This is a genomic window from Pseudomonas sp. BF-R-01 (assembly GCF_019946615.1).
In the GTDB taxonomy this organism is placed as follows: Bacteria; Pseudomonadota; Gammaproteobacteria; order Pseudomonadales; family Pseudomonadaceae; genus Aquipseudomonas; species Aquipseudomonas migulae.
The window spans coordinates 1-56737 of sequence record NZ_JAGYFX010000013.1; the positions used below are offsets into that span (position 1 = coordinate 1).

The 56737-nt window shown below is 60.9% G+C and carries 50 protein-coding genes and 2 pseudogenes (1 of these 52 cut by a window edge); 32 read left to right on the forward strand and 20 right to left on the reverse strand.

Translation table 11 applies throughout. The features are described from left to right. Window positions 1-100 precede the first annotated feature (100 nt). The 3 genes from KGB27_RS07700 to KGB27_RS07710 all read right to left on the reverse strand — a co-directional run bounded on the left by KGB27_RS07700 (window position 101) and on the right by KGB27_RS07710 (window position 3314). Window positions 101-1309 (reverse strand): CaiB/BaiF CoA transferase family protein, encoded by a 1209-nt coding sequence (locus KGB27_RS07700; RefSeq protein ID WP_008033811.1) that lies wholly within the window; start codon window positions 1307-1309, stop codon window positions 101-103. Window position 1310: 1 nt separating this feature from the next. Next, window positions 1311-2090: an enoyl-CoA hydratase-related protein gene (locus KGB27_RS07705; RefSeq protein ID WP_223553786.1), complete on the reverse strand. Its 780-nt coding sequence runs from the start codon at window positions 2088-2090 to the stop codon at window positions 1311-1313. Between the two features lie 84 nt (window positions 2091-2174). Continuing rightward, window positions 2175-3314: an iron-containing alcohol dehydrogenase gene (locus KGB27_RS07710; protein WP_008043085.1), complete on the reverse strand. Its 1140-nt coding sequence runs from the start codon at window positions 3312-3314 to the stop codon at window positions 2175-2177. Window positions 3315-3489: 175 nt separating this feature from the next. On the opposite strand from KGB27_RS07710, the gene KGB27_RS07715 reads away from it, so the two are divergent. Together KGB27_RS07715 and KGB27_RS07720 are read left to right on the forward strand one after the other, a co-directional pair. After that, window positions 3490-4413: a LysR family transcriptional regulator gene (locus KGB27_RS07715; protein WP_008033815.1), complete on the forward strand. Its 924-nt coding sequence runs from the start codon at window positions 3490-3492 to the stop codon at window positions 4411-4413. 503 nt (window positions 4414-4916) lie between these two features. Continuing rightward, window positions 4917-6263, forward strand: a complete 1347-nt coding sequence (locus tag KGB27_RS07720) for a PQQ-dependent sugar dehydrogenase (RefSeq protein WP_223553789.1) — start codon at window positions 4917-4919, stop codon at window positions 6261-6263. Window positions 6264-6313: 50 nt separating this feature from the next. Here the strand turns inward: KGB27_RS07720 and KGB27_RS07725 are convergent, their stop codons facing one another. Further along, on the reverse strand, window positions 6314-6823 hold the full coding sequence (locus KGB27_RS07725) for an Lrp/AsnC family transcriptional regulator (protein WP_223435162.1): 510 nt from the start codon (window positions 6821-6823) through the stop codon (window positions 6314-6316). A gap of 200 nt (window positions 6824-7023) precedes the next feature. Here KGB27_RS07725 and KGB27_RS07730 point away from each other — a divergent pair, with 200 nt between their 5' ends. The 6 genes from KGB27_RS07730 to KGB27_RS07755 all read left to right on the forward strand — a co-directional run bounded on the left by KGB27_RS07730 (window position 7024) and on the right by KGB27_RS07755 (window position 13526). Beyond that, on the forward strand, window positions 7024-8040 hold the full coding sequence (locus tag KGB27_RS07730; RefSeq protein ID WP_008045265.1) for a 1-aminocyclopropane-1-carboxylate deaminase: 1017 nt from the start codon (window positions 7024-7026) through the stop codon (window positions 8038-8040). A 257-nt stretch (window positions 8041-8297) separates the two neighbouring features. Next, a complete protein-coding gene (locus KGB27_RS07735) occupies window positions 8298-8747 on the forward strand; it encodes a hypothetical protein (protein WP_008036370.1) in 450 nt (149 codons plus the stop codon). Window positions 8748-8799: 52 nt separating this feature from the next. Then, a complete protein-coding gene (locus tag KGB27_RS07740; protein ID WP_223553791.1) occupies window positions 8800-9219 on the forward strand; it encodes a hypothetical protein in 420 nt (139 codons plus the stop codon). Next, window positions 9216-11915, forward strand: a complete 2700-nt coding sequence (mdeB, locus tag KGB27_RS07745) for an alpha-ketoglutarate dehydrogenase (RefSeq protein ID WP_223553793.1) — start codon at window positions 9216-9218, stop codon at window positions 11913-11915. Before KGB27_RS07740 ends, mdeB begins: the two co-directional genes overlap by 4 nt. A gap of 40 nt (window positions 11916-11955) precedes the next feature. Continuing rightward, complete coding sequence (locus tag KGB27_RS07750; RefSeq protein WP_223553795.1) at window positions 11956-13200, forward strand: dihydrolipoyllysine-residue acetyltransferase; 1245 nt, start codon at window positions 11956-11958, stop codon at window positions 13198-13200. Between the two features lie 125 nt (window positions 13201-13325). After that, window positions 13326-13526, forward strand: coding sequence for a YbdD/YjiX family protein (locus KGB27_RS07755; RefSeq protein ID WP_008033844.1), 201 nt, complete (start codon window positions 13326-13328; stop codon window positions 13524-13526). A 100-nt stretch (window positions 13527-13626) separates the two neighbouring features. Here KGB27_RS07755 and KGB27_RS07760 read toward each other — a convergent pair whose 3' ends face one another. Then, complete coding sequence (locus tag KGB27_RS07760) at window positions 13627-13905, reverse strand: Rho-binding antiterminator (protein ID WP_223553797.1); 279 nt, start codon at window positions 13903-13905, stop codon at window positions 13627-13629. 226 nt (window positions 13906-14131) lie between these two features. Here KGB27_RS07760 and KGB27_RS07765 point away from each other — a divergent pair, with 226 nt between their 5' ends. Then, window positions 14132-15352 (forward strand): helix-turn-helix domain-containing protein, encoded by a 1221-nt coding sequence (locus KGB27_RS07765; RefSeq protein ID WP_223553800.1) that lies wholly within the window; start codon window positions 14132-14134, stop codon window positions 15350-15352. 35 nt (window positions 15353-15387) lie between these two features. Then, window positions 15388-16020, forward strand: a complete 633-nt coding sequence (locus KGB27_RS07770) for a glutaminyl-peptide cyclotransferase (RefSeq protein ID WP_223553802.1) — start codon at window positions 15388-15390, stop codon at window positions 16018-16020. Between the two features lie 30 nt (window positions 16021-16050). Here the strand turns inward: KGB27_RS07770 and KGB27_RS07775 are convergent, their stop codons facing one another. Then, window positions 16051-16911 carry a CAP domain-containing protein gene (locus KGB27_RS07775; RefSeq protein ID WP_008036363.1) on the reverse strand — a complete coding sequence of 287 codons (861 nt, stop codon included), beginning with the start codon at window positions 16909-16911 and terminating at the stop codon, window positions 16051-16053. A 333-nt stretch (window positions 16912-17244) separates the two neighbouring features. After that, entirely contained in the window at window positions 17245-18147 is a 903-nt protein-coding gene (locus KGB27_RS07780) for a LysR substrate-binding domain-containing protein (RefSeq protein ID WP_008033861.1), read from the reverse strand. Between the two features lie 107 nt (window positions 18148-18254). Between KGB27_RS07780 and KGB27_RS07785 the strand changes: the two genes are divergently transcribed. Both KGB27_RS07785 and KGB27_RS07790 read left to right on the forward strand, forming a co-directional pair. Beyond that, the gene (locus tag KGB27_RS07785; protein ID WP_223553805.1) at window positions 18255-19652 is read left to right on the forward strand and encodes an MFS transporter; all 1398 of its coding nucleotides are present in this window, start codon (window positions 18255-18257) and stop codon (window positions 19650-19652) included. After that, on the forward strand, window positions 19649-20923 hold the full coding sequence (locus KGB27_RS07790; protein WP_008033863.1) for a glucarate dehydratase family protein: 1275 nt from the start codon (window positions 19649-19651) through the stop codon (window positions 20921-20923). The genes KGB27_RS07785 and KGB27_RS07790 overlap by 4 nt, the downstream gene beginning before the upstream one ends. On the opposite strand, the gene KGB27_RS07795 is transcribed toward KGB27_RS07790, so the two are convergent. The 3 genes from KGB27_RS07795 to KGB27_RS07805 all read right to left on the reverse strand — a co-directional run bounded on the left by KGB27_RS07795 (window position 20907) and on the right by KGB27_RS07805 (window position 23368). Next, window positions 20907-21215, reverse strand: a complete 309-nt coding sequence (locus tag KGB27_RS07795; RefSeq protein WP_223553808.1) for a hypothetical protein — start codon at window positions 21213-21215, stop codon at window positions 20907-20909. The two genes, KGB27_RS07790 and KGB27_RS07795, sit on opposite strands and share 17 nt — an antisense overlap. A gap of 132 nt (window positions 21216-21347) precedes the next feature. Further along, window positions 21348-21980: a response regulator gene (locus tag KGB27_RS07800; protein ID WP_017339266.1), complete on the reverse strand. Its 633-nt coding sequence runs from the start codon at window positions 21978-21980 to the stop codon at window positions 21348-21350. Between the two features lie 26 nt (window positions 21981-22006). Beyond that, the gene (locus tag KGB27_RS07805; protein WP_008036355.1) at window positions 22007-23368 is read right to left on the reverse strand and encodes a cache domain-containing protein; all 1362 of its coding nucleotides are present in this window, start codon (window positions 23366-23368) and stop codon (window positions 22007-22009) included. 351 nt (window positions 23369-23719) lie between these two features. On the opposite strand from KGB27_RS07805, the gene KGB27_RS07810 reads away from it, so the two are divergent. Together KGB27_RS07810 and KGB27_RS07815 are read left to right on the forward strand one after the other, a co-directional pair. Beyond that, the gene (locus KGB27_RS07810) at window positions 23720-25777 is read left to right on the forward strand and encodes a carbon starvation CstA family protein (protein ID WP_008024713.1); all 2058 of its coding nucleotides are present in this window, start codon (window positions 23720-23722) and stop codon (window positions 25775-25777) included. Window positions 25778-25791: 14 nt separating this feature from the next. Beyond that, complete coding sequence (locus KGB27_RS07815; protein ID WP_007900300.1) at window positions 25792-25989, forward strand: YbdD/YjiX family protein; 198 nt, start codon at window positions 25792-25794, stop codon at window positions 25987-25989. A 115-nt stretch (window positions 25990-26104) separates the two neighbouring features. Here the strand turns inward: KGB27_RS07815 and KGB27_RS07820 are convergent, their stop codons facing one another. The 5 genes from KGB27_RS07820 to KGB27_RS07840 all read right to left on the reverse strand — a co-directional run bounded on the left by KGB27_RS07820 (window position 26105) and on the right by KGB27_RS07840 (window position 30942). After that, entirely contained in the window at window positions 26105-27301 is a 1197-nt protein-coding gene (locus tag KGB27_RS07820; protein ID WP_223553810.1) for an MFS transporter, read from the reverse strand. Beyond that, window positions 27298-27690 carry a GlcG/HbpS family heme-binding protein gene (locus KGB27_RS07825; protein WP_008039127.1) on the reverse strand — a complete coding sequence of 131 codons (393 nt, stop codon included), beginning with the start codon at window positions 27688-27690 and terminating at the stop codon, window positions 27298-27300. The genes KGB27_RS07820 and KGB27_RS07825 overlap by 4 nt, the downstream gene beginning before the upstream one ends. 84 nt (window positions 27691-27774) lie before the next feature. After that, on the reverse strand, window positions 27775-28494 hold the full coding sequence (locus KGB27_RS07830) for an IclR family transcriptional regulator (protein ID WP_207284603.1): 720 nt from the start codon (window positions 28492-28494) through the stop codon (window positions 27775-27777). 276 nt (window positions 28495-28770) lie between these two features. Then, the gene (locus tag KGB27_RS07835; protein WP_207284602.1) at window positions 28771-29886 is read right to left on the reverse strand and encodes a Gfo/Idh/MocA family protein; all 1116 of its coding nucleotides are present in this window, start codon (window positions 29884-29886) and stop codon (window positions 28771-28773) included. A gap of 135 nt (window positions 29887-30021) precedes the next feature. Then, window positions 30022-30942 (reverse strand): MurR/RpiR family transcriptional regulator, encoded by a 921-nt coding sequence (locus KGB27_RS07840; RefSeq protein WP_223553812.1) that lies wholly within the window; start codon window positions 30940-30942, stop codon window positions 30022-30024. Window positions 30943-31263: 321 nt separating this feature from the next. Between KGB27_RS07840 and KGB27_RS07845 the strand changes: the two genes are divergently transcribed. From KGB27_RS07845 to KGB27_RS31535, 13 genes and pseudogenes are all read left to right on the forward strand, one after another. Then, the gene (locus KGB27_RS07845; RefSeq protein WP_223553815.1) at window positions 31264-33201 is read left to right on the forward strand and encodes a bifunctional 5-dehydro-2-deoxygluconokinase/5-dehydro-2-deoxyphosphogluconate aldolase; all 1938 of its coding nucleotides are present in this window, start codon (window positions 31264-31266) and stop codon (window positions 33199-33201) included. A gap of 136 nt (window positions 33202-33337) precedes the next feature. Further along, window positions 33338-34231, forward strand: coding sequence for a myo-inosose-2 dehydratase (iolE, locus tag KGB27_RS07850; protein ID WP_223435177.1), 894 nt, complete (start codon window positions 33338-33340; stop codon window positions 34229-34231). Beyond that, the gene (iolB, locus tag KGB27_RS07855) at window positions 34228-35037 is read left to right on the forward strand and encodes a 5-deoxy-glucuronate isomerase (protein ID WP_223553817.1); all 810 of its coding nucleotides are present in this window, start codon (window positions 34228-34230) and stop codon (window positions 35035-35037) included. Before iolE ends, iolB begins: the two co-directional genes overlap by 4 nt. A 30-nt stretch (window positions 35038-35067) precedes the next feature. Then, window positions 35068-36570, forward strand: a complete 1503-nt coding sequence (locus KGB27_RS07860; RefSeq protein WP_223553819.1) for a CoA-acylating methylmalonate-semialdehyde dehydrogenase — start codon at window positions 35068-35070, stop codon at window positions 36568-36570. Window positions 36571-36595: 25 nt separating this feature from the next. Continuing rightward, window positions 36596-37417 carry a TIM barrel protein gene (locus tag KGB27_RS07865; RefSeq protein ID WP_223553822.1) on the forward strand — a complete coding sequence of 274 codons (822 nt, stop codon included), beginning with the start codon at window positions 36596-36598 and terminating at the stop codon, window positions 37415-37417. 136 nt (window positions 37418-37553) lie between these two features. Then, window positions 37554-39485 (forward strand): 3D-(3,5/4)-trihydroxycyclohexane-1,2-dione acylhydrolase (decyclizing), encoded by a 1932-nt coding sequence (iolD, locus tag KGB27_RS07870; protein WP_223553823.1) that lies wholly within the window; start codon window positions 37554-37556, stop codon window positions 39483-39485. 32 nt (window positions 39486-39517) lie between these two features. Then, window positions 39518-40528 (forward strand): Gfo/Idh/MocA family protein, encoded by a 1011-nt coding sequence (locus KGB27_RS07875; protein WP_008039111.1) that lies wholly within the window; start codon window positions 39518-39520, stop codon window positions 40526-40528. A gap of 132 nt (window positions 40529-40660) precedes the next feature. Beyond that, window positions 40661-41713, forward strand: coding sequence for a Gfo/Idh/MocA family protein (locus tag KGB27_RS07880; RefSeq protein WP_223553825.1), 1053 nt, complete (start codon window positions 40661-40663; stop codon window positions 41711-41713). A gap of 156 nt (window positions 41714-41869) precedes the next feature. Then, on the forward strand, window positions 41870-42796 hold the full coding sequence (locus KGB27_RS07885) for a sugar ABC transporter substrate-binding protein (protein ID WP_223553828.1): 927 nt from the start codon (window positions 41870-41872) through the stop codon (window positions 42794-42796). A gap of 70 nt (window positions 42797-42866) precedes the next feature. Then, window positions 42867-44432 carry a sugar ABC transporter ATP-binding protein gene (locus tag KGB27_RS07890; protein WP_008039108.1) on the forward strand — a complete coding sequence of 522 codons (1566 nt, stop codon included), beginning with the start codon at window positions 42867-42869 and terminating at the stop codon, window positions 44430-44432. 56 nt (window positions 44433-44488) lie between these two features. Beyond that, window positions 44489-45511 carry an ABC transporter permease gene (locus KGB27_RS07895; protein WP_008039101.1) on the forward strand — a complete coding sequence of 341 codons (1023 nt, stop codon included), beginning with the start codon at window positions 44489-44491 and terminating at the stop codon, window positions 45509-45511. A gap of 611 nt (window positions 45512-46122) precedes the next feature. Then, a pseudogene (locus KGB27_RS31530) lies at window positions 46123-47145 on the forward strand (HAMP domain-containing protein); the annotation flags it as partial. A 102-nt stretch (window positions 47146-47247) separates the two neighbouring features. Continuing rightward, complete coding sequence (locus KGB27_RS31535; protein ID WP_411736698.1) at window positions 47248-48003, forward strand: methyl-accepting chemotaxis protein; 756 nt, start codon at window positions 47248-47250, stop codon at window positions 48001-48003. A gap of 61 nt (window positions 48004-48064) precedes the next feature. Here KGB27_RS31535 and chrA read toward each other — a convergent pair whose 3' ends face one another. From chrA to KGB27_RS07915, 3 genes and pseudogenes are all read right to left on the reverse strand, one after another. Beyond that, entirely contained in the window at window positions 48065-49423 is a 1359-nt protein-coding gene (chrA, locus tag KGB27_RS07905) for a chromate efflux transporter (RefSeq protein ID WP_008039094.1), read from the reverse strand. Continuing rightward, window positions 49416-49550, reverse strand: a pseudogene (locus KGB27_RS07910) (chromate resistance protein); the annotation flags it as partial. The gene chrA and the pseudogene KGB27_RS07910, both read right to left, overlap by 8 nt. 19 nt (window positions 49551-49569) lie before the next feature. Next, window positions 49570-50487, reverse strand: coding sequence for a LysR family transcriptional regulator (locus KGB27_RS07915; RefSeq protein ID WP_008024727.1), 918 nt, complete (start codon window positions 50485-50487; stop codon window positions 49570-49572). 278 nt (window positions 50488-50765) lie between these two features. Here KGB27_RS07915 and KGB27_RS07920 point away from each other — a divergent pair, with 278 nt between their 5' ends. Then, entirely contained in the window at window positions 50766-51530 is a 765-nt protein-coding gene (locus tag KGB27_RS07920) for an SDR family NAD(P)-dependent oxidoreductase (RefSeq protein WP_223553832.1), read from the forward strand. Window positions 51531-51575: 45 nt separating this feature from the next. Here the strand turns inward: KGB27_RS07920 and KGB27_RS07925 are convergent, their stop codons facing one another. Beyond that, window positions 51576-52478, reverse strand: coding sequence for a helix-turn-helix domain-containing protein (locus KGB27_RS07925; protein ID WP_223553835.1), 903 nt, complete (start codon window positions 52476-52478; stop codon window positions 51576-51578). A gap of 154 nt (window positions 52479-52632) precedes the next feature. On the opposite strand from KGB27_RS07925, the gene KGB27_RS07930 reads away from it, so the two are divergent. The 3 genes from KGB27_RS07930 (at window position 52633) to KGB27_RS07940 (ending at window position 54233) form a co-directional block, all read left to right on the forward strand. Further along, window positions 52633-53073: a DoxX family protein gene (locus tag KGB27_RS07930; RefSeq protein ID WP_008024732.1), complete on the forward strand. Its 441-nt coding sequence runs from the start codon at window positions 52633-52635 to the stop codon at window positions 53071-53073. Between the two features lie 149 nt (window positions 53074-53222). Continuing rightward, window positions 53223-53960 carry an SDR family oxidoreductase gene (locus KGB27_RS07935; RefSeq protein ID WP_223553838.1) on the forward strand — a complete coding sequence of 246 codons (738 nt, stop codon included), beginning with the start codon at window positions 53223-53225 and terminating at the stop codon, window positions 53958-53960. 15 nt (window positions 53961-53975) lie between these two features. Then, the gene (locus tag KGB27_RS07940) at window positions 53976-54233 is read left to right on the forward strand and encodes an Atu4866 domain-containing protein (RefSeq protein WP_223553840.1); all 258 of its coding nucleotides are present in this window, start codon (window positions 53976-53978) and stop codon (window positions 54231-54233) included. Between the two features lie 186 nt (window positions 54234-54419). On the opposite strand, the gene KGB27_RS07945 is transcribed toward KGB27_RS07940, so the two are convergent. Then, entirely contained in the window at window positions 54420-55811 is a 1392-nt protein-coding gene (locus tag KGB27_RS07945) for an aldehyde dehydrogenase family protein (protein ID WP_223435203.1), read from the reverse strand. Window positions 55812-55911: 100 nt separating this feature from the next. Between KGB27_RS07945 and ptrR the strand changes: the two genes are divergently transcribed. Next, on the forward strand, window positions 55912-56737 hold the 5' portion of the coding sequence (gene ptrR, locus KGB27_RS07950; RefSeq protein ID WP_192415615.1) for a putrescine utilization regulator PtrR. The gene runs 56 nt beyond the window's last position; the window shows 826 of its 882 coding nt (coding positions 1-826); it begins with the start codon at window positions 55912-55914; its stop codon lies beyond the right edge, outside the window.

Consider the following 56737-nt stretch of genomic DNA (forward strand, 5'->3'; position numbering starts at 1 on the left):
AGCCTGCTCGCGATGGACCTGAGGGCGCCGCGTTTATCCAGCCAAAAACGCGTTTTCGTTAACGTCCATCGCGAGCAGGCTCGCTCCCACACAGTTCGGTTCAGGAAGCGAGTGCGACCACCGCCTGGGTGCGAATCAACTCGTCGATTTCGTTTTCCGCATACCCGCTTTCCTTCAGCACTTCGCGGGTGTGCTCGCCGAGCAGCGGTGCAGGGCGGCTGGTCGGTGGCGCGGCGTTGTCCATGTCGGAGAAGTGAATCGGCAAGCCCATGCCGCGCACCCGGCCTTCGGTCGGGTGTTCGGTCTCGACGACCATGCCGCGTGCCTTGGTTTGCGGGTGGGCCAACGCGGCGGCGATGTCGAGGACCGGCCCGGCAGGCAGGCCGAGGCTGTCGAACAACACCATCCATTCATCCGTGGTGCGTGCGACCAGCACTTCGTTGAGGATTTCCACCAGCGCCAGGCGATGCTCCATGCGCAAGGCGTTGCTGGCGAAGCGTGGGTCGGCTTTCAATTGCGGAACGGCCAGCGCCTCGACCAGTCGTTCGTAGTTGGCCTGGTTGGCGGCGCCGATGTTGATCCAGCCGTCCGCCGTGCGGAACACCTGATACGGCGCGCTGGTGGAGTTCGCCGAACCCATTTTTGGCAGGATGGTGCCGTCGGCGAAATACGCCGCTGCTGGCCAGTACATTTGTTGCAGGCCGGCTTCGAACAGCGAGGTGTCAACCATCTGCCCAAGGCCGGTTTTCTGTTTCGCGGCATACGCGGCGCAGATGCCGAGGGCGGCGAGGATGCCGGAGTTGATGTCGGCCACCGGCGAACCGGCCTTGACCGGCTCACGCCCGGCTTCGCCGGTCATGCTCATCATGCCGCTCATGCCTTGGGCGATCAGGTCGAAACCGCCTTTCTCGCCGAACGGCCCGCTGCGGCCGTAACCGGAAATCGCGCAGTAGATCAGCCCGGGGTTGAGGGTTTTCAGGGTTTCGTAACCGAGGCCGAATTTTTCCATGGTGCCGGCGCGGTAGTTTTCCGTGACCACGTCGGCGTCCATCAGCAGGCGGCGCAGAACGTCGCGGCCGCCCTCGGTTTTAAGGTTCAGGCCGATCCCGCGCTTGTTGCGGTTGACCACCATGAACGAAGCGGATTCACCGCTGGCCATGATCGGCGAGAAGCGGCGCGAATCATCACCGTCCGGGACTTTCTCGACCTTCACCACGTCAGCGCCCATGTCGGCCAGCATCATGCCGCACACCGGGCCGGACATGATGTGAGCCAGTTCTACCACGCGCATTCCTGTCAGCGGTCCCATGTTATTTGCCCTCGAATTGTGGTTTGGCTTTGGCGATGAACGCGTTCAGGCCGATCTGAAAATCGTCGGTTTCGTAGCAGGAGTAACTGCTGTCGATCTGCTCGACGGTGGGGGCGATGCCCGCTTCCAGTTGTCGTGCCGCCTGGCGATGCCAGCGGGCGACGAGCGGGGCGCCGTTGATGATGCGTTTGGCGGTGGCGAGGGTTTCGGATTCGACTTCGGCATCCGGTACGACGCGGGTCACGAGGTTTTTCACGTAGGCGTCGTTGGCGTCGAGAATGCGGCCTTCAAGGAGAATCTCCAGGGTCGTCGAGCGTCCCGCCAGCGCCACCAGCCCGGCCATTTCGTCATAGGACATGACCAGCCCGAGCTTGCCGACCGGCGCGCCGAAGCGGCTGGACGTGCCACAGATGCGCAGGTCGCAGAGTGCAGCGATTTCCAGACCGCCGCCGACGCACACGCCGTGGATCATCGCGATCACCGGGTGCGGGCAGTCGACAACCGCGCGCATCGCCGCTGAAGTGACTTCGGCATAGTGTCGGGCTTGCGCCTGGTTGGCGCGCACGCTCGGAAACTCGCCGACATCGGCGCCGGCGGCAAAGGCCTGTTCGCCCGCACCGCGCAACACCACGCAACGCACGCTGAGGTCGGCGGACAGTTCGGTCATGACGTCACCCAGGTCTTGCCACATGGACAGGGTCAGGGCGTTCATCTTTCCCGGATGACTGAGGGTGACGATGGCAATGGCGTCTTGCCGTTCGATAAGGACGGTGGGCTTCATGATTGTTCCGCTGTCGTCGATGCTCGGGGGGTGAGATCGACGGCGCGGTTGCCTCCTGATTTATTGTTGTTGGGCAGCGGCTGCTTACAGCGATTGTTCGAGCATCGACAGGTAGTCCGCCGAGGATGCTTCGCGCGGATTGGTCTTGTGGCTGTGATCGTGCAACGCGCCCTCGACGATGCCGGCGAACAGGCTTTCATCGACGCCGATCTGGCTCAGGCGGGTCGGCAGGCCCAGGCGTTTGGTCATGTCTTCGATGGCTGCGCCGATGTTCGCGTCGGCCTCAAGGCCCATGGCATGGCGCAGTCGTTCCAGTTTGCGCTCGTCGCGGACGGTCGGGGCGTTGGCGTTGAAGTGCACGACCGCCGGTAGAAAAATCGCGTTCAAAGTGCCGTGGTGCAGTTTCGGATTGATGCCGCCCAAGGCGTGGGAAAGGCTGTGCACGCAGCCCAGTCCTTTCTGGAAGGCCAGCGCGCCTTGCATGGACGCGCTCATCATGTTCATCCGCGCTTCGCGATCACCGGGCTCGGCGGTCGCGCGTTCGATGTGTTCCCAGGCACGCCACAGGCCGTCGAGGGCGATGCCGTCTGCGGCAGGGTTGAAGGCCGGGGCCATGAACGTTTCGATGCAATGCGCGATAGCGTCCATGCCGGTGGCGGCGGTGAGCATGGGCGGCAGACCGAGGGTCAACTCCGGATCGCAGATGGCCACGCGCGGCACGACATAGGGGGAGATAACGCCGACCTTGCGACCATCGTCGAGGATCAGGATGGCGCCGCGACCCACCTCGCTACCGGTGCCCGCCGTGGTCGGAACTGCAATCAGCGGCGCGGTGGCCGAGGTGATGCGATCCAGTCCGCCTTCAATCACCGCGAAGCTTTGCAGAGGACCGTCGTGGGTGGCGCAGACCGCGACGCCCTTGGCCAGATCGATCGATGAACCGCCACCGACAGCGATGATGCCGTTGCACTCGCCGAGGTGGTATTGGGCCACGGCTTCACGCACGGCGTGTTCATTCGGATTGGGCGGGGTGGCGTCGAAAATTGTCGGTGCGCGGTCACTGCCGAGGGCGGCGATGACTTTGTCGACGATGCCGGCATTGCGCACGCCGACATCGGTGACGATCAGCGGCCGGGTGATGCCGGCGCGCTCGGCTTCGGCGGCCAGGTGCTGCAGGCTGTCGTAGCCGAACTGGATTTTGGTGACGTAATTGATGAGTGACATGATTCACCACAAGTTATACAGGATTGTTATTGTTGCAACCGGTCTGGGGCAGGAGGGCTTTCGCGCTCTGGTCAAACCCATTGCATTGCCTGGCTGTGGGGTGGACTATAGGGCCGTCTTGGCCAGCCTCGATACTGACAACTTTCGATACCTCTATAACTTTTAGTTAACCCTGATGACGCCCTCACTGAACTCGATCATGTCCCGCCTGCACGTCAAGCAGCTCCGTTTGCTGATCGCCCTGGATGAGCACGGCTCGTTGCTGGGCGCGGCCAAACAGGTCGCGCTGACCCAGCCCGGCGCGAGCAAGGCGCTGCAAGAAATTGAAACCACTTTCGGCACTGCGCTGTTCACCCGCACTAACCGCGGGCTTGAGCCGAACGACGCCGGGCGTTCGGTCATCCGGTACGCGCGGTTGATCCAGACTGACCTTGCGCACCTGCGCGAAGAGATCATCGGCATCATGAGCGGCGAGGGCGGACGCGTGTCGGTCGGCACCATCATGGGCGCCGTGCCGCTGCTGACCACGGCGATCAGCCGGGTGATCGCCGACAACCCGAAGCTGTCCATCGAGATTGTCGAAGACACCAGCGCCGCGCTGCTCAGCCAGCTCGATGCCGGGCGCCTGGACCTGGCGATCTGCCGTACCACCATCAGCACCACCCCCTACTTGTATGAGAGCTCGACCTTCGTCGAGGAAACCCTGGCGGTGATCGCCAGCACCCAGCATCCGTTCGCCTATGCCCGCCAGTTGTCGTTGAAAGACCTGGTGGATTACCGCTGGGTCGTCTATCGCGCCAACATGCCGATGCGGCTGTTGCTGGAGCGCGAGTTTCATGAGGCCGACCTGCGTTTCCCGGTGCATTTGCTGGAAACCACCTCGGCCTTCGCCACTCTGTCGCTGCTCCAGGAAAACCCGACCCTCGTCGCACTGGTGTCGACCGACGTAGCGAAGTTCTGCTCCGGCTACGGCTTCACCACCACGCTGCCGCTGCCGATCACCTCACGCAGCGAACCCTATGAACTGGTGTCGCGCAAAGGCGTACCGGATTCGCCGGCGGCCAGGCTGCTGCGCGAGGCACTGCTGAATCCCGCCTGATTGCTGGCGATGACGGCCTTGGAGTCGATGTAAACCTTCCGGGCCCCATCGCCAGCAAGCCGGCTCCTACAGTGGATCGTGTTGTTCACCTTTCCCGTGCCCGCCACCAAACCCTTGTAGGAGCCGGCTTGCCGGCGATGACGGCCTTGAAATCGATGCAAACCTTACGGGCCTCATCGCCGGCAAGCCGGCTCCTACAGTGGATCGTGTTGTTCACCTTTTTCGTGCCCGCCACCAAACCCTTGTAGGAGCCGGCTTGCTGGCGATGGCGGTCTTGAAATCGATGCAAAACTCTCGGGCCCCATCGCCGGCAAGCCGGCTCCTACAGTGGGTTGCGTCTTTGTCAGGGATAGTGCCCGGCATTGGACGTTTGCATTCGTGCGATTCAGGCAAAATTGATTTGTGGCGCGCGCGGTGTTTGAAACGAATCGGCGCCGCGATACTCGACGGGATTTTGCCTATTCCTAAATTGGCCCACGGATGGCCATTGCGAGGTTCGAACCATGACTGTCTCCCGCCGACTGGCGCTCTTGATGACCGCTGCCGCGTTGCTCACCGCGTGTGGTGAATCTTCCAAACTGCCGCCGCAGGCCAGTGTCGGCCCGAGCCCGCAGTTGCCTGAGCCCACGACTACGCTGATCCCGACGTTGAAGGTGTCCAAGGCCATCGGCTGGGCCGGCAGCGACAAGCCGAAAGCGCCCGCCGGTTTCACGGTGACGGCCCTGGCCGAAAACCTCGACCACCCGCGCTGGATCTACAGATTGCCCAATGGCGATCTGTTGGTCGCCGAGAGCAATCACCCGCCGATGCCTGAAGGCGCCACTGACGGTGGCAGCGGTCCGCTGGCCTGGGCGCGGCGCACCGCGATGGGTTTTGTGATGGGCCGTGTCGGCGCCGATGCGCCCAGCGCCAATCGAATCACTTTGTTGCGCGATGCCGACGGTGACGGTCACGCAGAACTGCGCACGGTGTTCATGAGTGGACTGACGTCACCCTTCGGCATGGCGTTGGTGGGCAACGAGCTGTTCATCGCCAACGCCGACGCCCTGGTCAAGGTGCCTTACAGCGAGGGGCAAACCGAGATCACGGCGACGCCGGTGAAAGTCACCGATCTGCCTGCCGGTATCAATCACCACTGGACCAAGAACGTGCTCGCCAACCCTGAGGGCACCAAGCTTTACGTCACCGTGGGCTCCAACAGCAACGTTGGCGAAAACGGTCTGGAGGCCGAAGAAGGGCGGGCGGCCATCTGGGAAGTTGACGTTAAAAGCGCAGACAAGCGTCTGTTTGCCAGCGGTCTGCGCAACCCCAACGGCCTGGCCTGGAAACCCGGTTCGAACCAGTTGTGGACCGTGGTCAATGAGCGCGACGAAATCGGCAGCGACCTGGTGCCGGATTACCTGACGTCGGTAAAAGACGGCGCGTTTTACGGCTGGCCATGGAGTTACTACGGCAACCACGTCGACACCCGGGTTGAGCCGCCGCGCCCGGACAAGGTGGCCCAGGCCATCGCCCCGGATTACGCGTTGGGCACCCACGTCGCACCGCTGGGCCTGGCGTTCTCTGACTCGCGCGGCATGCCCAGCGCTTTCGCCAATGGCGTGTTCATCGGCGAACACGGCTCGTGGAACCGCAATCCGCAGGCCGGCTACAAGGTGGTGTTCATCCCGTTCAGCGACGGCAAGCCTTCAGGTTTACCGGTGGATTTCCTTACCGGTTTCCTCAATGGCGAAGGCGAGGCTCAAGGGCGTCCGGTGGGCGTAGCGCTTGATCAGAGCGGTGCGCTGCTGGTGGCGGACGATGTCGGTAACAAGGTGTGGCGCGTGGCGGTGGCCAAACCGGGTCAATAAAGCGGGATCGGGCCCGGTCACCGCGCAAGTTGCGCGGCTGACACGGGCCATCAAAGAGGTATCTGCGGCGTCGAGACCACCTGGCGCAACCCCATGAACGAACGAATCTGCCGCACACCGGGCAGGTACAACAATTGCTCCGCGTGCAGGCGGTTGAAACTGTTGCTGTCCTTGGTTCGTATCAACATGAAGTAGTCGAATTCCCCCGTCACCACATGGCATTCCATGCAGCCGGAAACCTTTTGCGCCGCAGCCTCGAAGGCAGCGAAGGATTCCGGCGTCGAGCGGTCCAGCACCACGCCGATCAACACCACCATGCCCGCATCCAGCGCGTCATTGTCCAGCAACGCGACGATGCCCTTGATCAAACCCGCCTGCTTGAGGCGTTCAACGCGGCGCAAACACGCCGGCGCACTCAGTTTGACCTTCTCGGCAAGCGCCACATTGGAGATGGAAGCGTCGCGTTGCAGCGCCTTGAGAATGGCGCGGTCGGTGCGGTCCAGCGGGTGTGGCTCCGGGCTGGATGTGCCGGTTTTCTTGTGAGTATTTGTTGCGTTCATATGGATTTCTACGCAATAAAAAGTTGTTTGAAGTGATAGGCGGCGATTTATGTTTCTTTAATGTATTGAAACTTGCAACACATATTTTTGGCTTTGTTCTTAATATTGAACTCATCGAAGCCCCTCTGAAAGAACCTGGAATGCAGCCTGTTTGCCTTTCGGTCTGGCGCTTGGATATCCAATAATCAAGGAGCAGAGTCATGAACCTGAATCGTTTCAAACGCTATCCGTTGACCTTCGGTCCTTCGCCCATCACCCCCTTGAAACGCCTCAGCGAACACCTGGGCGGCAAGGTCGAGCTGTATGCCAAACGTGAAGACTGCAACAGTGGCCTGGCCTTCGGTGGCAACAAGACGCGCAAGCTTGAATACCTGATTCCCGAGGCCATCGAGCAGGGCTGCGACACCCTCGTGTCCATCGGCGGGATCCAGTCGAACCAGACCCGCCAGGTCGCTGCCGTTGCCGCACACCTGGGTATGAAGTGCGTGCTGGTCCAGGAAAACTGGGTGAACTACTCCGATGCCGTGTATGACCGCGTTGGCAACATCGAGATGTCTCGCATCATGGGCGCGGATGTACGACTGGACGCCGCCGGGTTCGACATCGGTATCCGGCCCAGCTGGGAAAAGGCGATGAACGATGTGGTTGAGCGCGGCGGCAAACCGTTTCCGATCCCGGCGGGCTGTTCCGAGCATCCGTATGGCGGTCTCGGCTTCGTCGGTTTCGCCGAGGAAGTCCGCCAGCAGGAAAAAGAACTCGGCTTCAAGTTCGATTACATCGTGGTCTGCTCGGTGACCGGCAGCACCCAGGCGGGCATGGTGGTCGGGTTTGCCGCCGACGGCCGTTCGAAGAATGTCATCGGTATCGACGCTTCGGCCAAACCGGAAAAAACCAAGGCACAGATCCTGCGTATCGCCCGGCACACCGCTGAATTGGTGGAGCTGGGGCGCGAAATCACCGAAGAAGATGTGGTGCTCGACACACGGTTTGCCTATCCGGAATACGGTTTGCCCAACGACGGCACGCTGGAAGCCATCCGCCTGTGCGGCCGACTTGAAGGCGTGCTGACCGACCCGGTGTACGAAGGGAAATCCATGCACGGGATGATCGAAATGGTTCGCCGTGGCGAGTTCCCTGAAGGCTCGAAAGTGCTTTACGCACACTTGGGCGGGGTGCCTGCGCTGAATGCCTACAGCTTCCTGTTCCGTAACGGCTGATCACAAACCTGTAGGAGCCGGCTTGCCGGCGATGGCGGCCTCGAAATCGATGCAGAACTCACGGGCCTCATCGCCGGCAAGCCGGCTCCTACAGTGGATTGTGTTGTTCACATTTTCGTGTCTGTCACCGAACCCTTGTAGGAGCCGGCTTGCCGGCGATGGCGGCCTTGAGATCGATGCAAAACCCACGGGCCTCATCGCCGGCAAGCCGGCTCCTACAGGAAAGGGGACAACGTTCAACCGCCAGGAGTAGCGCCATGCATGCGATATCGCAATCCGCCGTCTGGATCAAGGAACCCTCGGCGGATGCCGGGGTGGTCATCGTGACCAGTGCCGCATTGCCCAAATACATGATCGACCAGCTGCACGTGGCCATCGACGACTGGGATCAGGTGGCTTACCTGGCCGTCAAGCAATGCAGGGCATTGATGCTCGACTGGTTGCGGGTCGGGTCCAGCCCCGAGCAAGCGTGTGATGCCCGTCAATTGCTGCGCGGCGTGTGCAAAAGCAGTTTTTTACTGGACGTCGAAGTCGGCACGGTGCCGGGCCTGACCTGGCTGGGATCCGTCTGCGGTCACTCGCTGCGCGTCGTCGACCTGGGAACCGTCGCCTCAACCCATGCAGCGATGGATCGACAGGTGGAAGCCGTTTTGTTGGCGACCCGGAGTCTGGCGAAAAGCGTGCTGCAGGAGCGCTACGTTATTTAGCGGATGTCTTCGCCCGCTCAATCAAACACACCCAATAAGAAAGGCAACGCCTATGAGCCGATCTGCCGACCGTTGTAATAACGCCAGGAAATGGATGCGCGAGCCCTCAAGTGGCACGCGCATTGTGGTGATCACTGCTGGACTGGGAAGTGAACATCTAGAGTTGATTCACCACAGTTTCAGTTGTTTTGAAAACATTGCACTGATGCAGGTTGATGTCGCGCCGATGGCCGCTGGAATGTTTGAAGCGCACACATCCACCTGTGATTACTGCCTTGTCGTGGCTGGCGAACTGGATAAGCGCTTTTTACGCGATTTGCCCAAGCGCAGAATCAATATTTACCCGATAGCCCGGGATGCCCGGACCGAGCGCTCCGTCATCGAAGCGGTCGAGCAGGTCAAAAGCCTGGCCCGAGCAAACCCTCCACCGCGCATTGATAACGAATCAGCCTTTTGCAGGAGATGCCCATGAACCCGTCCGATCTTCATGCCCAGTTACCCGGCCAGACCACGGAAGATGCCGAGGAAATCGCTGAATGGCGCGATGCCTTGCTATCGGTCATCGCCCATGGCGGCGCCGGGCAGGCCCGGCAGATCATGGACATGCTGGTGACGCTGGCCAGCACCTGCGAGATGAATTGGCGACCCCGTCACGGCACGCCCTACATCAATACCATCAGCGTTGAGCAGCAGCCGGTGTTCCCGGGGGATCTGGCGCTCGAAGAACGCCTGGCCTCGATCATGCGCTGGAACGCGTTGGTCATGGTGGCGAGGGCCAACCAGGCCTACGGGGAACTTGGCGGCCACATCGCCAGCTACGCGAGCGCCGCCGATTTGTTTGAGGTGGGCTTCAACCACTTCTTCAGGGCGCGCACAGAAACCAGCGGCGGCGATCTGGTGTTCTACCAGCCGCACTCGGCGCCGGGCGTTTATGCACGGGCTTTTCTGGAAGGCCGCCTCGAAGAGAAGGACTTGCAGCATTACCGGCAAGAGATCGGCGCACGCGCCAATGGCGCCCGGGGCCTGTCGAGTTATCCGCATCCGTGGTTGATGCCGGACTTCTGGCAGTTCCCGACCGGCTCGATGGGCATCGGTCCGATCAGCTCGATCTACCAGGCGCGTTTCATGCGTTACCTGGAACACCGCGGCTTGCAAGACACCGCCGGGCGCACCGTTTGGGGGGTGTTCGGCGACGGTGAAATGGATGAGCCGGAAAGCATGTCGGCCCTGACGCTGGCGGCACGCGAAGGGCTGGATAATCTGGTGTGGGTGGTCAACTGCAACCTTCAGCGTCTGGACGGTCCGGTGCGGGGCAACGGTCGCATCATCGACGAGCTGGAGGCGCTGTTCGGTGGGGCCGGCTGGAACGTCATCAAACTGGTCTGGGGCTCTGACTGGGACGGACTGTTTGCCCGGGATCACGACGGCGCGCTGGTCAAGGCCCTGTCCGCCACGGTCGATGGCCAGTTCCAGACGTTCGCTGCCAAAGACGGGCGTTTCAACCGCGATCAGTTCTTTGGCCAGAACGAAGCCCTGGCACATCTGGCCCAGGGCCTGACCGATGAACAGATCGACCGCCTCAAACGCGGTGGCCACGACGTGGTGAAGATTTTCGCCGCCTACCAAAGCGCGATGCGCGAGGGCAGAAAGCCCACGGTGATTCTGGCGCAGACCAAGAAAGGCTTCGGCATGGGCGATGCCGGGCAGGGCAAGATGACCGTGCACCAGCAGAAGAAACTCGACAAGGACGCGTTGATCGCCTTCCGTAACCGTTTCAATTTGCCGTTGACCGATGAACAGGCGACCTCGCTGAGCTTCTTCAAACCCGACGACGACAGCGCCGAAATGCGCTACCTGCATGAACGTCGCCGGGCATTGGGCGGCTATATGCCGTCGCGGCCCACCACGTCGACGTCCTTGGCCGTGCCCGACGTCAACAGCTACGCCGGGTTCGCTATTGCCGCCGAAGGCAAGGAAATGTCCACCACCATGGCCTTCGTGCGGATGCTCAGCGGCTTGCTCCGGGATAAACAACTGGGGCCGCGCATCGTGCCGATCGTGGCTGATGAGGCGCGCACGTTCGGCATGGCCAGCCTGTTCAAGCAGATCGGGATTTATTCCAGCGTGGGCCAGCGTTATGAGCCGGAGGACATTGGTTCGATCCTGAGCTATCGCGAAGCCCTCGACGGGCAGATTCTCGAAGAGGGCATCAGCGAGGCCGGGGCGATCAGTTCCTGGGTGGCTGCCGCGACCAGCTATTCGGTGCATGGCTTGCCGATGTTGCCGTTCTACATCTACTACTCGATGTTCGGCTTCCAGCGCATCGGCGACCTGATCTGGGCGGCGGCGGACCAGCGGGCGCGCGGGTTTCTGCTCGGCGCCACGGCGGGGCGCACGACGCTGGGGGGCGAAGGTTTGCAGCATCAGGACGGCAACAGCCACTTGATGGCAGCGATGGTGCCCAACTGCCGGGCCTACGATCCGGCGTTCGCCGGTGAGTTCGCGGTGATCCTCGATCACGGCATGCGCCAGATGCTGGAGCGTCAGGTCGACGAGTTTTACTACGTCACGCTGATGAACGAAAACTACCCGCAGCCCAACCTGCCCGAGGGCGTTGAACAGGCAATTATCAAGGGCATGTACCTGTTCGCCCGGCATGAAGTCGAGGACGCACGCGGCAGCGTTCAGTTGCTGGGTTCCGGCGCGATCCTGCTTGAAGTGATCGCGGCAGCCGAGTTGCTGGCCAGCGACTGGAACATCGACAGCGAGGTCTGGAGCGTCACCAGCTTCACCGAGCTGGCCCGTGAGGCCCGTGAGGTGGAGCGCTGGAATCGCCTGCATCCGGGACAACCGGCGCGGCGCAGCCACGTTCAGGAATCTCTCAACGACGCGGCGCCGATCATTGCCAGCACCGATTACGTGCGCGCCTTGCCCCAACTGATCGCCAGCTACGCGCCGGCGCGTTACACAGTGCTCGGCACCGACGGTTTTGGCCGCAGTGATACCCGCAGCCGGTTGCGCGCGTTTTTCGAAGTGGACCGCCATCAGATCGTCTTGAGTGCCCTGACGTCACTGGTTCAGGACGGGCGCCTCGATGCCGGCGTGTGTGCCGAAGCGATTGCGCGCTACGGGATTGATGTTGACGCCATCGCGCCTTGGGACGCTTGAAGCCGGGCTTCAGGTCGAGTCGAATTTTCAGGAAATGGTCATGAAGAATGTGCATGAAGTGCGAATGCCCGACATCGGCGATGCCAAGGATGTCGGTGTCATCGAAATACCGGTCAAGGCGGGCGATGCGGTGGTCGAAGGGCAGACCCTGATCATTGTCGAGACGGACAAGGCGTCCATGGAAATTCCATCGCCGCACACGGGTGTGTTGCAATCGTTGGTGGTCAGTCTGGATGACAAAGTCAGCGAGGGATCGCCGATTGCCTTTATCGAGAGTGAAGGGCTATCGGCGGCGCCGGCACCGCGCATCGAGCCGGTTGCAACGGTCATAGAGCCTCAGCCGATTGCCTCGCCAGGGTTGCTCATCGAAGCGGTTGATCCGCCAACGGACTTGCCGCTGGCATCGCCATCGGTTCGCAAGTTTTCTCGAGAACTGGGTGTTTCGCTCAAGGCCATTAAAGGCACGGGCCTGCGTCGCCGCATCACCAAGGACGATGTGTTGGCCCATGTGAAAGGCGCGTTGACGGTAACTGAAACCCGTGCCCAGCCGTTGGGCGGATTGCTGCCCTGGCCGGTGGTGGATTTTGCCAAGTACGGGCCGGTGGAAACCCGGCCACTGTCGCGCATCCGCAAAATCAGCGGGGCCAACCTGCATCGCAATTGGCTGATGATTCCCCATGTGACCAATCACGACGACGCGGATATCACGCAACTCGAACAGTTCCGCGTGCAGGTGAACAAGGAAAAGGCCGGCAGCGGGGTCAAGTTGACGTTGCTGGCGTTGTTGATGAAAGCCTGTGCGGGCGCGTTGAAAAAATTCCCGGAGTTCAATGCCAGCCTCAATGGCGACGAACTGGTGTTAAAGGGTTATTGCCACATCGGTTTTGCCGCCGATACACCCGAAGGGTTGGTCGTCCCCGTCATCAAGGACGTCGATCAGAAAGGGGTGCTGGCGATTGCCCGGGAAATGTCGGCGCTGGCTGAAAAGGCGCGGGCGGGCAAGTTGAGCGCTGCCGAGATGAGTGGCGGCTGCTTTTCAATCTCGTCGTTGGGCGGCATTGGCGGGACGTATTTCACGCCGATCATCAATGCGCCGGAAGTCGCGATTCTCGGGGTGGGCAAAAGCACGGAGCGACTTGCGCTGGAGGGCGGGCAGGTTGTGACGCGCAACATGCTGCCGTTGAGCCTGAGTTGGGATCATCGCGTGATCGATGGCGCGGCGGCGGGGCGTTTCAACGCCTATCTGAGCAGTGTGCTGGCGGATTACCGCAGGCTGGTTCTGTGAACGGGGGGACGGTTTGTCGGGTTCGTTCAGCCACTTGAACATACAAATCCCCCGGTCGCGGACACAATGCAGATACATGAGTGCGGTTTGATGAGGTCGTCCAACACCACAAAGAGGCTTTTGCCATGTTCCGCAAACTGCAGCTTGCCGCCAGGTTCCTCAGCCAGAGCACGCGCCTGATGGTGGGCGTTCCGGATTACGACAACTACGTCGCGCAGATGAAGCTGAATCATCCGGACCAGCCGGTCATGAGCTATTCAGCATTCTTCCGCGAGCGTCAGGAAGCACGTTACGGCAAACGCAGCTGCACGACGCGGTGCTGCTGAACGCCGATTGAACGGCGGCTGCCGAAAGCCTCGTCCTCTTTGAGAGGGCGGGGCTTTTTACGTTTCACGGACCTGAATTGAGGGGCCGGCACACCGAGTGCTAGAACGAGCAGTTCGCGCCCTGAAGCACCACGCGTCCAAACTGCGCATTGTCGTCCAGCGGCGTCACGGCCAGCAGCTGATCCAGACGGATTTCCTGTGGGCCGCCTGCCGATTCAACACAGAGAAACTCTTCTTTGTCGCTGGACGTCCGTGTCGTCAGCGCTTTGGCCGTCAGGCTTGCGCCATCCATCAACTCGATATGCAGTCGATAACCACGCAGGCAGGCAATCTCGAGATAGTCGTGCAGATCGCAATCCAAAGGCTGATACGTGTTCATGGCATGACTCCTGGCAATCTTGACGTTTGATGATGCAGGGTTGGCCTGCAACATAGAATCTCCCACGTATTTTGTGCAAGCCCCGCAATCCCTGTGGGAGTGAGACCGGCTTGCCGGCGATGAGGCCCTTACAAACGCAAACAATCGCGCCCCGTGCTCAGCTGCCGCGTGACTAGACTAACCAGGGTTATCGAACGGCAGGGGCGACAACCGTGGCGCTACTCTTATGGACTCATTGATCACCGCCGCAGCGCGGGCGCTCGCGGCGGGTGATCCGCTTGGCGCGCTTGACCGGGTGGCGTTGCGTGACGATGCGCCCGCGCTCGCGTTGCGCGGCATCGCCATGGCGCAGCTCGGCGATCTGGTTCGGGCGAAAGCGCTGGTGAAAAGCGCCGCGCGCGCATTCGGGCCGAAAGAGCCGTTGGCACGGGCGCGCTGCGTGGTGGCCGAGGCCGAAATTGCGCTGGCTTCGCGTGACCTGGGCTGGCCAGTGAAGGCGCTCGAAACGGCACGCCTGACGCTTGAGGCCCACGGAGATCGAGTGAACGCCGCTCACGCGCGGTATCTGCAGATTCGACGATTGTTGCTGATCGGTCGGCTTGACGAGGCGGACGCCCTGTTGGCTGCGCTGGATCCCGCACTGTTGCCGCCGGTGCTGCGCGCCGCCCATGAATTGGTGGTGGCAGGAATTGCCATCCGCCGCCTGCAATCGCAAACAGCCCGGCTTGCCCTGGCGAGGGCCGAACATGTCGCACGCGAGGCGGGTGTCCCGGCGCTTATCGGCGAAGTCGAAAACGCCGTTAACGTCCTGAATTCCCCGGCGGCGCGCCTGATCGCCCATAGCGAAGAGCGACCGTTGTGGCTGGATGAAGTTGAAGCCGTGCTCGGCTCGACCGCGTTGGTGGTGGACGCCTGCCGTTATGCCGTGCGCGGCGTCGGCATGTCGGTTTCCCTCGCCAGGCGCCCGGTGTTGTTCACCCTCGCTCGGGCGTTGGCCGAAGCGTGGCCTGCGGACGTATCGAGGGAAACCCTGATCCGCCGGGCGTTCCGCCTGAAGCTGTCGGACGAGTCCCATCGAGCGCGCTTGCGTGTCGAAGTCGGGCGCTTGCGTGCGGCGCTGAAACCCTTGGCGGGCGTCATCGCCACTCAACGCGGGTTTGCGCTGGTGGCGCTGGTTTCATCTGACGTAGTGGTGTTGGCGCAACCGGTCGAAGAACGACACGCGGCGCTGTTTGCCTTGCTCGCCGACGGCGAATCCTGGTCGAGTTCGGCGCTGGCGTTGGCGCTCGACACCAGCCAGCGCACGGTGCAGCGCACACTCGACGCGCTGGCGGCGGCCGGCAAAGTGCAGCCATTCGGACGTGGCCGGGCGCGGCGCTGGATGACCCCGCCGGTACCGGGTTTCGCGACGACCTTGTTACTCCCGGCGCCACTGCCGAGTGACTAGGATGAACGCCACGAACCCCTGAAGAGGTAACCGAGATGAAACACTCAACCGCAGAAATCCTCCGCGAATATGGCCCGTTCGCCGGTGTCGACAGCGTGCATGGCGTGACCTGGGACGGTGAGCGCGTCTGGTTTGCCAGTGGCGAAAAACTCATCGCCCTTGACCCGGCCAGCGGCAAGACCCTGCGTTCAATCGACGTCAGCGCCGATGCAGGCACGGCCTTCGACGGCCAGCACCTGTTCCAGATCGCCGCCGACCGCATCCAGAAAATCGACCCGCAGACCGGCAAAGTGCTCAACACCATCCCGGCACCCGGTGGCGGCAATGATTCCGGGCTGACCTGGGCTGAGGGGACGCTGTGGGTCGGCCGCTATCGCGACCGGAAGATCCACCAGATCGACCCCGAGACCGGCGCGATTTTGCGCACAATCGAGTCCAACCGCTTCGTTACCGGCGTGACTTGGGTGGACGGGCAGCTGTGGCATGGAACGTGGGAAGGGGATGAAAGCGAGCTGCGCCGCGTGGATGCCAAAACCGGGGAAGTGCTGCACAGCGTCAAGATGCCGACCGGAGTCGGCGTGTCGGGACTTGAGTCCGATGGCGGCGATCAGTTCTTCTGCGGCGGCGGTGGCAGCGGGAAGGTGAGGGCGGTGCGGCGGCCAGCGTGACGCATCACGCTGGCCATGGTGTGACCGGCCTCAAGGCGCTCCAAACAACATCGTCCAGTAAACCCCTTGGTCACTGCGCGCGTCCGTCGCGTAGGCGGCTCCCACTTGGGTGAACAACGGGCTCATCAGGTTGGCGCAATGTCCGGGGCTGGCGAGCCAGCCTGCCATTGCCTTGCTCGGTGAGCCTTGGCCTGCGGCGATGTTTTCGCCGATCTGGCGGCCACGGAATCCGGCAGCCCGCGCCCGGTCGGCAGGCATATCGCCGTCGGGATCGCGGTGTGCGAAGTAATTTCCGTAGGCCATTGCCTTGCTGTGGCCCTGCGCCGCTGCCCCGAGGCTGGCATTCCAGGCCAGTGGTCGGGCGGCGGCAAAGCGCTGGCGTCCGCAGAGACGCGGTTTCGCCCGCGCGGCGTTGACCTGGGCGAGCAACGCCTTGCTGACGGCTCGCGCGTCGTTCATTTGACTGTCCAGCACCGGCCGCGCCAGTACCACTTGCCATTCGCTGCGGCTGCGGCTGACGCCGATATCGGCGTATTGGCTATCCAGCAATGCCGAGCAGTAATCGCTCTGCAGCAGGTCGAAGGCCTCTTCGGCATCCTGCGCGCCGACCACGCGCAGGCTGCGCACGGTCACAGCCTGATAACCGGACGCTTTCAACCGGTCCCGCAAGCCGCCGCCGTAGCCGACCGGCAAGGCCAGATTCGATTTCAGCGCCAGCGGTGCCAAGCGTTGGGCGGGACGCCGCTCGCAGCGCTGCGGGTGGGCGCGGTAATCGTTGATGGCTTCCACCAGTTGCCGTTCCGCGCCGGCGTGGGCGGGGCGGGTGGTAATGGAAAGCAAGGTAAACAGGCACAGCGAAGTCAAGCGCAAGGCGTGGGCGGTTTGGCGCATGGAGGGACAGCTCTGAAGAGATGGCAGCGGTTAGGGGAGGAATTGGCGCCGCTGTAAGACTGGGGAGTTGAAACAAGGTTCACGGGGCAGGAGCGCATATTTACCGCCGACTTCGTGTGTCCGACGGACGTACCTTCACCGCTACATCTTCAGGTGCAAGGATTGCCGGCGATGGCGATAACACAAATGTCTTCGCGGGCAAGTCGGGTCGCCGCATCGCACGCTCCTACAGGGTTGGTGTCGTTCACAAAATTGTGTTTCAACTCAAACCCGTAGGAGCGAGGCTTGCCCGCGAAGACGGCAGCACAAACACCGACGAAATCAGCTCAGCCCTCACAACCCCCAGCCTTCACGAACAGCCGTGCGAATCCCTTCCAGCAACATGGCAAACGCCGGGTTGTCATTGTTCTCGCGCCAGATCAGATGCAACTCGCTCTGCACGCCTTCCCCCAGGTCGATATCGCGAAACACAACGTTCTTGAACACCACGCTGCTGGCGCACCGTGGCACCAGCGCCAGGCCCATGCCGGCGTTGACCAGCGCCAGAATGGTCAGCGACGAACCCAGCCACTGCACGTATTCCGGGGCGACGCGGGCCGAGCGCAGCATGCCGGTCAGCAGTTCGTTGAACGGTGGGTAGGCGGCGTGGGAGTACATTAGAAACGGTTGTGCATCGAGGTCTTTGACCGACACGGTTTCGGCGCTGGCCAATCGATGATGGCTGGGCACGGCCAGGACAAACGGCTCGCGCACCAGGCACTCGGTGGCATATCCCGGTTCCAGCAATGGCGCGCGGACGATGCCCAGGTCGATACGGCGGGCGCGCAGGGCTTCGTGCTGCTGGTAGGTATTCATCTCCGACAGGTCGATTTTCACGTGCGGTTGCTTGAGGCGGGCTTCGGCGATGACCTTGGGCAGGAATTCATACACCGCACTGCCGACAAAACTGATGTTGACCGTGCCGATATCGCCCTCGGCAAAACGCCGGGCGGTGGCGGCGGCTTGCTGCGCGCGTTCGAGCAGGTTCTGCGCCTCGATGAAGAAGGCGCGGCCAGCGGCGGTCAGGGCGACGCTGCGGGTGGTGCGGGTGAACAGCTCGACGCCCAGATGATGCTCCAGCAGCTGAATCTGTCGGCTGAGCGGCGGCTGGGTCATGTTCAACCGTTCGGCGGCGCGCCGGAAGTTCAGTTCGGTGGCAACCGTGGTGAAGCAGCGCAGTTGGGTCAGTTCGAACATTGATCTAATCCAGGTATCAATCGAATGCCAAGTTAGATTAGACGGGATCAATGTCGGCGTCCATGATCGGCGCGTCCCTAAAAAAACAATGAACGGGAGTCGCCCCCTTGAATACCCTCCAGAGTCCGCCCGATCCAACTGTGCTCGCCCGCGCAGCGGCCAAGGTGAAGCGCCATGTGCTGCCGCTGTTCGTGGTGATGTTCATCGTCAATTACATCGACCGGGTCAACATCGGCTTCGTGCGCAGTCACATGGAAACCGATCTCGGCATTGGTGCCGCCGCCTATGGCCTCGGTGCCGGGCTATTCTTCATCGGTTACGCAATCTTCGAAGTCCCCTCCAACCTGCTGCTGCAACGCTACGGCGCCCGCGCCTGGCTGACGCGCATCATGTTCACCTGGGGCGCAGCGGCCATGGCCATGGCGTTCGTGCGCGGCGAAACCAGTTTCTATGTGCTGCGCTTCATCCTCGGTGCGGCCGAAGCGGGGTTCTTCCCCGGCATCATTTATTACTTCACCCAATGGTTGCCGTCGACCGAACGCGGTAAGGCCATGGCGATCTTCCTCAGCGGCTCGGCCATTGCCTCGGTGATTTCCGGGCCGGTGTCCGGTGCGCTGTTGCACGTCAGCGGTTTCAGCCTGCACGGTTGGCAGTGGATGTTCCTGATCGAAGGCTTCGCCTCGATCGTGCTCTGCGGGTTTGTCTGGTTCTGGTTGCAGTCCCATCCACGCCAGGCGAATTGGCTGAGCGCGGAAGAAAAGGACGCACTGGTGGGCGCCATCGCCCTCGAACAGCAGGCCCGCGAGGCGACGCAGACGGTCAAGCCGTCGATGTTCAAATTGCTCGCCGACAAGCAGATCGCACTGTTCTGCTTCATCTACTTTTCCATTGCCCTGACCATCTACGGCGCGACGTTCTGGCTGCCGAGCATGATCAAGAAAATGGGCAACCTCGGCGACTTCCAGGTCGGCCTGTTCAACTCGATTCCGTGGATCATTTCCATCGTCGCGATGTATGGCTTCGCCGCCATGGCCAGCAAATGGAAATACCAGCAGGCATGGGTCGCCTTGACCCTGGTGATCGCTGCGTTCGGCATGTTCATGTCCACCACTGGCGGGCCGGTCTTTGCCTTCGTCGCCATCTGTTTTGCCGCGATTGGTTTCAAGGCCGCCTCGGCACTGTTCTGGCCCATTCCGCAAGGCTATCTGGATGCGCGCATCGCCGCGGCGGTGATCGCGTTGATCAACTCCATCGGCAACCTCGGCGGCTTCGTCGCCCCGACAGCGTTCGGTTTTCTCGAACAAAAAACCGGCTCCATCGAGGGCGGTCTCTACGGGCTGGCGGCCACCTCGCTGGTGGCGGCAGTGGTGATCTTCTTTGCCCGCACCGCCCCGCGTGGTGACCCCGTTCGCGTGTTGAGCGGCCAACCTGCCGACATCGCAGCGTCAGAAAAATCAGTCAGTCATCAAGCCTTGAGCTCAGGTCCAAAGGGAGCAGCCTCTTGAAAATCAAACGAGTCACCGTCACCCCCATCGCTTTCCGTGATCCGCCGCTGCTCAACGCCAGCGGGATTCATGAGCCGTTCGCGCTGCGTTCGATCATCGAGATCGAGAGCGACAATGGCTACATCGGTCTCGGTGAAAGTTACGGCGATGCGCCGGCGCTGTTGATCCAGCAGCAACTGCAATCGCAATTGATCGGTCTCGATCCGTTCGACCTCAATCAACTGCGGCGCATCGTCCAGGCCACCGTGGCGGCGCACAAACCGGCGAGCATTGCCGGCGCGGAACTGGCACCGGGCTCCCATGCCAGCAAAGCGGTGAGCAATGCGTATTCGGCGTTCGAAGTGGCGTTCCTGGATTTGCAGGCGCATTCGTTGAACGTGCCGTTGGTGGACTTGCTGGGCGGGGCGATTCGCGACGAGATTCCGTTCAGCGCCTACCTGTTTTTCAAGTACGCGCAGCATGTCGATTCACCGTACAAACCGGACAATTGGGGCGAGGCGCTGAACGAAGAGCAGATCGTTGCCCAGGCGCGGCGGATGATCGAGGCCTACGGTTTCAAGAGCATCAAACTCAAGGCCGGCACGCTGCCGCCGGAGCACGAAGTGTCGTGCATCAAGGCGCTGAAAAAGGCCTTCCCCGGTTACCCGCTGCGCATTGACCCGAATGGCAACTGGTCATTGGAAACATCGATTCGCATGGCTGAGTTGCTGGGCGATGACCTGCAATATTACGAAGACCCGACGCCGGGCCTCGACGGCATGGCCGAGTTGCACAAGCGTACCGGGCTGCCGCTGGCGACCAACATGGTGGTCACCGATTTCGACGAGTTCCGGCGTAGCGTGGCGTTGAACAGCGTGCAGATTGTCCTCGCCGATCACCATTACTGGGGCGGGCTGCGCGACACGCAGGCGCTGGCGAAAATGTGCGACACCTTTGGTCTTGGCGTGTCGATGCACTCCAACTCGCACCTGGGCATCAGCCTGATGGCGATGGCGCATGTTGCGGCCGCGGTGCCCAATCTGGATTACGCCTGCGACACGCATTACCCGTGGCAGGAGCCGGATGAAGAAGTGATCAAGGGCGGCAAGCTGCCGATCGTCGATGGCTGCGTGAAAATCACTCGCGCGCCGGGGTTGGGTCTGGAACTGGATCACGATCAACTGGGCAAGCTGCATGACCAATACCTGACCTGCGGCATCCGCCAGCGCGATGACGTGAAGCAGATGCAGCGTTACAAACCGGACTGGAAGGCGGTCAAACCGCGTTTTTGAGCTCGGTCAGCAGGCGTTCTATCTGCGCCAGCTCCCAGGTGCTGAGCAGACTGACCGGGTCGGTGCCGTAACGTTGCCAATTGTCGAACAGGCCCTCGCGGCCGTCCGGGCTCAGGCAGCGTTGGCAGCGGCGCAAGTGGTTATCGTCGATGTCGAGGGTCAGTTGCCAACCCTCGATGTCGACTTGCACCAGGCCGGATGCGGAAGGTTCGCCTATCAGCCGCAGGGGACGAACCTCCAGGGCGGCGTCGCGCAATAGCTGGTAAATCTCGCGGGTGGTCAACGGTGGCACGGGTGTCTCCGGTGGCTCAGATAAAAAATCGGCAACGACACCCCCCTGTAGGAGCCAGCTTGCTGGCGATGGCGATCTTGAGGACGCCATCGCCGGCAAGCCGGCTCCTACAGGGGGTAGTGTTCGGCAGGCTTATGGGGAAATGATCCCGTGGTCGATAGCGTATTTGACCAGCGCCGCCGGTTTGTCGATGTTGAGTTTGCGGCGGATGCTCAGGCGATGGGTTTCAACCGTGCGCACGCTGATGTCGAGGTCGCGGGCCATTTCCTTGTTGTTCATCCCCTGGGCCATTTTGTACAACACCTGGCTTTCACGCGGCGTCAGCTCGTTGTCGGTACTTTTATCAGCAATGAGCCGCTGGGCAATTTCCGCGCTGTAGAACGTGCCGCCGCTGGCAATGGCTTCGATGGCGGCGATGATTTCCCGTGACGGCGCGTTCTTCAGCACATAGCCGCTGGCACCCGAACGCACGGACTCGCTCACGTATTCATAATTGTCGTACATGCTCAGCACCAGCACTTTGAGCGACGGGTACTGGCTGCGCAGCAACCGGGTCAGCTCCAGCCCGTTCATGTCCTTGAGGCTGATGTCGACCAGCAGCAGGTCAGGCTGGCAGCGTCCGACCATCTCGATGGCGTCCGCGCCATTCTCGGCTTCACCCACCACTTCCAGCGGGGCCATGACGGACAGCAGCGCCTTGATCCCGTCGCGAACCAGGGAGTGATCGTCGACCAGGGCGACGCGGATCGGGGAGGGCAGGTTAATCACGGGCATTCACTCTTATTGTCTGATCAGCGTTTTGTGCCGGGCATTTTCATGGGCAGCAGCACGTCCAGCTCACTTCTTCCCGGCACCGAGATCAGCTCGAACCGGCCGCCAAAGTGCTCGACACGCTCACGGATATTACGCAAGCCGATGCCGGCATGGCCACGTTCGACCTGGGCAACGTTGAAGCCGATGCCGTCATCGATCACCGTCAGCCGGATGGATTCTTCAGAACCGTGCAGGTTGATGGAAACGTTTTTTGCCTGTGCATGGCGTTCAATGTTGGTCAGGCCTTCCTGCACAATGCGGAACAACGAAACCGCCGCGCCATCGACCAGATGGCAGTCGAATTCGTTGTCGTTGTAGGTCACGGTGAGGCCGCTGCGTTGCTCGAATTCCTCGGCAAGTTGACCGATGGCCGCCGACAGCCCCAGGGTGTCGAGCAAGGATGAGCGCAGGTCGTGGGAGAGGCTGCGCACCTCGCCAATCGCTTCGCCGAGACGTTCCGTGGCCTCTCTTAAAATGCTCAACCCTTTGTCTTGTCCATTCTCCAGCACATGGCTGGCGAGTTCGAACTGGAACTTGATGGAGACGAGCACCTGACTGATGCCGTCGTGCAGTTCACGGGAAACCCGCGAGCGTTCTTCCTCCTGCAAACTGACGATTCGCTGGGTCAGGCGTTGCAGTTTTTTGTCGGCCAGACGGTGCTCGCTGACGTTCAGTGTCATGCCGCTGGCAAAGACAAACAGCACGGCCACGAGGGCCACGGCGGCAATCGCCAGCATGGTTTTGCGGATGCCCTGGGCCACCTCGTCACGCGCCTGTTGGGTCGCGCGCTCGACGTCCTCAAGGTATATGCCGGTGCCGAGCATCCAGCCCCAGTGATCCAGCATCACCACATAGGCGAGCTTGTCGGTGACCTGGCCGGAAGAGGGCTTGTTCCAGGCGTAGCGTTGAAAGCCTTCGCCCGATTGCGCACTTTTGAGCAAGGCCTGAATCACCGGCAGGCCGTGCGGGTCCTTCATGTCCCACAGGTATTGGCCGACCAGTTCCGACTGTCGCGCGTGCATCAGGCTGCGACCTTCGCGGTCGTACACGAAGAAGTAGCCATTGATGCCAAAGCTGAGTTTGCGCAGCTCTTCCAGCACGCGTTGCTGGGCGTGTTCGTCACCGTGGCCGTCGTCGTACAGCGGCGCGATCAGGCTTTGCGCCATTTCCACGTAGTTTTTCAGTTCGGCGCGCTTGCTCGCCAGGATGCTGTCTTCGATCAGTTGCGCCTGTTGATCACCCACCTGGCGGTTCAGGGAAATCACCAGCCCGCAGATGACAGCGATCGCCAACACCAGCGGCAGAATCCCGAGCGCGACGATTTTGTGTTTGAGCTGCATCTGGGCTCCTGTCCGGATCGGGGGAAGGCGAAGGCCGGCATCATATGCCAAAGATGCGCGCGTCCAGTAGCGCTGCTGGACGGAATGACCTGCGGCTTTCTGGACGACGCGAAATTGTAGGAGCCAGCTTGCTGGCGATCCAGACGACGCGGTGTATCAGTCACGCCACCATCGCCAGCAAGCTGGCTCCTACAGGTTTTGCGTTTCTACGTAGAACTACGTAGAGGGCGCGTACGTAGTAACGCGGATTTATTTGTAGACGGCATGCGCGGATATTGGGCCAGCTCCGCACAGCGGACACAATTATAAAAATTACCGCCGCAGTCACAAGCTGTCGGCAGGAGACACGCTATGCCCCGTCTGGCTAAACACCTCGCCTGGTTTGCCGTGGCTGTTCTGGGAGCGTTTGCGCTAAGTGTCGTGGCCCTGCGCCGCGGCGAAGCGATCAACGCCCTCTGGATCGTAGTCGCAGCCGTCGCCATCTACCTCGTCGCATACCGCTACTACAGCCTGTTCATCGCCAACAAGGTGATGCAACTGGACCCCAATCGAGCCACTCCCGCCGTACTCAATAACGATGGTCTGGACTACGTTCCGACCAACAAGCACGTACTCTTTGGTCACCACTTCGCAGCCATCGCCGGCGCAGGCCCGCTGGTCGGTCCAGTGTTGGCGGCGCAGATGGGCTATCTGCCCGGCACGCTTTGGCTGATCGCCGGCGTGGTGCTGGCCGGTGCGGTTCAGGACTTCATGGTCCTGTTCATGTCCACCCGCCGCAACGGTCGCTCCCTGGGCGACATGGTCCGTGAAGAAATGGGCCGCATCCCCGGCACCATCGCGCTGTTCGGCTGCTTCCTGATCATGATCATCATCCTCGCGGTGCTGGCGCTGATCGTGGTCAAAGCCCTGGCCGAAAGCCCTTGGGGCATGTTCACCGTGATGGCGACCATCCCGATCGCGATGTTCATGGGCATCTACATGCGCTACATCCGTCCGGGCCGCATCGGTGAAATCTCGATCATCGGCGTGTTCCTGCTGCTGGGCTCGATCTGGCTGGGCGGGCAGATTGCCGCTGACCCGGTCTGGGCCAAGGCCTTCACCTTCACCGGCATTCAAATCACCTGGATGTTGATCGGCTACGGTTTCGTGGCTGCCGTGCTTCCGGTGTGGCTGATTCTGGCACCGCGTGACTACCTCTCCACGTTCCTGAAAATCGGCACCATTGTGGCATTGGCGATCGGCATTCTGATCACCATGCCCGAGCTGAGAATGCCGGCACTGACCCAGTTCATCGATGGCACCGGTCCGGTGTGGAAGGGCGGTATGTTCCCGTTCCTGTTCATCACCATTGCCTGTGGCGCGGTATCGGGTTTCCACTCGCTGATCGCTTCCGGCACCACGCCGAAGCTGCTCGCCAGTGAAGGTCATGCCCGCTACATCGGTTACGGCGGCATGCTGATGGAATCCTTCGTCGCCATCATGGCCATGGTTGCGGCATCGGTGATCGATCCGGGCGTGTACTTCGCCATGAACAGCCCGGCGGCGATTGTCGGCGCGGATGCTGTTTCGGTTGCGCAGACTGTCAGCAGCTGGGGCTTTGCAATTACCCCGGAAGCGCTGCAAGCGGTGGCCAAGGACATCGGTGAAACCACCATCCTGGCCCGTGCCGGCGGTGCACCGACCCTGGCGGTCGGTATCGCGCAGATCCTGCACCACGTCCTGCCGGGTGAAAACACCATGGCGTTCTGGTACCACTTTGCGATCCTGTTTGAAGCGCTGTTCATCCTGACCGCAGTCGATGCCGGTACCCGTGCCGGTCGCTTCATGCTCCAGGACTTGCTCGGCTCGTTCGTGCCGGCGCTGAAACGCACCGAATCCTGGACCGCCAACCTGATCGCCACCGCCGGTTGTGTGGCGATGTGGGGTTACTTGCTCTATCAAGGCGTGATCGATCCGCTGGGTGGCATCAACACCTTGTGGCCGCTGTTCGGCATCTCCAACCAGATGCTGGCCGGTATCGCGCTGATGTTGGCGACGGTTGTGCTGATCAAAATGAAGCGCCAGCGCTACGTCTGGGTGACCATGCTGCCAGCGGTCTGGCTGCTGATCTGCACCACCACCGCCGGCTTCATCAAGCTGTTCGACGCCAACCCGGCCATCGGCTTCCTCGCGCTGGCCAAGAAGTACAGCGACGCCTTGGCCAACGGTCAGGTACTCGCCCCGGCCAAGAGCATCGAGCAGATGCAGCACGTGATCTACAACGCCTACACCAATGCGACGTTGACCGCGCTGTTCCTGTTGGTGGTGTTCAGCATCCTGTTCTTTGCCCTCAAGGTCGGCATTGCCGCGTGGGGAACCAAGGAGCGCACGGATAAAGAAGCGCCATTCCAGGCCCTGCCGAATGCGTGATCGAGGAGTGCAGCATGTTCAATGACCTGAGTCGCCTCGGTAAATACCTCGGTCAGGCCGCGCGCCTGATGGTCGGCATGCCCGACTACGATACTTACGTCGAGCATATGCAGACCAAACATCCGGACAAACCGGTGATGAGTTACGAGGTGTTCTTCCGGGAACGCCAGGAAGCGCGTTACGGAAGCAAGGCCGGGCCCAAGTGCTGTTGATGCACGAGGCTTAAGCAACACACCACTGTAGGAGCCCGGCTTGCCGGCGATAGCGATCTCCAAGACGCCATCGCCGGCAAGCCGGGCTTCTGCTTTTGTGGTGTTCGCCATTGCACTATGCAAATTGCTCAAGCGAGTCTTTTCGGTTGAGCGACAGCAACCAGATCAGCGGCAACTGCGCAAGGATCACGGTCACGACACCGGCCCAGGGTGTGAGAGCCATTTGCCCATTGGCGACCAGGGCACTGCCGCTGGTTTCGCCCAAGGCGATACCGAGGTTGAAGGCCGAAATGTTCAGCGCCGAAGCGAACGCCACGGCGTGCGGGGTATAGCGTTCGGCGGTGGCCAGCATGCCGGCCTGGGCGGCGGGAGAGAGACCGAAGGCCAGCGCGCCCCAGAAAAACAGCATCACTACCATCGGCAGTTGATAGGGCAACAGCAGTGCGACCGCCGCCAGCACGAGTGTCAGTAGCACAAAGATCATTCGCAGCGCCGATTGCCAGCCCATCGTGGCCGCGAGTCGGCCCCCGACCAGATTGCCGACCAGGGTCGCAGCGCCGAATACGACCAACAACAAACTGGCGGTCGCGGTGGAAAAGCCGCTGATGTCGGTGAGGATCGGGGTGATAAAGGTGAAGGCGGCAAAGCTTGAACCGAAACCCAACACGGTCACGGCCATCATCGCCAGAATGGCCGGGTGCCTGAGTGCCGCCAGCTGAGTGAGAGCTTTGCCCGACGGTGGCGTCGGCACGTTCGGCAACCACCGCGCACTGGCTATCAAGGCCAGGGCAGCCAGCAGCGCGACCGCATAAAACGGCAGCCGCCACCCCATCGCGTTACCCAGGATGCTGCCAATCGGCACACCGATGACCATCGCCAGCGTCAGGCCGGCGAACATCACGGCAATGGCTTTGCTTGCCTGTCCCTTTGGCGCCAGGCTGGCGGCGACGGTGGCACCGATGGCAAAAAAACTGCCATGAGCAAGCGCGGTGATGATGCGTCCTGCCAGTAACCAAAGGTAATCGGTGGAGAGCGCTGCCAGCAGATTCCCGCCCAGAAACAACGCAATCAATGCCAGCAGCACCGGTTTGCGCGGCAGGCGCGCCAGTGCCAGAACGGTTAGCGGCGTGCCCAGTGCCAGCGCCAACGCGTACAGCCCGACCAGGCTTCCCGCGCGCGCCAGTGGGATGTCGAGGTCAGAGGCGATAGCCGGGAGAATGCCGACGACAATGAACTCGGCCATTCCGATAGCGAAAGCGGTCACCGCCAGCGCCACCACGCCAGGGTGAATACGTTGCGTGGTCGGATTCATGGGCGACCCGCTGCCTGCAGGGCAATCACCTGATCCGCCTCGACGGTCGCCCCGGCAACGCCAACGGCGCCGATGACCTTGCCGTGTTCATCACGCAGCACCACGCCACCGCCAAAGCTGATCAGGCCGCCGTTGGTAGCCTCCAGCGAGTAAATGGCTCCGCCCGGTTGCGCTTCCATACCCAGTTCGGCGCTGTCGGTGCGAAACAACGCAGCCGTGCGTGCTTTCTTCAGCGAAACATCGATGGCGCCTGGCACAGCGTCATCCATGCGCACGAAATGGCGCAGAAGTCCGGCATCGTCGACCACGCTGATGCAGACGGCGAAACCCTGATCACGCGCCTGCGCTTGTGCACGGTTAATGACCTGCTGGGACAATTGCTCAAACATTCGGGACTCCATTGAATAAAACGACAGGAACGCGATGATCCCGACGATTGCTTTTCAAGGGAATATGCCCCAGGCCATTGGCGGTTAAAGTTTGAGCATGTCGAACATTTCGCGCATGGCGTGGTTCGCCAACGTGCACAACGCTGTCTTGGGCAAGCGTGAGGCGGGCGCGGCAACACCGAGCGCCGCCACCACGCGACCTTGCAAGCGCAGGGGCAGGGCGACGCAGTTAAGCCCCGGCTCGGCTTCTTCAAGGTCTAACGCGTAGCCATGGGTGACGATACCGGCCAACTCGATTTCCAGTTCCGCAGGCAGCAAGTCCGCTCGACGCAGACTGCGACGCAGGTCCTCGTCAAAGGCCAGGAATATTTTACCGATGGCCGAGGTGGTCAGCCCGGCGCGACGCCCGCGCGGGCTTGCAACGCGCAAGTTGCCGCTGCCTTCCAGGGCATCCATGTAGAGGTATTCGCGGGTGCCACAGGGCGCTGCGAGGAAACAGGTTTCGCCACTGCGTTCGGCCAGCGTGCGCAGCGCAGGGGCAAAGGCTTCACGCAGCAACGCATCGGCGTCGTTCAACGGTTGAGCGATTTCGCGCAGGCGCAAACCCAACGCATAGTGGGTGCCACGGCGGGCAATGTAGCCCATGGCGGCCAGTGTATTGAGCAGGCCGTGCAAGGTGCTCTTGTGCAGTCCGGATTGCGCCGCAAGGTCCACCAAGCGGATTTCGCCCTCCGCCGCTGCGATGGTTTCAAGGATCATCATCGCGCGCTCGACGGACTGTATGCCTTTGTTCTCGTTGATCATGTGAGGGACGTTCGTTGGCCAGTAATGAGTCTGAGGTCCACGAGGAATAGTGCCTCGTGGTTCGGTGAAAGCCCATGAGTCGCAGGATTATCCACGCTGACAGGATTGGGCAGCAGTCCTGATCATCCGGGGGACTTGGTGCTGGCGTGAAGGTGGCCGGAGCGATTGGCGGGGAAAGTTTGATGATGTCGGAGTTTAGCGCGGGTGATTGTCTGCGCCGCTCGCAAAACGCCCGCAGCACGCAGAGCAATTGGCGTTCTTCAACGCCTATTGCGATCAGACCTCGCTGATATTGACCCAGCGCTGTTCCCGCGCCGCCAATCGAATCGCCGTCGCCAGTCGCTCCACTTCAAAGGCTTGCTCGAAATCGGTGCCGGCTTGTCCGTGGCCAGCCAAGGCCATGATCAGCTCATGCACTTCCAGCGTCTTCAACTCGTTGTAGCCCAACTGATGCCCCGGCGCTGGACTGAACGCTGCGTAACCGGGCAAGTCCGGTCCGGCGAGTAAACGCTGGAAACCGTCCTGGCCGGCGCGGCACAGGCGTAACTCATTCAAGCGTTCCTGATCGAACGCCAGGGTGCCTCGGGTACCGCTGATCTCGAAGCTCAGATGATTCTTGTAACCGTGCTTGAGCCAACTGCTGCTGAAGGTGCCACGGGCGCCGCTGGTGAAGCGCAGCAAGGCATGGGCGTGATCGTCGACAGCAATGCTGCGTTGATCCTGGCTACCGGCCGTGACCGGGCGCTGGCGGTGCACAGTCTGGGAGTCGGCGCACACCGCTTCGACATTACCCAGCAGATGGCGCGCCATGGCGAGCAAGTGACTGCCCAGATCCGCCAATGCCCCGCCGGCATGCCCGGCCTCACAGCGCCACGACCAGGGGGACGCTGGATCGGCCATGAAATCTTCGCTGAATTCGCCTTGAAAACTGATGATCTCGCCGAGTTCGCCGCTCAGAATCAATTCACGTGCCAGGCCAATGATCGGGTTGTGCTGGTAGTTGTAGCCGACACGGGTGACCACGCCGGCATCCTTGGCCGCCACGTGCATGGCATTCGCCTGTTCAAGGTTCACCGCCAGCGGTTTTTCGCAGTACACCGCCTTGCCGGCGGCAAGAGCGGCCATGGCCATCGGGTAGTGCAGATGGTTGGGGGTGGTGATGGCGATCAGGTTGACCTTGGGGTCGTCGATCAATTGCTGCCAGTCGCCATGGGCCTGCTCAAAGCCCCAGGCAGTGGCGCATGCTTGCGCACGAACGGGATCGGCGTCGGCCAGGGCGGCGAGGCGAAGCGTGAAGGGCAGTTCGAATGCCGCACTGACGTTGCGAAAGGCCAGGGCATGGGCACGACCCATGAAACCCGTGCCGATAAGTCCGATTCCGAGTTCGCGCATGACAGGATCCTTTGGATTCTTGTTTTCAGAGATCCAATTTATAGAATAAATATTCTCTTGTTTCAATTTTTAGAATAAATATTTACATCTGGTCGCTGAGTCGCCGTATGCGGAACCGTAACACCCGTGTCCGGGTCAGTCGTCGAACCCGATCTGTTCGTGAATCTCATCGACCTTCAACTCCAGTCGATAGGCCACGGCGATAAACAACGCCTGGCACAGGCACAGGGTCGCACTCAATGAACGGAACGCAAACGAACTGCCTTCGTTGACCAGCAGCAGGGTGTTGGCGCGCTTGGCCAGGGGCGAGAGATTGCTGTCGGTGATGATCAGGGTTTTCGCCTGATGATGCTGGGCGATGCGCAGGCAGTGCTGGGTTTCCTTGCCGTATGGCGTGAAGCTGATGGCGATCACCAGGTCATTGGCGCGCACGCTGCGCATCTGCTCGCGGTAGCTGCCGCCGAGCCCAGACACCAAATGAATGCGCTTGTTGGTGTGTTGCAGGTTGTAGACCAGGTAATCGGCTACCGCGAACGAACGACGCACGCCGACCACGTAGATGTTGTCGGCGTTGACCACCAGGTCCACGGCCTTGTCGAAGGCCTGGTCATCGAGTTCCAGCCCCAGTCGCTCGATGCCCGACAGGGTCGCGTCGATGCATTCGCGCGCCAGGTCGCCGCCGCTGGCTTTCTGCGACTTGTTGGCGATCATGCTGCGAATGCGCTGCTGGTAGTTCTGTACCGGCGTGGTTTTGTGGGTATACGCCTCGCGGAACAGCGCCTGCATTTCGCTGAAACCGCTGAAGCCGAAACGCTGGGAAAACCGCACGATGGCCGACGGGTGCACTTCGCACTCGCGAGCGATGTCGCTGATGCGGTCGACCATGATCCGGTCGCTCTGCTGGCTCATGTAACTGGCAATGCGTTTGAGCTGGCGCGGCAGGCTTTCGTATTCATTGGTGATCAGCTGCAGCAGACGCTCGGCATTGATCGGGGGGCTGACAAGATCGCTCTCGGGCGTGCTCTCGGTCGTATCCGGCTGATCGGTGCGGGACATAAGGAATCCTTCTGGCTTGTTCTTGGCTTGTTCTTATAGCGACGATGTTTCACCGCGTCCCAGGACAATAGGTTGGCTGTGCGCAGTCTACAGGGTAGGCCCGAACAAAATCATGGGCTTGCGGTAGTGTGAGGCTTGCTGAAACGATGCACCGCGTCTGGAGTGCTTGTAATGAAGCTTATTGGAAAAAATATTCCACGTAAAAATTATTTGGAATAATTATTGATTGTTCGGTCCCGGTCGTTTTAGTCTGCATCCACCAAGAGTGTTCGGCACGGTCATCGTCCTGAACACAGGCTGATAAAAATAACAGGAGCCAGCATGGGCCAGACTCGTTTTGCCAGTGGACGCCAATTGGATCTGATTTGCCTGGGGCGACTGGGTGTCGACCTCTATGCGCAGCAAGTCGGGGCGCGGTTGGAGGATGTGAGCAGCTTCGCCAAGTACCTCGGTGGATCGTCCGCCAACATCGCTTTCGGCACCGCCCGGTTGGGGCTCAAGTCGGCGATGCTGAGCCGGGTAGGGGACGACCACATGGGGCGTTTCCTGGTCGAATCCCTGGCCCGCGAAGGCTGCGACACCAGTGGTATCAACGTTGATCCGGAGCACCTGACGGCGATGGTGTTGCTCGGCCTCAAGGACCGCGAGACCTTTCCTTTGGTGTTCTATCGCGAAAACTGCGCCGACATGGCGCTACGGGCCGAAGACATCAGCGAAGCCTTTATCGCTTCCAGCAAAGCCTTGCTGATCACCGGCACGCATTTCTCCACCGACGGCGTCTACAAGGCGAGCATCCAGGCGCTGGACTATGCCGAAAAACACAACGTCAAACGGGTTCTGGACATCGACTACCGCCCGGTCCTGTGGGGGCTTGCCGGCAAGGCCGATGGCGAAACCCGCTTCATTGCCGACCAGAACGTCAGTCAGCATGTGCAGAAAATCCTCCCGCGTTTCGATCTTATTGTCGGCACCGAAGAAGAGTTTCTGATTGCCGGTGGTTCCGAGGACTTGCTCACCGCGCTGCGCAACGTCCGTCGATTGAGCGACGCGACCCTGGTGGTTAAGCTCGGCCCGCAAGGCTGCACGGTGATTCACGGGGTGATCCCGGAGCGTCTGGAAGATGGCGCGATTTATCCCGGCGTGCGGGTCGAAGTGTTGAACGTACTGGGGGCCGGCGATGCCTTTATGGCCGGCTTCCTCAGCGGTTGGCTGGAGGATGCCAGCGACGAGCATTGCTGCCGGATGGCCAATGCCTGCGGTGGCCTGGTGGTGTCACGCCATGCCTGCGCCCCGGCGATGCCGACCCGTGCCGAGCTCGATTACCTGTTCAACAGTCCGGTGCCGATTACCCGGCCGGATCAGGACGCCACGTTGCAACGCCTGCATCAGGTCAGTGTGTCGCGTAAGCCGTGGAAGCAACTGTTCATCTTTGCCTTCGACCATCGCTGGCAACTGGTGGAACTGGCGCAAAAGGGCGGTCGCGACCTCGGCGTCATCAGCGAACTCAAACAGCTCTTTATCAAAGCCGTGGAGCGGGTCGAACGCGATTTGCGCGAGCAGGGCATCGAGGCCGATGTCGGGCTGCTGGCGGACCAGCGTTTCGGCCAGGACTCGCTGAACACGGCCACCGGTCGTGGCTGGTGGGTGGCGCGGCCGGTCGAGATACAAAACTCCCGTCCACTGGCCTTCGAACACGGGCGTTCGATCGGCAGCAACCTGATTGCCTGGCCGCAAGAGCAAATCATCAAATGCCTGGTGCAATTTCACCCGGACGACGAGCCAATGCTACGCCTGGAGCAGGAAGCGCAGATCAAGGGTTTGTACCAGGCGTCGCAAGTCAGCGGTCATGAACTGCTGCTGGAAATCATCCCGCCCAAGGATCATCCCTCGACGCACCCGGACGTGTTGTATCGCGCGCTCAAGCGCCTCTACAACCTGGGCATCTACCCGGCGTGGTGGAAGATCGAAGCCCAGAGCGCCGAGGAGTGGAAACAACTCGACGAGCTGATCCAGGAGCGCGATCCGTACTGCCGAGGCGTGGTGTTGCTGGGCTTGAATGCCCCGGCGGCGACGTTGGCCGAAGGCTTTCAACAGGCGAGCCAGAGCCGGACCTGTCGCGGTTTTGCCGTGGGGCGAACTATTTTCCAGGAGCCAAGCCGTGCGTGGCTGGCCGGGGAAATCGACGACGAGGCGCTGATTCGACAGGTACAGGGCACGTTTGTCGAATTGATCGATGCCTGGCGCACAGCCCGCGCTTGACGCGACTCCGCGTTATCGTTGTTCGCGGGCAAGCCTCGCTCCTACAGATCACCGTAGCTTCCCGTAGGAGCGAGGCTTGCCCGCGAAGGCGGCCTCAGATTAAACGGAAATTCAGAAAACAATAAAAGGTGCAGCCATGCCCGCTATCCGAATTGGCATCAACCCGATCTCCTGGAGCAACGACGACCTGCCGTCCCTCGGTGGCGAGACGCCGCTGAGCACCGCCCTCGGCGAAGGCAAGGAGATCGGCTACGAAGGCTTCGAACTCAACGGCAAATTCCCCAAGGACGCCAAAGGCGTTGGCGATGTACTGCGCCCGTATGACCTGGCGCTGGTGTCCGGCTGGTATTCCAGTCGCCTGGCACGCCGCTCCGTGGCCGAGGAAATCGACGCCATTGCCAGCCATGTCGAGCTGCTGGCGAAGAACGGCGCCAAGGTGCTGGTTTACGGTGAAGTCGCTGATTCCATTCAAGGGCAACGTATACCTCTGGTCGAACGCCCGCGTTTTCACACCGAACAGGCGTGGCAGGAATACGCTGACAAACTGACCGAGCTGGCACGTTTCACCCTGTCACAGGGTGTACGCCTGGCGTATCACCACCATATGGGCGCCTATGTCGAATCCCCGTCGGACATCGACACCCTGATGGCGTTGACCGGCAGTGAAGTCGGCCTGCTGTTCGATTCGGGTCATTGCTACATGGGGGGCGGTGAACCTTTGCAGGTGCTGCGCAAACACATCTCACGCATTTGCCACGTGCATTTCAAGGACGTGCGCAAACCGGTAGTGCAGTTGGCGCGCAACAATCTGTGGAGCTTCCCGGACTGCATCATCAACGGCACCTTCACCGTGCCGGGAGATGGCGACATCGACTTCGCTGAACTGCTCGACGTGCTGCTGGCGGCCGATTACCAGGGCTGGCTGGTGGTCGAGGCCGAGCAGGACCCGGCGGTGGCCCCGAGCTACGTCTATGCCAAAAAAGGCTTCGACACCTTGCGTGCGCTGCTCGACGAGAGGACGGCACGATGAGCCAGCTGGTCAAAAGCAATGCCCGTGGCCGGACCATGGTCGAGTTGGGCAAAGGTGAACTTGAATACGTCGGTTTCGCCGCTTACCGCTTGAGCCTCGGCGAAACCCTGCCGGTCTCTGCCGGTGACAAGGAACTGTGCCTGGTGCTGCTCAGCGGCCGGGTCGGCATCAAGGGTGAAACGCCGGGGCAGGGCGTGTTCGACTGGGACAACCTTGGGGATCGTCAGTCGGTGTTTGAAGACAAATCCCCGTTCGCCGCGTACTTGCCACCCGGCAGTCAGGCCCGGATTGTCGCGTTGAGTGATGTGCAGATCGCCGTTTGCGCGGCGCCCGGTGCGCCAACCGAGAACCTCGGCCCACGGCTGATCAAACCCGAGACCATGAAACGCAGCGTGCGCGGCAAGGGCGCCAATACCCGCTACGTCTGCGACATCTTGCCGGACACCGAGCCGGCCCATTCGCTGCTGGTGGTGGAAGTGCGCACGCCTTCGGGGCACTCGTCGAGCTACCCGCCGCACAAGCACGACACCGACGACCTGCCGCACCAGAGCTTTCTCGAAGAAACCTATTACCACCAGATCAACCCGCCCCAGGGCTTCGTGTTCCAACGGGTCTACACCGACGATCGCAGCATCGATCAGGCCATGGCCGTGGAAAACAACGACCTTGTGGTCGTGCCCAAGGGTTATCACCCGGTCAGTGTGCCGTACGGCTACGAGTCGTATTACCTGAACGTGATGGCGGGCCCGAAACGCGTCTGGCAATTCCATAACGATCCGCAGCACAGCTGGCTGCTGGATCTCTGAATTCCAACCTCTGCACGGAGAACAAGCACAATGAGCGACGCCCAGGTTGTAGGTCATTACATCGATGGTCAGGTGCAAGACAGCGGCAGTGAAAGGTTCAGCAACGTCTTCAACCCGGCCACCGGCAGCGTTCAGGCGCGGGTCGGGTTGGCCAGCCAGAAGACCGTGGACCAGGCTGTCGCCTCGGCCCTGAAAGCCTTCCCGGCCTGGTCCGAGCAATCGTCCCTGCGGCGTTCGCGGGTAATGTTCAAGTTCAAGGAACTGCTCGACCGCCATCACGATGAGCTGGCGGAAATCATCAGCCGCGAACACGGCAAGGTCTTTTCCGACGCCAAGGGCGAGGTCACCCGCGGCATCGAAATCGTCGAATACGCCTGCGGTGCGCCGAACCTGCTGAAAACCGAGTTCAGCGACAACATCGGCGGCGGCATCGACAACTGGAACCTGCGTCAGCCGCTCGGTGTTTGCGCCGGGGTTACGCCGTTCAACTTCCCGGTGATGGTGCCGCTGTGGATGATTCCGCTGGCGCTGGTCACCGGTAACTGCTTCATCCTCAAGCCGTCCGAGCGCGATCCGTCCGCCAGTTTGCTGATGGCTCGCCTGCTGACCGAAGCCGGCTTGCCGGACGGTGTGTTCAACGTGGTCCAGGGGGACAAGACGGCGGTCGACGCCTTGCTGCAACACCCGGACATCGAAGCGATTTCGTTTGTCGGTTCAACGCCGATCGCCGAGTACATCCACCAGCAGGCGACCTCGCGTGGCAAGCGAGTACAGGCGCTGGGCGGGGCGAAGAACCACATGATCGTCATGCCCGATGCGGATCTGGATCAAGCGGCGGATGCCCTGATCGGCGCCGCTTATGGTTCGGCCGGTGAGCGCTGCATGGCGATTTCGATTGCCGTGGCAGTCGGTGATGTCGGTGACCGACTGATTGCCAAATTGTTGCCGCGTATCGATCAGTTGAAAGTCGGCAATGGCCTGCAGGGTGACACCGACATGGGGCCATTGGTGACCGCCGAACACAAGGCCAAGGTTGAAGGCTTCATCGATCAGGGCGTGGCCCAGGGCGCGCATCTGATCGTTGACGGGCGCAACTTCAAGGTGCCGGGTGCCGAGAATGGCTTCTTCGTCGGCGCGACGCTGTTCGACAACGTCACGACCGGGATGAGCATCTACCAGCAGGAAATTTTCGGGCCGGTGCTGGGCATCGTTCGCGTGCCGGATTTCGCCAGTGCCGTGGCCCTGATCAACGCCCATGAGTTCGGCAACGGCGTGTCGTGTTTTACCAGCGACGGCGGGATTGCCCGTGCCTTTGCGCGCAGCATCAAGGTTGGCATGGTCGGCATCAACGTGCCGATTCCGGTACCCATGGCCTGGCATTCGTTCGGCGGCTGGAAGCGCTCGCTGTTCGGCGACCACCATGCCTACGGCGAGGAAGGCATCCGCTTCTACAGCCGCTATAAAAGCGTGATGCAGCGCTGGCCCGACAGCATCGCCAAGGGCCCGGAATTCAGCATGCCGACGGCTAAATAATTCACCTGTGCGGAGAACAACAATAATGAGCAAGCCGCTGCGTTTCGCCTTGAACCGTATGGTCGCCCCACGCTTGTCCCTGCCTGCGTTCATCGAGTTGGCGGTGACCCTCAAGGCCGACGCCATTGAGATTCGCAACGACCTCAAGGGCATCGAGATCGAGGACGGGACCGCGCCCGGGCACGTCCGGGAGTTGTGTGCGGCCAAAGGCGTCACCGTGCTGTCGATCAACGCGTTGTATCCGTTTGATGTGTGGAATGACGAGCGCCGTGCGCAGGCGTTGAAACTCGCCGCTTACGCACGTGATTGTGGCGCGCAGGGGTTGGTCATGTGCCCGTTGAACGACCGGGCCGATCCGCGCAGCGAGGCCGAACGCGCTTCGGGCCTGCGCACGGCGTTGAGTCAGCTGGCGCCGATCCTGCGCGATCACGGCATCCTCGGTTTCATCGAACCGCTGGGCTTCGAAGAATGTTCGTTGCGGCGCAAACGCACGGCGGTCGATGCGATCAAGGCCATCGGCGGGCTGGATGTGTTCCGTCTGGTGCACGACACCTTTCATCATCACCTGGCCGGTGAACAGGAGTTTTTCCCTGAGTTGACCGGGCTGGTGCACATCTCCGGCGTCGAGGATACCGAAGCGCCGTTGGCGACCATCCGCGATGGCCATCGGGTGCTGGTGGGCGAGGGCGACATTCTCGGCAACGCGGTGCAGATCGAGACCTTGCTCGGCAGCGGCTACAGCGGCTACCTGTCGTTCGAACCGTTTGCCGACAGCGTGCATGGGCTGGTGGATATCGAGCAGGCGATCGGCGCGAGCATGGATCACCTGCAAAAATCCCTGGGCTGAGGCCAACGCGGTTCAAATGTGGGAGCGAGCCTGCTCGCGAAGCGGCGGCACAATCAATATTGATGTCGCCTGACACAACGCTTTCGCGAGCAGGCTCGCTCCCACAAGGGTTTCTTCGTGTATTGAAGGATCAGATATGACCACTACAAGACTGACCATGGCCCAGGCCCTGGTGAAATTCCTCGATAACCAGTACATCGAGGTCGATGGGGTTCAGAGCAAATTCGTCGCCGGGATATTTACCATCTTCGGCCACGGCAACGTGCTAGGTCTGGGGCAAGCCCTGGAGCAGGACAGCGGCGACCTGATCGTCCATCAGGGCCGCAACGAACAAGGTATGGCCCACGCCGCCATCGGGTTCGCCAAGCAGCATCTGCGACGCAAGATCTACGCCTGTACTTCGTCGGTGGGGCCAGGCGCGGCGAACATGCTGACCGCTGCCGCCACCGCGACAGCCAACCGCATCCCATTGCTGTTGTTGCCGGGTGATGTCTACGCCTGCCGCCAGCCAGACCCGGTGCTGCAACAGATCGAGCAGTTCCACGACCTGAGCATCAGCACCAACGACGCGTTCAAGGCCGTGAGCAAATACTGGGATCGCATCAACCGTCCCGAGCAACTGATGACCGCCGCAATTCACGCCATGCGCGTGCTCACCGATCCCGCCGAAACCGGTGCCGTAACCCTGGCCTTGCCGCAAGACGTGCAAGCCGAGGCTTACGACTACCCCGATTACTTCCTGCAAAAACGCGTGCACCGCATCGAGCGCCGTCCGGCGACCGAAGCGATGCTCGACGATGCCGTGGCGTTGTTCAAAGGCAAGCGCAAACCGCTGATCATCTGCGGCGGCGGAGTTAAATACTCTGGCGCCAACGCGGCGTTACAGGCCTTTGCCGAGCGCTTCGACATTCCCTTTGCCGAAACCCAGGCCGGCAAAAGCGCGGTGGTCTCCAGCCATGCCCTGAACGTCGGCGGCATCGGTGAGACCGGCTGTTTGGCTGCGAACCTGCTGGCCAGGGATGCAGATCTGATCATCGGTATCGGCACTCGTTACAGCGACTTCACTACCGCGTCGAAATCCTTGTTCCAGCACCCTGAAGTGCAATTCCTCAACCTCAATATCAGCCCGTGCGATGCTCTGAAACTCGACGGCGTGCAATTGCTGGCGGACGCCCGGAGCGGTTTGCAGGCGCTGGCCGAAGCGCTGGGCGACTACCGCTCCGGTTGGGGTGATCAACCCCGTCAGGCCAGGGCGCAGCTGGATGAGGAAGTCGATCGCCTTTATCAGATCGAATACCAGACCCAGGACTTCACCCCGGAAATCAACGATCACCTGGACCCGGCAGTGTTGCGCGAATTCATCGAGTTGACCGGCTCGTGCCTGACCCAGAGTCGCGTACTCGGCGTGCTCAATGAAGCCCTCGCGGATGACGCGGTGATCGTTGCCGCCGCCGGCAGCCTGCCGGGTGACTTGCAGCGCAGCTGGCGCAGCAAAGGCGTGAACACCTATCACGTCGAGTACGGATATTCGTGCATGGGCTATGAGATCAATGCCGCATTGGGGGTGAAACTCGCCGAGCCTGAGCGCGAGGTCTATGCGCTGGTGGGCGATGGCTCCTACATGATGCTGCACTCGGAACTGGCGACCTCGATTCAGGAGCGGCGCAAGATCAACGTGGTGCTGCTCGACAACATGACCTTCGGCTGCATCAACAACCTGCAGATGGGCAACGGCATGGACAGCTTCGCTACCGAGTTCCGTTACCGCAACCCGCAAACCGGCAAGCTCGACGGCGGTTTTGTGCCGGTGGATTTCGCCATGAGCGCGGCGGCCTATGGCTGCAAGACCTACAAAGTGAACACCGTTGAAGAGTTGCACGCCGCGTTGGCGGATGCGCGCTTGCAGACCGTGTCGACCCTGATCGATATCAAGGTCCTGCCCAAAACCATGATTCACGGCTACCTGTCCTGGTGGCGGGTCGGCGTGGCGCAAGTCTCCACCAGCGCCCGCACCGATGCGGTGGCCAAGACCCTGAACGAACGACTGGCCAAGGTCCGTCAGTACTGATTGCCCTGAAACGAACAAACAGGAGTGTTTATATGTCTTTGAAGCTTGGCGTCATCGGCACCGGGGCCATCGGCCAGGACCACATCCGTCGTTGCAGCCAGACCTTGCTCAACAGTCAGGTGGTCGCGGTCACCGACATCAATTTGCAGCAAGCGGCCAAGGTCGTTTCCGATCTGAAGCTGACTGCCGAGGTCTATCCCGACGGTCATGCGCTGATCAAGGCGCCGGAAGTCGAAGCGATCCTCGTCACCTCCTGGGGGCCGAGCCACGAAGAGTTCGTATTGGCAGCGATTGCCGCGGGCAAACCGGTGTTCTGCGAGAAACCGCTGGCGGTCACCGCCGAAGGCTGCCGCAAGATCGTCGAGGCCGAAGTGGCCCATGGCAAGCGGCTGGTGCAGGTCGGTTTCATGCGTCCGTACGATGAAGGGTATCGCGCGTTGAAATCAGTGATCGACAGTGGCCAGATCGGCGAACCGTTGATGTTGCATTGCGCTCACCGTAACCCCACGGTGGGCGAGAACTACAAGACCGACATGGCGATCACCGACACGCTGATCCATGAGCTGGACGTGCTGCGCTGGTTGCTCGACGACGATTACGTTTCGGTGCAGGTAGTGTTCCCGCGCAAGAGCAGCAAGGCCCTCGCGCATTTGAAAGACCCGCAGATCGTTCTGCTGGAAACCGCCAAGGGCACACGCATCGACGTGGAAGTTTTCGTCAATTGCCAGTACGGCTATGACATCCAGTGCGAAGTGGTGGGGGAGACCGGCATCGCCAAACTGCCGGAGCCGTCCCAGGTTCAATTGCGCAGCGGGGCGAAGTTGTCCAACGCGATTCTGATGGACTGGAAGGATCGCTTCATCGCGGCGTACGACGTCGAGTTGCAGGCGTTCATTGATGGTGTAAGGGCCGGGCAGGTGGGTGGGCCTTCGGCGTGGGATGGCTTTGCTGCCGCTGTCGCCGCTGATGCGTGCATCGAAGCGCAAAACAGCGGGGCGATCGTCAACGTCGCACTCCCTGATCGCCCCCGCTTCTACGGCTAACAATTATCCCCTGTGGGAGCGAGCCTGCTCGCGAAAGCGGTCCTTCAGTCGACAAAGATGGTGCCTGACACACCGCCTTCGCGAGCAAGCCCGCTCCCACAGGGTCCACGTTCTTTCAGGGGAAATACGTGTATGCGCATCGGACTTGTCGGTTACGGCCATGGCGGCCGGTTTTTCCATGCTCCGCTGATCAGCAGTTTGCCAGCGGCGACCTTCGTGGGCGTGGTTACCCGCTCCCCCGAGCGCCGACAATTGCTGGCCGCGGAGCATCCCGGCGTGCCAGCCTTCGACAGCATCGGCCAATTGGTGGAAGCCGGAATCGATGTGTTGGTGGTGTCGACACCACTCAAGGGCCGCCCGGCACTGGTGCTCGACGGCATTGAGTACGGCGTGGCAGTGGTCAGCGACAAGCCGTTCGCTGCCGATGCGCAACAGGCACAAACCCTGATTACCATGGCCGAGCGCCAGGGTGTGCGGCTCAGCGTCTATCAGAATCGGCGCTGGGATTCGGATTTCCTCACCGTACGCAAACTCATCGAGTCCGGCGCGCTGGGCCAGGTCACCCGTTTTGAGTCGCGGATCGAGCGCTACTCGCCGCAGTCGGTGAACAACGGCAGTGGCGGCGGCTTCCTGCGGGATCTGGGCAGCCATCTGGTGGATCAGGCGTTGTTGCTGTTCGGTCCGGTGACACGGGTCTATGCCGAACTGGATTACCTGGAGAAAGGCCAGACGTTCGATAACGGCTTTTTTATGTCCCTGACTCACGCCAGCGGTGTGACCTCGCACCTGGGTGGCAGTTGCCTGCAAAACACCCCCGGCCCGCGCTTTCGGGTGACCGGCACACAAGGCTGTTACAGCGTCGATGGTCTGGACGGGCAGGAGGCGTCGGCGCTTGCCGGGCTCTCGCCTAAAACCGAAGGCGAACGCTGGGGCGTGGAGGAGCACCGACGCTGGGGCTGGTTCGAGCAGGGCGAAGAGCGCGAACGGGTTCCCTCCGAGCGGGGCTGTTGGAATCAGTTCTATTTACAGCTACAAACCGCGTTGCAGAGCGGTGGCCCACTGCCTGTGGACGCCCGTGATGCACTGGCGACCACCCGTGTGCTAGACGCCGCGCGGCTGAGTTTCAAGCGCCATCAAGCGGTGGAGTTGAGCCCGTTCGAAAGCCATGGAATAAAATTAGAATAAAATTCTAAAATTGGTTGATATAGAAAATATTTTCCAATAAAGTCATTTCCAGCGAGCTGCCTCGCGTTATGTTTCAACACTTTTCCTGCTTGTCCGCTTACTGAAATCGTCACGCCTCATCCATAAAACCAACAAGAATGTGGAGAAAGACTTTTCATGAAGACCAAGATCCGTTTTGCCTCACTTGCCCTGTCCCTGATGGTCGCCAGCGGCGCTGTGCTGGCCGATGTGAAGATCGGCGTCAGCATGTCCCAGTTCGATGACACCTGGCTGACCTACCTGCGTGAATCCATGGACAAGAAAGCCAAGTCATACCCTGACGGCGTCCAGCTGCAATTCGAAGATGCCCGCAGCGACGTGGTCAAGCAACTGAGCCAGGTCGAAAGCTTTATCAGCCAGAAAGTCGATGCCATCGTGGTCAACCCGGTGGATACGGCCGCAACCAAAAAAATCACTGAAGCCGCCGTGAAGGCCGGTATTCCGCTGGTCTACGTCAACCGCCGCCCCGATGACCTGAACCTGCCCAAAGGTGTGGTGACTGTCGCTTCCAACGACCTGGAGGCCGGTGAAATGCAAATGCAGTACCTGGCCGACAAGATGGGCGGCAAGGGCGATATTGTGATTTTGCTGGGTGACCTCGCGAACAACTCCACCACCAATCGCACCAAGGGCGTCAAGGAAGTACTGGCCAAATACCCGAACATCAAAATCGAGCAAGAGCAGAGCGGTATCTGGCTGCGGGATAAAGGCATGACCCTGGTCAACGACTGGCTGACCCAGGGCCGCAAGTTTGACGCGATCGTCTCCAACAACGACGAAATGGCCATTGGCGCCGCGATGGCCCTGCAACAGGCGGGCGTCGAAAAAGGCAGTGTGTTGATTGCGGGTGTCGATGGTACGCCGGACGGTTTGAATGCCGTGAAGAAAGGCTCGCTGGCGGCTTCGGTGTTTCAGGACGCCAAGGGGCAGGCCGACGGTTCCATCGATACTGCAGTGAAAATGGCGAAAAACGAGCCGGTCGAGTCGGCTGTCTGGGTGCCGTTCCGCCTGATCACACCGCAAAACGTTGACCAGTTCAAATAGTCCGTCCGTTCAATAACAACAATAAGTACGCAAGGTGGCGAGCGCGACCTTGCTGATGGAGTACCTGATCATGTTCGCTTCAGCGACTGCTTCGAGCACCCCTTTGAAAGGTGCCCAGCCCACTGCAACACCTGTCGATGAGCCGTACCTGCTGGAGATCGTCAACGTCAGCAAGGGTTTTCCCGGTGTAGTGGCGTTGTCCGATGTGCAGCTGCGGGTGCGCCCCGGTTCCGTGCTGGCGCTCATGGGCGAAAATGGCGCCGGCAAGTCCACCCTGATGAAAATCATCGCCGGCATCTACCAGCCAGACGCCGGCGAACTGCGCCTGCGGGGCAAGCCGGTGGTTTTTGAAACGCCGCTGGCGGCGCTTCAGGCCGGGATCGCAATGATCCACCAGGAACTCAACCTGATGCCGCACATGAGCATCGCCGAAAACATCTGGATTGGCCGTGAGCAGCTCAACGGCTTCCACATGATCGACCACCGGGAAATGCACCGCTGCACGGCGAAATTGCTGGAGCGCCTGCGGATCAACCTCGACCCCGAAGAGCTGGTCGGCAACCTGAGCATCGCCGAGCGGCAGATGGTCGAGATCGCCAAAGCCGTGTCCTATGACTCCGATATCCTGATCATGGACGAACCGACTTCGGCCATCACCGACAAGGAGGTCGCTCACCTGTTTTCGATCATTGCCGACCTGAAAAGCCAGGGCAAAGGCATCATCTATATCACCCACAAAATGAACGAAGTGTTCGCTATCGCCGATGAAGTGGCGGTGTTCCGCGATGGCGCCTACATAGGCCTGCAGCGGGCCGACAGCATGGACAGCGACAGCCTGATTTCGATGATGGTCGGTCGTGAGTTGAGCCAGTTGTTTCCGGTGCGCGACGAGCCGATTGGCGATCTGTTGCTGTCGGTGCGCGACCTCAAGCTGGATGGCATCTTCAAAGGCGTCTCTTTCGACCTGCATGCCGGGGAGATCCTTGGCATTGCCGGGTTGATGGGCTCCGGACGGACCAACGTGGCCGAAGCGATTTTCGGCATTACCCCGAGCGATAGTGGCGAGATTCGCCTCGATGGCGAAGTGGTGCGCATCAGCGATCCGCACATGGCGATCGAGAAGGGTTTCGCACTGTTGACCGAGGATCGCAAGCTCAGCGGCCTGTTCCCATGCCTTTCGGTACTGGAGAACATGGAAATGGCGGTGCTGCCGCACTACGCCGGCCACGGCTTCATTCAGCAGAAAGCCTTGCGGGTGTTGTGCGAAGACATGTGCAAGAAGCTGCGGGTGAAAACCCCTTCACTGGAGCAGTGCATCGACACTTTGTCCGGCGGCAATCAGCAGAAGGCCTTGTTGGCGCGCTGGCTGATGACCAACCCGCGAATCCTGATTCTCGACGAGCCGACCCGCGGTATCGATGTCGGCGCCAAGGCCGAGATTTACCGACTCATCTCCTACCTCGCCGGCGAAGGCATGGCGGTGATCATGATTTCCTCGGAACTGCCGGAAGTGCTCGGCATGAGCGACCGGGTGATGGTCATGCACGAGGGCGAACTGATGGGCACCCTCGACCGCAGCGAAGCGACTCAGGAACGAGTGATGCAACTGGCCTCGGGCATGTCCTCGGTTCATTAATGATGCGGGTGGTGGCTACGGCCGCCGTCGATGACGCAATAGAAAGGTGAGTGGCTATGAACGCGATACTGGAAAACAAACCGGCAGCGGCACCGGCCAAGAGTCGCCGGCGCTTTCCGACCGAGCTGAGCATCTTCCTGGTGCTGATCGGGATCGGCCTGGTGTTTGAAATGTTCGGCTGGATCGTGCGCGACCAGAGCTTCCTGATGAACTCCCAGCGGTTGGTGTTGATGATCCTGCAAGTGTCGATCATCGGCCTGCTGGCGATTGGCGTGACCCAGGTGATCATCACCACCGGCATCGACCTGTCGTCGGGCTCGGTGCTGGCCTTGTCGGCGATGATCGCTGCCAGCCTGGCGCAGACCTCGGATTTCACTCGGGCGGTCTTCCCGTCGCTGACCGACTTGCCGGTGTGGATTCCAGTGATTGTCGGGCTCGGCGTCGGGCTGCTGGCGGGGGCAATCAACGGCAGCATCATTGCCATCACCGGGATTCCTCCGTTCATTGCTACCCTGGGCATGATGGTCTCGGCCCGTGGCCTGGCGCGTTACTACACCGAAGGCCAGCCAGTGAGCATGCTGTCGGATTCCTACACGGCGATCGGTCACGGTGCGATGCCGGTGATCATTTTCCTGGTGGTGGCGGTGATCTTCCACATCGCGCTGCGCTACACCAAGTACGGCAAATACACCTACGCCATCGGCGGCAACATGCAGGCGGCGCGCACGTCGGGTATTAACGTCAAACGCCATCTGGTCATCGTCTACAGCATCGCCGGGTTGCTGGCGGGGCTGGCGGGCGTGGTGGCTTCGGCCCGTGCCGCCACCGGGCAGGCCGGGATGGGCATGTCCTATGAGCTGGATGCGATTGCCGCAGCGGTCATCGGCGGCACCAGCCTGGCGGGCGGGGTGGGGCGCATCACCGGCACGGTCATCGGCGCACTGATCCTTGGGGTGATGGCCAGCGGGTTCACTTTCGTCGGGGTCGATGCCTACATCCAGGACATCATCAAGGGCTTGATCATCGTGGTCGCGGTGGTCATCGACCAATACCGCAACAAGCGCAAACTCAAGCGCTGACATTGACTGCAAGCAGCGGGGGCCAGCTCTGGCTCTCGCTGCCATGTCCGTTGCCGCCTTGTCTCGCAAGCCGCGCATGTGGAGGTCGGTCAGGTAGTGATTCAAGTAGAGATAGTCTGTCGCAAAATTTTACACAGGGGCCCTCTGTCTGCGGCGAGGAGGTTCCAATTTTCTTATTAAGTAATTGTAATTTAAGGATTTTATGTCTTTGGCGTGAAAAGTGCTGGTGATTGATGTCAGGGGGCCAGTACTGCTTGCTGAGCTGACCCGATCCACGTTGCCGTCGGGTTCCGTCGTCAATGCGCGCATCGTCGGACCTCAACCAGTATCTCCGCACAAGGACTGCTTCAATGCCTCTTGACCGACTTTCCATCCAATGGAAGATCACCTTGCTGACCGGCTTCTGTCTGGTGGCTATCGTTGCCATGCTCATCGGCATCTCGCTCTACCGCATGGGGGCCGGGACCACGCTGGTCAAGGCGAGCAGTGCGCAGATGCTCGAAGCGTCGGCCCGCGAACGCATGCAAGGGGAGGGCAAGGTTCAGGCGTTGACCATCCAGCGTTACTTCATGTCGGCCTACCAGGATGGCCTGAACTTATCTCGCGAAGTAATGCGCCAGCGTCGCCAGGCGCAGAAACTGAATCTGGACGGTCAGGCCCTGCGTGATTCGCTCAACCAGCAGATCAAAGAGGCGTTGCAGGCCAACCCGCAACTGCTCAGCCTCTACCTCGTGTTCGAACCGGATACGCTGGGCGGCGACGATTCCGCCTTTGCCGGCCGTGCCGAAACGGGCAGTAACGAACAAGGCCGTTTCGCCACTTACTGGGCACAGCGCGGTGCAAGCCTGAACACCCTGGCAGTGACCGAAGACATGATCAGCGACGCCACGCCCATGCTCGACGGCAGCCCTTTCAATACCTGGTTCAACTGCCCCAAGCAAAGCCTTAAGCCCTGCTTGTTGAATCCCTACTTCGATGACGCTTCGGGGCAGAAGACGCTGATCACCACCTTGACCTTTCCGGTCATCGAGAACGGTCGCATGATCGCGGTGGTCGGCATGGACATCAGCCTGAGCAATCTCCAGCAGTTGGCGACGGCGGGCAGTCAGGGCCTTTATCAGGGGCAGGGCGCCATCAGTATCCTCAGCCCGGCCGGCTTGCTGGCCGGTCACAGTGTGGACGCCGGCCTGCTCGGCCAGAGCCTGTCCAAGGCCTACCCGGGCGAAGCGGCCGAGCTGCTGGACTTGCAACGCCAAGGGCAGGGGCATGAGCAGCAGACGAACGACCATTTGCAGGTGCTGGCACCGCTGCAACCCATTCCAGATGCCAAGCCCTGGGCCGTGTTGCTGGACGTGCCCATGACGACCCTGCTGGCGCCGGCCATGGCCTTGCAGAACGATCTGGACGTGCGCAACACCCAGGGAACCTGGCTGGAGCTGCTGCTCGGGATAGCCGCCGCCATCGCCGGTCTGCTCCTGGTGTGGCTGACCGCGCGCGGCGTGACCCGACCGATCCTTGGGGTCGCCAGCATGCTCAAGGACATCGCCAGCGGTGAAGGCGACCTGACCCGTCGCCTCGACTACTCGCGCAAGGACGAGCTGGGCGAACTGGCCGGCTGGTTCAACCGCTTCCTCGACAAGCTGCAACCGGTGATTGCCGACGTGAAGCGTTCGGTGCAGGACGCCCGCAGCACCGCTGATCAGTCCGCGGCGATCGCCAGCCAGACCAGCTCCGGCATGCAGCAGCAATATCGCGAAGTGGACCAGGTGGCCACGGCCTCCAACGAGATGAGCGCCACCGCCCAGGATGTCGCCCGCAGCGCGGCGCAGGCCGCTGAAGCGGCGCGTGGTGCCGACCTCGCCACCCGCGAAGGCCTCGGCATCATTGGCCACACCACCAGCGCCATCGATGCTCTGGCTCGCGACATGAGCAGTGCCATGGCGCAGGTCGAAGGCCTGGCGGCCAACAGTGAACAGATTGGGTTGGTGCTGGAGGTGATCCGCAGCATCGCCGAGCAGACCAACTTGCTCGCCCTCAATGCCGCCATCGAAGCTGCGCGTGCCGGTGAAGCCGGACGTGGCTTTGCGGTGGTTGCCGACGAGGTGCGCAACCTGGCCAAGCGGACCCAGGACTCGGTGGAGGAAATCCGTCAGGTCATCGAAGGTTTGCAGAAGGGGACCCGCGAGGTCGCCAGTTCAATGAACAGCAGCTACCAGCAAGCACAGGGCAGCGTCGTCCACGTTGAACAGGCGGTCGCCGCCTTGCGTCGAATCGGCGAGTCGGTATCGGTCATCTCCGACATGAACCTGCAGATTGCCAGCGCCGCCGAGGAGCAGAGCGCCGTGGCCGAAGAGATCAATACCAACGTGGCGACCATCCGTGATGTCACCGAGTCCCTTTCGGGGCAGGCCGAGGAATCGGCCCAGGTGAGCCAGGCGCTGAACCGCCTGGCCAACCATCAGCAGGGGCTGATGCAGCAATTTCGGGTTTAGTCTGTTCAGGGCGTGGGTGAAGGCCATTTATGCGATTCACCCTCGCATTCCTTGCACCAGGCTAACGCAACAGATGCACGGTCAAACCGACGAGCGCGCAGGCCATCAGCACCTGAATGACGCCCCGCTTGAAGCGGAACAAGGCAACCGCCGCCGCAATCGCGATCAGCGCGGAGGGCCAGTCCAGGTTGCCGCTGAAGCCTGTTGGCCAAAGCACGTGATAGCCGAAGAAGCACGCCAGATTGAGGATCACTCCAACCACGGCGGCTGTTATGGCGGTAAGCGGTGCCGTGAACTTGAGTTCGTTGTGGGTCGACTCCACCAGCGGGCCACCCGCGAGGATGAACAGGAACGAGGGCAGGAAGGTGAACCAGGTCACCAGCGAGGCCGCCACGGCCCCGGCCAGAAACACCTGATCGGCTCCGAACACTTGCGAGACATAGGCGCCGACAAAGCCGACGAAGGCCACGACCATGATCAGCGGCCCCGGTGTGGTTTCCCCCAGGGCCAGCCCGTCGATCATTTGTGTCGGGGTCAGCCAGCCATAGTGTCCGACCGCGCCCTGGTAGACATACGGAAGCACGGCATACGCACCGCCAAAGGTCAGCAACGCGGCTTTGGTAAAGAACCAGCTCATTTGAGTCAAGGTGCCTTCCCAGCCGAAGAGGAGGGTCAAGATGCCCATCGGCAATGCCCAGAGCGTGGCGCCGATAAGTGCGAGCGACGCCAGTTTCAGCCAGTTAAAACGGGCATGCTCAGGGGTGGGGGTGTCGTCATCGATCAAGGCTGGCCCGAAGGATTTTTTGGCGGAACCATGGCCCCCGGTCCTGAACTTCTCGGGCGCCAGGCGCCCTCCGACATAGCCGATCAAAGCGGCGCTCAGCACGATCAGCGGGAATGGAACGTTGAATGCGAAGATCGCGGTAAATGACGCCGCCGCTATCGCCCACAGCCAATTGTTCTTCAGTGCCCGAGAGCCGATCCTGTGTGCCGCTTGCACCACGATGGCCGTCACGGCGGGCTTTATCCCATAGAAGAGCCCGGCCACCACGGGCATTTCGCCGAACGCGATGTACATCCACGACAACGCAATCAGGATGAACAGCGAGGGCAACACAAACAGTGCGCCTGCAATCACTCCTCCCCATGTCCGATGCATCAGCCAGCCAATGTAGGTCGCCAACTGCTGAGCCTCAGGCCCGGGCAGCAACATGCAGTAGTTGAGGGCATGCAAAAATCTGCGCTCCGAAATCCAGCGCCGCCGTTCTACCAACTCCTGGTGCATGATCGAGATCTGTCCTGCCGGCCCGCCGAAACTGATGAAGCCGAGCTTTAGCCAGAACCAGAACGCCTCACGCAAACTGACCGGCTGAGGCCTCGACAGATTCTCGTCAACGTCCAATGTGGAAACCTTACTCATCGGGTTGTTCCTCTTTCACAAATTCGTCGAGCAGGCCGTCGAAGATGGCGCTTGCCGCAGCGAGCAAGTAGTCGTCATGGGAAATGGATTCACGCAGCCCTGCCAGCACCCGTTCGAGAGCTGATGCAGGCAGGGCGAAATCGTCCTCAAGCGGCGCTATCCAGCACCGAGCCTTGTTGTACGAACCGGTCGATCAACCACCTTGCCGCAGGGCCCGGTGGCAGATCCGTACGGTAGATGACGTCGAAGGTATATTGGCCGCTTTTGTATTCCGGTATGTTCAATTGCACGAGCCGGCCGCTCTCCAGATCTTCCTGGACCATCGGCAACGGCATGTTCCCCCAACCGATGCCTTCACGCAGCAGCATGTGCTTGGCACCCAGGTCCGCCAGGCGCCAGGTGCGGTTACTGAGCACGGCGAAATCCTTGCCTTTGGTCAGAAGCGAGCGATCGGACAGCACCAGTTGCGTGAACTCTCGCCCGGCACCGGGCACATTCGAGTCGCTTGAAGCCAGTGGATGATTCGGGGCTGCCACCGGAATCAACTCCACGCTGCCGACGCCAATTCTTTCGATACCGTCGATGCCTTCGTTCATCGGCCCACTGACGCCGACGATTGCACCACGGTTGATCACCAGTTCCGTGACGGCGCCGAGCGCTTCCATATGCAAGTGCAGGGCAACCGTAGGAAATTCTTCGCGAAAGGATTTGAGTGCGTCGACCACGCGCTCCGGGGGAAGCATCACATCGAGCACCACGTGGACTTCGGCTTCAAGCCCCTGAAGCAGCCCTTTCACTTTGGCGCGTAAACCATGAATGCCATTGGCGATGGTCCGGGCTTCGGCCAGGACGGTGCGGCCGGCGTCGGTGAGCTGCGGCTTGCGTGTGGTCTGACGGTCAAACAGCGACACGCCGAGCTGCATTTCCAGGTTGGCAATCGAGTAGCTGATGACCGAAGTGGCTCGATGCAGCTTTCTGGCAGCCGCTGCAAAACTGCCAACTTCAACGACCGTCAGGAACACGCGCAGTTGGTCCAGTGTCGGTGTTCCGGGATCAGAAATCATGCGTGTTTCCTCGAACGTAATGGTCAATATTATCCCGGTATTGCTAACCGTTTCATCAGCATGGATCGCCTGCCCGGCTTGCGCTTTCAACCCGACCCTCAGGGAAACTGAAACGCCAGACAGATAAGCGCAAAGCCCCGACAGGGTGAGCAAGGCTCCTAAAGAGTGGCGGGTCGCAATCGGCGACAGTTGAGTCGTCGATTGCGACACCCCCATACGTTCAGGCGTATGCGCAGCGGCTGGAATTATTCAGCTGCGCTCTTAACAGGAGAAACAAGATGACTGATTTCATTCCTACCCCCAACGAGATCGCCGGCAAAGTCGTGATTGTGACGGGCGCCGCCAGCGGTATCGGCCGTGCCATCGCCGAGCTGTTTCATGCCCGTGGCGCCAGGATCATAGCCGAAGACATCAACCCCGAAGTGAATGCACTTGAGCGCCCGGGGCTGGTGCCTTTGGTGGCGGATATCACGGTCGATGGCTCGGCTGAACAGGCTGTAGCACTGGCCGTTCAACACTTCGGCAAGCTCGATGTGCTGGTCAATAATGCGGGACGGATCATCTACAAGCCTCTGGTCGAGATGACCCGCGAGGACTGGAGCTGGCAGATGGAGACAAACGTGACGGGTGCATTTCTCCATTCCCGCGAAGCGGCGAAAGAAATGATGAAGAAAAAGTCAGGCGCTATCGTCAATATTGCCTCCTATGCCTCTTACTTTGCCTTCCCCGGTATCGCGGCCTACACCGCGTCGAAAGGGGCACTGGCGCAGCTGACCCGGACCCAGGCGCTGGAGGCGATAGAACACGGAATCCGGGTCAATGCGATTGGCGTGGGTGACGTGGTCACCAATCTGCTCAATCACTTCATGGAAGACGGCCCGGGTTTCCTGCAAGAGCACGGGAAATCCGCCCCCATTGGCCGTGCCGCCTCGCCCGGGGAGATCGCCGAAATCGTGGCATTCCTGGCCTCCGAGCGCGCCAGTTTCATTGTCGGCTCGGTGGTCATGGCCGATGGCGGCATGAGCATTCCCGTGGGCAGTTGATGGGTCGGTTGTACCTGCGGCACGGTGCACGCCGTGCCGCGTTTTTCATTTGCGGTAGTGACTGGGCAGGACGCCGACTTCCCGTTTGAACGCTTGAGAGAAATGGCTGGCGCTGCTGTACCCGACTTCCAGTCCGGCATCGATGATGCTCATGTCGGTTTCAATCAGCAGTTGCCTGGCTTTGGTCATTCTCAACCTGATGAAGTAGCGCGAGGGTGAAAGCCCCGTGGCGCGTTTGAACAGGCGGCTGAAGTGGTACTCGCTCATGCCGGCTTCGTCGGCCAGGTCACCCAGACAAAACGCCTCACTCAATGACCTCTCCATCGCGTTCAGCACACGCTTGAGCTTGAAGGCCGGCAGGGCGTTGCGCTGCACGATGTTGTCCGCTTGCGTATCAAGGTACCGGCGCGCCAGATGCACGGCGATGCACTGGGCGATGCCTTGCATCAGCAGTGGGCTGGATTCTCCCTGGGTAGTCAGTTCAACTCTGAATTGTTCGAACAGCACTGACAGCGCTTCATCTCGACCGCCGGATATTTCCCGCAGGCAAATCGCACCGGTGACCTCTTTGTGGGTTTCCTGGATTGCACGTTCAAGCAATGGCAGACCGAGGTAAATGTGCATCACCACGAAGGGCTCCGCACTGTTCACGTGCCAGCGCATTTCGTAGGGCACAGCACTGGTGGTCAGGAAAAAATCACCCTTTTTCACCTCACTCGCCAGCCACTCTTTGCCGGGCTCCCGTTCTTCAATGGTGGCGCTCCCGCACAGCACCCAGACAATCAGCGGTTCAGCCACGGCGGGAACGACAAAGCTCTGTTCAATCCTTTCCCGGGTAAAGATCTGCACCAGCACATCGTTGGAAAAAACATCTTCGGAGGCGGCCAGGCGCTGACCGCGAATGTGCGATTCCAGGCCTGTTGCAGAGGTTCGCTCAACGATTTGCACGATTGAACTTCCTGTTGATGGGGGGATTTACTTGCCTATTTATTCGAATCTAATGATCTAAATTAGTCGGCTATTCAGAGGAGAGGGCAAGACGCAAAATTTCTTCACAGCAGCGATTCATGGCGAGTCGCACAAACTTTGAAGGAAATACCTCATGACTACTTCTGCAAACATCGCTCATTCCACCGGCTCTGAACAGAGCCGCCGCGACGTGACCCAAGCCTCGGCTTCGTTGATCGGTCGCGTACTGCTCAGCGCAATCTTCATTCTCTCCGGTTTTTCGAAACTGGCCGCTCCCGCGATGATGGTCGGCTACATCAGCTCCGTGGGTCTTCCGCTTCCGGAACTGGCGCTGGCGTTGGCGATCATTGTCGAAGTCGGTGGTGGCCTGGCACTGATCGCCGGTTACCGCACTCGCACCGTTGCCGCTGTACTGGCCGTGTTCAGCGTATTTACCGCACTGGCTTTCCATAACGCACTGGGCGATCAAAACCAGTTCATCCACTTCTTCAAGAACATCGCGATGGCTGGTGGCCTGTTGCAGGTCGTGGCCTTCGGTGCCGGTCGCTTCAGCCTCGACGCTCGCCGTCGTTGAACCGGTAAGTCGCAGCCCGTTATCCCGACAGGATCAGGCAAGTTGTCAGAAGGATCTGACTAACTGGCTGCCCACCGTTATCCCTAATCTGGACTGGCAGCGAGACACCACTCTCGCGTCACCAGCCACTCAAGTGAGGGATTAGGGTCATGTCGAATATCTCGAAAAAAGTCGTTCTGATTACGGGCGCGAGCAGCGGAATAGGCGAGGCGACAGCGCGCCTGTTGGCCAGTAGCGGTGCACATGTCGTGCTCGGGGCACGTCGTACGGAGCGCCTCGAAATGCTCTGCGCGCAGATCAATTCCAGCGGGGGAAGTGCCCACTTCCAGGCATTGGATGTCACCCGTCTGACCGAGGTACAAGCATTCGTGGATTTTGCATTGAACCTGCATGGCCGGGTCGACGTATTCGTCAATAACGCCGGGGTCATGCCGCTGTCGAAACTCGAGGCGCTGAAGGTCTCGGAATGGGATCAGATGATCGACGTCAATATTCGTGGCGTCTTGCACGGTATCGCGGCAGGTTTGCCGTTGATGCAAAAACAGAAATCAGGCCAGTTCATCAACATTGCATCGATTGGCGCCTACACCGTCAGCCCAACGGCGTCGGTCTACTGCGCGACGAAGTTTGCAGTGCGCGCCATATCTGAGGGATTGCGTCAGGAGGTCGGCGGGGACATTCGTGTCACGGTGATTTCACCCGGCGTAACCGAGTCCGAGCTGGCCGAGAGCATTTCCGATGAAGGCGGGCGTGCCGAGATGCGCGAGTTCCGCAAGATCGCCATCCCGGCAACGGCCGTCGCTCGCGCTATCGCTTACGCCATCGAACAGCCTGCCGATGTGGATGTCAGTGAGCTGATTGTCCGCCCGACTGCCAGCGCGTACTGAACCGAGGACTTGAACATGACGGTAGAAAAATCCGCTGATCAGGACAAATACGTCGGTATGTGGGTCACGGCAGACGGGCTCATCCGCCATGAGCTCTTGCCGGGTGGCCGATACGATGAAGCCCGGGGCCGGAAGGCGAGTGCCTACCAGGGGCGGTATTGGCTGGAAGGTGACCACATCGAGTACGTCGATGACACCGGGTTCACGGCTGATGGCGACTTCCGCGACGGGATTCTGTACCACGCGGGCATGATTCTTTATCGCGAGGTGTAGAGGCCCGGCAGCGCGATGCCAAGGCCTGCCACGGCGGCCTTGCGCAGCGGCGTCGCCACGTGCACCCGTCCGCTGGGCTCGTTGCTGCCCGTCATCAGCTGCCGCTTATGAAGCGGCAGCTTTTTTATGCCTTGAAGGCTCCACAAAATTCACCTGGAGCCAGCTTTCAAGGCTTCATCCCTGCACTTAGTGACGATCCAGCCACACCGTCTGCGCGTTGCAGAATTCCCGCACGCCGAAGTGTGAAAGCTCGCGACCAAAACCGCTCTTCTTTACGCCGCCGAAGGTGACGCGCGGATCGGAGGCGCAGTAACCGTTGATGAACACACCACCGGTTTCCAGTTCGCCGGCCATCTGTTGGGCACGTTCTACGTTGCCGGTGTAGATAGTCGCAGCGAGGCCGAATTCACTGTCATTTGCCAGTTCCAGCGCGTGGGCGGCATCGCGTGCGGTGATGATCGACGCGACCGGGCCAAACAGTTCCTGCTTGAACGAGGTCATCTGGTCGGTAACATCCGCGAAAACCGTTGGCTCGTAGAAGTTGCCGGGGCCTTCTGCTTTCTTGCCACCCAGCAACAATGTCGCGCCTTCTTCCAGGGTATCGCGCACTTGTTGATCCAGTTCATCACGCAGATCAAAGCGGGCCATCGGGCCGACGTACGTGGTGGCGGCGAGTGGATCACCGACCACCAGTTTGCGCGTGGCTTCGACGAACTTGCGTGTGAACTCCTCGACGATGCCTTGCTCGACAATCAGGCGTTTGGCCGCTGCGCAGACTTGCCCGGTGTTTTGATAGCGGCCAATGACGGCGGCTTTCACCGCATCGTCGAGGTCGGCATCGTTGAGCACGATAAAGGGGTCGGAACCACCGAGCTCCAATACACATTTTTTCAACGCTGCACCGGCCTGCGCGCCGATGGCCATGCCGGCTCGCACGCTGCCGGTGAGGGTCACCGCTGCAATGCGTGAATCTTTGATCGCCGTGGAAACGCCGTCCGGCGTGACGTTGATGACTTCGAAAACCCCTTCAGGGAATTCGGCTTGCTTGAAGGCATCCAGCAACAGGTAAGCGCTGCCCATCACGTTTGGTGCGTGTTTGAGCACGTAGGTGTTGCCGGCGAGCAGTACCGGAACGGCGCCACGTAGTACCTGCCAGATCGGGAAGTTCCACGGCATTACCGCGAGAATCGGGCCGAGCGGGCGGTATTCAATGCGCGCTTTCCCGCCCTCAACCAGTGTCGGTTCAGCGTTGAGCATGGCCGGGCCGTGCTCGGCGTACCATTCGCAGAGCTGCGCACATTTTTCGATTTCGCCACGGGCCTGACTGATCGGCTTCCCCATCTCCAGGGTGATCATGGTTGCCATTGCTTCTGCGTTGTTGCGCAAGACGTTGGCCAGGGCGATCAGCCGTTGCGCGCGTTGCGCCACCGGTGTGCCGCGCCAGACACGAAACCCGGCCGCAGCGCGTGACAGTGCGGATTGCAGTGCCGCATCGGATTCAAAAGGGTAGTGGCCGATCTGCTCGCCGTTGGCGGGGTTGATCGAAATGGCATGGGTGAGGCTGGAAACATGGGTCATGGCACCGTCCTGCGGGGTGGGGATGGGTTCAGACTACGGTGGCATTTGTTTTCTGGAAACTGAATAATACTGATCGTACCGTTCACGTTTGGAGAATGACTTGGATCTGGTTCAGCTCGAAATTTTCAAAGCTGTCGCCGAGCACGGCAGCATCAGCGTGGCCGCTCAGCATATCCATCGGGTGCCGTCGAACCTGACGACGCGGATCAAGCAACTGGAGCAGGATCTGGGCGTGGACCTGTTTATCCGCGAGAAAAGCCGCCTGCGGCTGTCGCCGGCCGGTTGGAGTTTTCTCGACTATGCCCGACGCATCCTCGACCTGGTCCAGGAGGCCCGCGCGACGGTTGCCGGGGAAGAGCCGCAAGGATCGTTTCCCCTCGGTTCGCTGGAGAGCACGGCGGCGGTGCGTATTCCTGGGCTGTTGGCCGCCTATAACCAGAAGCACGCCAAAGTCGAGCTGGCCTTGTCCACCGGTCCTTCCGGAACCATGATCGACGGCGTGCTCTCGGGCCGATTGGCCGCTGCGTTTGTCGACGGGCCGGTGCTGCATCCGGCACTGGAGGGCGTGCCGGCCTTCGAGGAAGAGATGGTGCTGATCGCGCCGCTCAACCATGCCCCGATCCACCGCGCACAAGACGTGAACGGCGAAAACATCTACGCCTTTCGTTCCAATTGCTCTTATCGCCACCACTTTGAAAGCTGGTTCGCCAAGGACGCCGCAGTACCCGGCAAGATTTTCGAAATGGAGTCCTATCACGGCATGCTGGCCTGTGTCAGCTCCGGTGCTGGCCTGGCGCTGATGCCGCGCAGCATGCTCGAAAGCATGCCGGGCTGCACCACCGTGAGTGTGTGGCCGTTGTCTGAGTCCTTTCGCTATTTGCGAACCTGGCTGGTGTGGCGCCGGGGCACGGTGTCGCAAAGCCTGA

What these genes read in the sequence shown, in the direction of transcription:
- KGB27_RS07705 (WP_223553786.1), bottom strand. Translation starts at nt 2,090, where the DNA reads ATGAAGCCCACCGTCCTTATCGAACGGCAAGACGCCATTGCCATCGTC.
- KGB27_RS07725 (WP_223435162.1), bottom strand. Translation starts at nt 6,823, where the DNA reads ATGAACGCAACAAATACTCACAAGAAAACCGGCACATCCAGCCCGGAG.
- KGB27_RS07810 (WP_008024713.1), top strand. Translation starts at nt 23,720, where the DNA reads ATGCCCCGTCTGGCTAAACACCTCGCCTGGTTTGCCGTGGCTGTTCTG.
- KGB27_RS07760 (WP_223553797.1), bottom strand. Translation starts at nt 13,905, where the DNA reads ATGAACACGTATCAGCCTTTGGATTGCGATCTGCACGACTATCTCGAG.
- chrA (WP_008039094.1), bottom strand. Translation starts at nt 49,423, where the DNA reads ATGAGTAAGGTTTCCACATTGGACGTTGACGAGAATCTGTCGAGGCCT.
- iolE (WP_223435177.1), top strand. Translation starts at nt 33,338, where the DNA reads ATGCCCGCTATCCGAATTGGCATCAACCCGATCTCCTGGAGCAACGAC.
- KGB27_RS07775 (WP_008036363.1), bottom strand. Translation starts at nt 16,911, where the DNA reads ATGCGCCAAACCGCCCACGCCTTGCGCTTGACTTCGCTGTGCCTGTTT.
- KGB27_RS07880 (WP_223553825.1), top strand. Translation starts at nt 40,661, where the DNA reads ATGCGCATCGGACTTGTCGGTTACGGCCATGGCGGCCGGTTTTTCCAT.
- KGB27_RS07750 (WP_223553795.1), top strand. Translation starts at nt 11,956, where the DNA reads ATGAAGAATGTGCATGAAGTGCGAATGCCCGACATCGGCGATGCCAAG.
- KGB27_RS07915 (WP_008024727.1), bottom strand. Translation starts at nt 50,487, where the DNA reads ATGATTTCTGATCCCGGAACACCGACACTGGACCAACTGCGCGTGTTC.
- KGB27_RS07865 (WP_223553822.1), top strand. Translation starts at nt 36,596, where the DNA reads ATGAGCAAGCCGCTGCGTTTCGCCTTGAACCGTATGGTCGCCCCACGC.
- mdeB (WP_223553793.1), top strand. Translation starts at nt 9,216, where the DNA reads ATGAACCCGTCCGATCTTCATGCCCAGTTACCCGGCCAGACCACGGAA.
- KGB27_RS07930 (WP_008024732.1), top strand. Translation starts at nt 52,633, where the DNA reads ATGACTACTTCTGCAAACATCGCTCATTCCACCGGCTCTGAACAGAGC.
- KGB27_RS07770 (WP_223553802.1), top strand. Translation starts at nt 15,388, where the DNA reads ATGAAACACTCAACCGCAGAAATCCTCCGCGAATATGGCCCGTTCGCC.
- KGB27_RS07755 (WP_008033844.1), top strand. Translation starts at nt 13,326, where the DNA reads ATGTTCCGCAAACTGCAGCTTGCCGCCAGGTTCCTCAGCCAGAGCACG.
- KGB27_RS07765 (WP_223553800.1), top strand. Translation starts at nt 14,132, where the DNA reads ATGGACTCATTGATCACCGCCGCAGCGCGGGCGCTCGCGGCGGGTGAT.
- KGB27_RS07885 (WP_223553828.1), top strand. Translation starts at nt 41,870, where the DNA reads ATGAAGACCAAGATCCGTTTTGCCTCACTTGCCCTGTCCCTGATGGTC.
- KGB27_RS07845 (WP_223553815.1), top strand. Translation starts at nt 31,264, where the DNA reads ATGGGCCAGACTCGTTTTGCCAGTGGACGCCAATTGGATCTGATTTGC.
- KGB27_RS07890 (WP_008039108.1), top strand. Translation starts at nt 42,867, where the DNA reads ATGTTCGCTTCAGCGACTGCTTCGAGCACCCCTTTGAAAGGTGCCCAG.
- KGB27_RS07710 (WP_008043085.1), bottom strand. Translation starts at nt 3,314, where the DNA reads ATGTCACTCATCAATTACGTCACCAAAATCCAGTTCGGCTACGACAGC.
- KGB27_RS07875 (WP_008039111.1), top strand. Translation starts at nt 39,518, where the DNA reads ATGTCTTTGAAGCTTGGCGTCATCGGCACCGGGGCCATCGGCCAGGAC.
- KGB27_RS07720 (WP_223553789.1), top strand. Translation starts at nt 4,917, where the DNA reads ATGACTGTCTCCCGCCGACTGGCGCTCTTGATGACCGCTGCCGCGTTG.
- KGB27_RS07920 (WP_223553832.1), top strand. Translation starts at nt 50,766, where the DNA reads ATGACTGATTTCATTCCTACCCCCAACGAGATCGCCGGCAAAGTCGTG.
- KGB27_RS07780 (WP_008033861.1), bottom strand. Translation starts at nt 18,147, where the DNA reads ATGTTCGAACTGACCCAACTGCGCTGCTTCACCACGGTTGCCACCGAA.
- KGB27_RS07830 (WP_207284603.1), bottom strand. Translation starts at nt 28,494, where the DNA reads ATGATCAACGAGAACAAAGGCATACAGTCCGTCGAGCGCGCGATGATG.
- KGB27_RS07825 (WP_008039127.1), bottom strand. Translation starts at nt 27,690, where the DNA reads ATGTTTGAGCAATTGTCCCAGCAGGTCATTAACCGTGCACAAGCGCAG.
- KGB27_RS07815 (WP_007900300.1), top strand. Translation starts at nt 25,792, where the DNA reads ATGTTCAATGACCTGAGTCGCCTCGGTAAATACCTCGGTCAGGCCGCG.
- KGB27_RS07700 (WP_008033811.1), bottom strand. Translation starts at nt 1,309, where the DNA reads ATGGGACCGCTGACAGGAATGCGCGTGGTAGAACTGGCTCACATCATG.
- KGB27_RS07715 (WP_008033815.1), top strand. Translation starts at nt 3,490, where the DNA reads ATGACGCCCTCACTGAACTCGATCATGTCCCGCCTGCACGTCAAGCAG.
- KGB27_RS07840 (WP_223553812.1), bottom strand. Translation starts at nt 30,942, where the DNA reads ATGTCCCGCACCGATCAGCCGGATACGACCGAGAGCACGCCCGAGAGC.
- KGB27_RS07935 (WP_223553838.1), top strand. Translation starts at nt 53,223, where the DNA reads ATGTCGAATATCTCGAAAAAAGTCGTTCTGATTACGGGCGCGAGCAGC.
- iolB (WP_223553817.1), top strand. Translation starts at nt 34,228, where the DNA reads ATGAGCCAGCTGGTCAAAAGCAATGCCCGTGGCCGGACCATGGTCGAG.
- KGB27_RS31535 (WP_411736698.1), top strand. Translation starts at nt 47,248, where the DNA reads ATGCAGCAGCAATATCGCGAAGTGGACCAGGTGGCCACGGCCTCCAAC.
- KGB27_RS07835 (WP_207284602.1), bottom strand. Translation starts at nt 29,886, where the DNA reads ATGCGCGAACTCGGAATCGGACTTATCGGCACGGGTTTCATGGGTCGT.
- KGB27_RS07740 (WP_223553791.1), top strand. Translation starts at nt 8,800, where the DNA reads ATGAGCCGATCTGCCGACCGTTGTAATAACGCCAGGAAATGGATGCGC.
- KGB27_RS07820 (WP_223553810.1), bottom strand. Translation starts at nt 27,301, where the DNA reads ATGAATCCGACCACGCAACGTATTCACCCTGGCGTGGTGGCGCTGGCG.
- KGB27_RS07860 (WP_223553819.1), top strand. Translation starts at nt 35,068, where the DNA reads ATGAGCGACGCCCAGGTTGTAGGTCATTACATCGATGGTCAGGTGCAA.
- KGB27_RS07940 (WP_223553840.1), top strand. Translation starts at nt 53,976, where the DNA reads ATGACGGTAGAAAAATCCGCTGATCAGGACAAATACGTCGGTATGTGG.
- KGB27_RS07730 (WP_008045265.1), top strand. Translation starts at nt 7,024, where the DNA reads ATGAACCTGAATCGTTTCAAACGCTATCCGTTGACCTTCGGTCCTTCG.
- KGB27_RS07735 (WP_008036370.1), top strand. Translation starts at nt 8,298, where the DNA reads ATGCATGCGATATCGCAATCCGCCGTCTGGATCAAGGAACCCTCGGCG.
- KGB27_RS07895 (WP_008039101.1), top strand. Translation starts at nt 44,489, where the DNA reads ATGAACGCGATACTGGAAAACAAACCGGCAGCGGCACCGGCCAAGAGT.
- iolD (WP_223553823.1), top strand. Translation starts at nt 37,554, where the DNA reads ATGACCACTACAAGACTGACCATGGCCCAGGCCCTGGTGAAATTCCTC.
- KGB27_RS07805 (WP_008036355.1), bottom strand. Translation starts at nt 23,368, where the DNA reads ATGCAGCTCAAACACAAAATCGTCGCGCTCGGGATTCTGCCGCTGGTG.
- KGB27_RS07945 (WP_223435203.1), bottom strand. Translation starts at nt 55,811, where the DNA reads ATGACCCATGTTTCCAGCCTCACCCATGCCATTTCGATCAACCCCGCC.